General features: G+C 67.6%; 60 protein-coding genes (2 of these 60 only partly in view). 23 read left to right on the top strand and 37 right to left on the bottom strand.

What is annotated here, in order from left to right:
• Positions 1–291, top strand: partial view of a MarR family winged helix-turn-helix transcriptional regulator gene (locus VMT65_RS24355; protein ID WP_326310709.1) — the 3' portion only. 174 nt of this gene lie to the left of the window's left edge; the window shows 291 of its 465 coding nt (coding positions 175–465); its start codon lies off the left edge, out of view; its stop codon occupies positions 289–291.
• Positions 292–351: 60 nt separating this feature from the next.
• Here the strand turns inward: VMT65_RS24355 and VMT65_RS24350 are convergent, their stop codons facing one another.
• The 5 genes from VMT65_RS24350 to VMT65_RS24330 all read right to left on the bottom strand — a co-directional run bounded on the left by VMT65_RS24350 (position 352) and on the right by VMT65_RS24330 (position 5,158).
• The gene (locus VMT65_RS24350) at positions 352–1,806 is read right to left on the bottom strand and encodes an MFS transporter (protein ID WP_326310708.1); all 1,455 of its coding nucleotides are present in this window, start codon (positions 1,804–1,806) and stop codon (positions 352–354) included.
• A gap of 142 nt (positions 1,807–1,948) precedes the next feature.
• Positions 1,949–2,683 (bottom strand): cobalt-precorrin-6A reductase, encoded by a 735-nt coding sequence (locus tag VMT65_RS24345; protein WP_326311184.1) that lies wholly within the window; start codon positions 2,681–2,683, stop codon positions 1,949–1,951.
• Entirely contained in the window at positions 2,680–3,261 is a 582-nt protein-coding gene (locus VMT65_RS24340; protein ID WP_326310707.1) for a hypothetical protein, read from the bottom strand. The genes VMT65_RS24345 and VMT65_RS24340 overlap by 4 nt, the downstream gene beginning before the upstream one ends.
• A gap of 146 nt (positions 3,262–3,407) precedes the next feature.
• Positions 3,408–4,157 carry a polyphosphate--glucose phosphotransferase gene (gene ppgK / locus VMT65_RS24335; RefSeq protein ID WP_326310706.1) on the bottom strand — a complete coding sequence of 250 codons (750 nt, stop codon included), beginning with the start codon at positions 4,155–4,157 and terminating at the stop codon, positions 3,408–3,410.
• 41 nt (positions 4,158–4,198) lie between these two features.
• Positions 4,199–5,158 carry an acyl-ACP desaturase gene (locus tag VMT65_RS24330; RefSeq protein ID WP_326310705.1) on the bottom strand — a complete coding sequence of 320 codons (960 nt, stop codon included), beginning with the start codon at positions 5,156–5,158 and terminating at the stop codon, positions 4,199–4,201.
• 178 nt (positions 5,159–5,336) lie between these two features.
• Here VMT65_RS24330 and VMT65_RS24325 point away from each other — a divergent pair, with 178 nt between their 5' ends.
• From VMT65_RS24325 to VMT65_RS24310, 4 genes are all read left to right on the top strand, one after another.
• Positions 5,337–5,549: a hypothetical protein gene (locus VMT65_RS24325; RefSeq protein WP_326310704.1), complete on the top strand. Its 213-nt coding sequence runs from the start codon at positions 5,337–5,339 to the stop codon at positions 5,547–5,549.
• Between the two features lie 53 nt (positions 5,550–5,602).
• On the top strand, positions 5,603–6,166 hold the full coding sequence (locus tag VMT65_RS24320) for a type 1 glutamine amidotransferase domain-containing protein (protein WP_326310703.1): 564 nt from the start codon (positions 5,603–5,605) through the stop codon (positions 6,164–6,166).
• Positions 6,167–6,299: 133 nt separating this feature from the next.
• Positions 6,300–6,626 carry a hypothetical protein gene (locus VMT65_RS24315; protein WP_326310702.1) on the top strand — a complete coding sequence of 109 codons (327 nt, stop codon included), beginning with the start codon at positions 6,300–6,302 and terminating at the stop codon, positions 6,624–6,626.
• A 125-nt stretch (positions 6,627–6,751) separates the two neighbouring features.
• Entirely contained in the window at positions 6,752–7,180 is a 429-nt protein-coding gene (locus tag VMT65_RS24310; protein ID WP_326310701.1) for a DUF4189 domain-containing protein, read from the top strand.
• A gap of 3 nt (positions 7,181–7,183) precedes the next feature.
• On the opposite strand, the gene VMT65_RS24305 is transcribed toward VMT65_RS24310, so the two are convergent.
• The gene (locus VMT65_RS24305) at positions 7,184–7,588 is read right to left on the bottom strand and encodes a ribonuclease domain-containing protein (protein ID WP_326310700.1); all 405 of its coding nucleotides are present in this window, start codon (positions 7,586–7,588) and stop codon (positions 7,184–7,186) included.
• Positions 7,589–7,681: 93 nt separating this feature from the next.
• Positions 7,682–8,446 carry a lytic transglycosylase domain-containing protein gene (locus VMT65_RS24300; protein WP_326310699.1) on the bottom strand — a complete coding sequence of 255 codons (765 nt, stop codon included), beginning with the start codon at positions 8,444–8,446 and terminating at the stop codon, positions 7,682–7,684.
• A gap of 3 nt (positions 8,447–8,449) precedes the next feature.
• On the opposite strand from VMT65_RS24300, the gene VMT65_RS24295 reads away from it, so the two are divergent.
• Both VMT65_RS24295 and VMT65_RS24290 read left to right on the top strand, forming a co-directional pair.
• Positions 8,450–9,010 (top strand): hypothetical protein, encoded by a 561-nt coding sequence (locus VMT65_RS24295; RefSeq protein ID WP_326310698.1) that lies wholly within the window; start codon positions 8,450–8,452, stop codon positions 9,008–9,010.
• 36 nt (positions 9,011–9,046) lie between these two features.
• Positions 9,047–9,202 (top strand): hypothetical protein, encoded by a 156-nt coding sequence (locus tag VMT65_RS24290; RefSeq protein WP_326310697.1) that lies wholly within the window; start codon positions 9,047–9,049, stop codon positions 9,200–9,202.
• A 366-nt stretch (positions 9,203–9,568) separates the two neighbouring features.
• On the opposite strand, the gene VMT65_RS24285 is transcribed toward VMT65_RS24290, so the two are convergent.
• The 4 genes from VMT65_RS24285 to VMT65_RS24270 form a co-directional block, all read right to left on the bottom strand.
• A complete protein-coding gene (locus tag VMT65_RS24285) occupies positions 9,569–11,599 on the bottom strand; it encodes a phosphocholine-specific phospholipase C (protein ID WP_326310696.1) in 2,031 nt (676 codons plus the stop codon).
• Positions 11,600–11,744: 145 nt separating this feature from the next.
• The gene (locus VMT65_RS24280; RefSeq protein ID WP_326310695.1) at positions 11,745–12,302 is read right to left on the bottom strand and encodes an adenylate kinase; all 558 of its coding nucleotides are present in this window, start codon (positions 12,300–12,302) and stop codon (positions 11,745–11,747) included.
• A 39-nt stretch (positions 12,303–12,341) separates the two neighbouring features.
• Positions 12,342–13,226 carry an alpha/beta fold hydrolase gene (locus VMT65_RS24275; protein WP_326310694.1) on the bottom strand — a complete coding sequence of 295 codons (885 nt, stop codon included), beginning with the start codon at positions 13,224–13,226 and terminating at the stop codon, positions 12,342–12,344.
• Positions 13,227–13,291: 65 nt separating this feature from the next.
• On the bottom strand, positions 13,292–13,858 hold the full coding sequence (locus VMT65_RS24270; RefSeq protein WP_326310693.1) for a hypothetical protein: 567 nt from the start codon (positions 13,856–13,858) through the stop codon (positions 13,292–13,294).
• Between the two features lie 119 nt (positions 13,859–13,977).
• Between VMT65_RS24270 and VMT65_RS24265 the strand changes: the two genes are divergently transcribed.
• The gene (locus VMT65_RS24265) at positions 13,978–14,565 is read left to right on the top strand and encodes a TetR/AcrR family transcriptional regulator (RefSeq protein WP_326310692.1); all 588 of its coding nucleotides are present in this window, start codon (positions 13,978–13,980) and stop codon (positions 14,563–14,565) included.
• Between the two features lie 11 nt (positions 14,566–14,576).
• Here VMT65_RS24265 and VMT65_RS24260 read toward each other — a convergent pair whose 3' ends face one another.
• Positions 14,577–15,344 carry an SDR family NAD(P)-dependent oxidoreductase gene (locus VMT65_RS24260; protein WP_326310691.1) on the bottom strand — a complete coding sequence of 256 codons (768 nt, stop codon included), beginning with the start codon at positions 15,342–15,344 and terminating at the stop codon, positions 14,577–14,579.
• Between the two features lie 205 nt (positions 15,345–15,549).
• Positions 15,550–16,677: an NADH:flavin oxidoreductase gene (locus VMT65_RS24255; protein ID WP_326310690.1), complete on the bottom strand. Its 1,128-nt coding sequence runs from the start codon at positions 16,675–16,677 to the stop codon at positions 15,550–15,552.
• Between the two features lie 111 nt (positions 16,678–16,788).
• Here VMT65_RS24255 and VMT65_RS24250 point away from each other — a divergent pair, with 111 nt between their 5' ends.
• From VMT65_RS24250 to VMT65_RS24240, 3 genes are all read left to right on the top strand, one after another.
• Positions 16,789–17,223, top strand: a complete 435-nt coding sequence (locus tag VMT65_RS24250) for a MarR family winged helix-turn-helix transcriptional regulator (RefSeq protein ID WP_326310689.1) — start codon at positions 16,789–16,791, stop codon at positions 17,221–17,223.
• 247 nt (positions 17,224–17,470) lie between these two features.
• Entirely contained in the window at positions 17,471–18,385 is a 915-nt protein-coding gene (locus VMT65_RS24245) for an STAS domain-containing protein (RefSeq protein WP_326310688.1), read from the top strand.
• A gap of 315 nt (positions 18,386–18,700) precedes the next feature.
• Complete coding sequence (locus VMT65_RS24240; protein WP_326310687.1) at positions 18,701–19,210, top strand: hypothetical protein; 510 nt, start codon at positions 18,701–18,703, stop codon at positions 19,208–19,210.
• On the opposite strand, the gene cbiE is transcribed toward VMT65_RS24240, so the two are convergent.
• Both cbiE and VMT65_RS24230 read right to left on the bottom strand, forming a co-directional pair.
• Entirely contained in the window at positions 19,207–20,451 is a 1,245-nt protein-coding gene (gene cbiE / locus VMT65_RS24235) for a precorrin-6y C5,15-methyltransferase (decarboxylating) subunit CbiE (protein ID WP_326310686.1), read from the bottom strand. The genes VMT65_RS24240 and cbiE overlap by 4 nt on opposite strands.
• Positions 20,448–21,209 carry an SDR family NAD(P)-dependent oxidoreductase gene (locus VMT65_RS24230; protein ID WP_326310685.1) on the bottom strand — a complete coding sequence of 254 codons (762 nt, stop codon included), beginning with the start codon at positions 21,207–21,209 and terminating at the stop codon, positions 20,448–20,450. Before VMT65_RS24230 ends, cbiE begins: the two co-directional genes overlap by 4 nt.
• Before the next feature lie 67 nt (positions 21,210–21,276).
• Between VMT65_RS24230 and VMT65_RS24225 the strand changes: the two genes are divergently transcribed.
• Together VMT65_RS24225 and VMT65_RS24220 are read left to right on the top strand one after the other, a co-directional pair.
• Positions 21,277–21,705, top strand: a complete 429-nt coding sequence (locus VMT65_RS24225) for a PPOX class F420-dependent oxidoreductase (RefSeq protein WP_326310684.1) — start codon at positions 21,277–21,279, stop codon at positions 21,703–21,705.
• 120 nt (positions 21,706–21,825) lie between these two features.
• Positions 21,826–22,983, top strand: a complete 1,158-nt coding sequence (locus VMT65_RS24220) for a serine hydrolase domain-containing protein (protein ID WP_326310683.1) — start codon at positions 21,826–21,828, stop codon at positions 22,981–22,983.
• 30 nt (positions 22,984–23,013) lie between these two features.
• Here VMT65_RS24220 and VMT65_RS24215 read toward each other — a convergent pair whose 3' ends face one another.
• Positions 23,014–24,144 carry a M24 family metallopeptidase gene (locus VMT65_RS24215; RefSeq protein WP_326310682.1) on the bottom strand — a complete coding sequence of 377 codons (1,131 nt, stop codon included), beginning with the start codon at positions 24,142–24,144 and terminating at the stop codon, positions 23,014–23,016.
• A 255-nt stretch (positions 24,145–24,399) separates the two neighbouring features.
• Here VMT65_RS24215 and VMT65_RS24210 point away from each other — a divergent pair, with 255 nt between their 5' ends.
• The gene (locus VMT65_RS24210) at positions 24,400–25,368 is read left to right on the top strand and encodes a 5'-3' exonuclease (protein ID WP_326310681.1); all 969 of its coding nucleotides are present in this window, start codon (positions 24,400–24,402) and stop codon (positions 25,366–25,368) included.
• A gap of 142 nt (positions 25,369–25,510) precedes the next feature.
• Here VMT65_RS24210 and VMT65_RS24205 read toward each other — a convergent pair whose 3' ends face one another.
• The 14 genes from VMT65_RS24205 to dop all read right to left on the bottom strand — a co-directional run bounded on the left by VMT65_RS24205 (position 25,511) and on the right by dop (position 41,187).
• Complete coding sequence (locus VMT65_RS24205) at positions 25,511–25,891, bottom strand: hypothetical protein (RefSeq protein WP_326310680.1); 381 nt, start codon at positions 25,889–25,891, stop codon at positions 25,511–25,513.
• A gap of 179 nt (positions 25,892–26,070) precedes the next feature.
• Entirely contained in the window at positions 26,071–26,787 is a 717-nt protein-coding gene (locus VMT65_RS24200) for a DUF4333 domain-containing protein (protein ID WP_326310679.1), read from the bottom strand.
• A gap of 113 nt (positions 26,788–26,900) precedes the next feature.
• Complete coding sequence (locus tag VMT65_RS24195) at positions 26,901–29,594, bottom strand: DEAD/DEAH box helicase (RefSeq protein WP_326310678.1); 2,694 nt, start codon at positions 29,592–29,594, stop codon at positions 26,901–26,903.
• A gap of 3 nt (positions 29,595–29,597) precedes the next feature.
• Complete coding sequence (gene tatC / locus VMT65_RS24190; RefSeq protein ID WP_326311183.1) at positions 29,598–30,572, bottom strand: twin-arginine translocase subunit TatC; 975 nt, start codon at positions 30,570–30,572, stop codon at positions 29,598–29,600.
• A 119-nt stretch (positions 30,573–30,691) separates the two neighbouring features.
• The gene (gene tatA / locus VMT65_RS24185) at positions 30,692–30,973 is read right to left on the bottom strand and encodes a Sec-independent protein translocase subunit TatA (protein ID WP_326310677.1); all 282 of its coding nucleotides are present in this window, start codon (positions 30,971–30,973) and stop codon (positions 30,692–30,694) included.
• A gap of 64 nt (positions 30,974–31,037) precedes the next feature.
• A complete protein-coding gene (locus tag VMT65_RS24180; protein ID WP_326310676.1) occupies positions 31,038–32,057 on the bottom strand; it encodes a 2-dehydropantoate 2-reductase in 1,020 nt (339 codons plus the stop codon).
• 26 nt (positions 32,058–32,083) lie between these two features.
• Complete coding sequence (locus VMT65_RS24175) at positions 32,084–33,040, bottom strand: helix-turn-helix transcriptional regulator (RefSeq protein ID WP_442790304.1); 957 nt, start codon at positions 33,038–33,040, stop codon at positions 32,084–32,086.
• 170 nt (positions 33,041–33,210) lie between these two features.
• A complete protein-coding gene (locus VMT65_RS24170) occupies positions 33,211–34,203 on the bottom strand; it encodes a helix-turn-helix transcriptional regulator (protein WP_326310675.1) in 993 nt (330 codons plus the stop codon).
• A 226-nt stretch (positions 34,204–34,429) separates the two neighbouring features.
• Complete coding sequence (gene pafA / locus VMT65_RS24165; RefSeq protein ID WP_326310674.1) at positions 34,430–35,788, bottom strand: Pup--protein ligase; 1,359 nt, start codon at positions 35,786–35,788, stop codon at positions 34,430–34,432.
• A gap of 65 nt (positions 35,789–35,853) precedes the next feature.
• On the bottom strand, positions 35,854–37,425 hold the full coding sequence (locus VMT65_RS24160) for an RNA-guided endonuclease InsQ/TnpB family protein (RefSeq protein ID WP_326310673.1): 1,572 nt from the start codon (positions 37,423–37,425) through the stop codon (positions 35,854–35,856).
• Positions 37,426–37,575: 150 nt separating this feature from the next.
• Positions 37,576–38,346, bottom strand: coding sequence for a proteasome subunit alpha (prcA, locus tag VMT65_RS24155; protein ID WP_326310672.1), 771 nt, complete (start codon positions 38,344–38,346; stop codon positions 37,576–37,578).
• Positions 38,343–39,203, bottom strand: coding sequence for a proteasome subunit beta (prcB, locus tag VMT65_RS24150; protein WP_326310671.1), 861 nt, complete (start codon positions 39,201–39,203; stop codon positions 38,343–38,345). The genes prcA and prcB overlap by 4 nt, the downstream gene beginning before the upstream one ends.
• Positions 39,200–39,394 carry a ubiquitin-like protein Pup gene (locus VMT65_RS24145; protein ID WP_033089305.1) on the bottom strand — a complete coding sequence of 65 codons (195 nt, stop codon included), beginning with the start codon at positions 39,392–39,394 and terminating at the stop codon, positions 39,200–39,202. Before VMT65_RS24145 ends, prcB begins: the two co-directional genes overlap by 4 nt.
• Positions 39,395–39,687: 293 nt before the next feature.
• The gene (dop, locus tag VMT65_RS24140) at positions 39,688–41,187 is read right to left on the bottom strand and encodes a depupylase/deamidase Dop (protein WP_326310670.1); all 1,500 of its coding nucleotides are present in this window, start codon (positions 41,185–41,187) and stop codon (positions 39,688–39,690) included.
• A 132-nt stretch (positions 41,188–41,319) separates the two neighbouring features.
• Between dop and VMT65_RS24135 the strand changes: the two genes are divergently transcribed.
• Positions 41,320–42,537: a DUF418 domain-containing protein gene (locus VMT65_RS24135; RefSeq protein ID WP_326310669.1), complete on the top strand. Its 1,218-nt coding sequence runs from the start codon at positions 41,320–41,322 to the stop codon at positions 42,535–42,537.
• Between the two features lie 3 nt (positions 42,538–42,540).
• On the opposite strand, the gene VMT65_RS24130 is transcribed toward VMT65_RS24135, so the two are convergent.
• Positions 42,541–42,858, bottom strand: a complete 318-nt coding sequence (locus tag VMT65_RS24130; RefSeq protein ID WP_326310668.1) for a hypothetical protein — start codon at positions 42,856–42,858, stop codon at positions 42,541–42,543.
• Between the two features lie 17 nt (positions 42,859–42,875).
• A complete protein-coding gene (locus tag VMT65_RS24125) occupies positions 42,876–43,604 on the bottom strand; it encodes a TetR/AcrR family transcriptional regulator (protein WP_326310667.1) in 729 nt (242 codons plus the stop codon).
• 94 nt (positions 43,605–43,698) lie between these two features.
• Here VMT65_RS24125 and VMT65_RS24120 point away from each other — a divergent pair, with 94 nt between their 5' ends.
• Positions 43,699–44,619, top strand: coding sequence for an AurF N-oxygenase family protein (locus VMT65_RS24120; protein WP_326310666.1), 921 nt, complete (start codon positions 43,699–43,701; stop codon positions 44,617–44,619).
• Complete coding sequence (locus VMT65_RS24115; protein ID WP_326310665.1) at positions 44,616–44,966, top strand: DUF4873 domain-containing protein; 351 nt, start codon at positions 44,616–44,618, stop codon at positions 44,964–44,966. The genes VMT65_RS24120 and VMT65_RS24115 overlap by 4 nt, the downstream gene beginning before the upstream one ends.
• A gap of 231 nt (positions 44,967–45,197) precedes the next feature.
• Here the strand turns inward: VMT65_RS24115 and VMT65_RS24110 are convergent, their stop codons facing one another.
• Positions 45,198–45,887, bottom strand: a complete 690-nt coding sequence (locus tag VMT65_RS24110) for a TetR/AcrR family transcriptional regulator (RefSeq protein ID WP_326310664.1) — start codon at positions 45,885–45,887, stop codon at positions 45,198–45,200.
• A 127-nt stretch (positions 45,888–46,014) separates the two neighbouring features.
• On the opposite strand from VMT65_RS24110, the gene VMT65_RS24105 reads away from it, so the two are divergent.
• Positions 46,015–46,470: a nitroreductase family deazaflavin-dependent oxidoreductase gene (locus tag VMT65_RS24105; protein ID WP_326310663.1), complete on the top strand. Its 456-nt coding sequence runs from the start codon at positions 46,015–46,017 to the stop codon at positions 46,468–46,470.
• Between the two features lie 411 nt (positions 46,471–46,881).
• Here the strand turns inward: VMT65_RS24105 and VMT65_RS24100 are convergent, their stop codons facing one another.
• From VMT65_RS24100 to VMT65_RS24090, 3 genes are all read right to left on the bottom strand, one after another.
• Complete coding sequence (locus VMT65_RS24100) at positions 46,882–47,922, bottom strand: Rieske 2Fe-2S domain-containing protein (protein WP_326310662.1); 1,041 nt, start codon at positions 47,920–47,922, stop codon at positions 46,882–46,884.
• A gap of 292 nt (positions 47,923–48,214) precedes the next feature.
• A complete protein-coding gene (locus tag VMT65_RS24095) occupies positions 48,215–48,577 on the bottom strand; it encodes an arsenate reductase family protein (RefSeq protein ID WP_326310661.1) in 363 nt (120 codons plus the stop codon).
• Between the two features lie 171 nt (positions 48,578–48,748).
• Positions 48,749–50,860 carry a hypothetical protein gene (locus tag VMT65_RS24090; protein ID WP_326310660.1) on the bottom strand — a complete coding sequence of 704 codons (2,112 nt, stop codon included), beginning with the start codon at positions 50,858–50,860 and terminating at the stop codon, positions 48,749–48,751.
• A 353-nt stretch (positions 50,861–51,213) separates the two neighbouring features.
• Between VMT65_RS24090 and VMT65_RS24085 the strand changes: the two genes are divergently transcribed.
• Both VMT65_RS24085 and VMT65_RS24080 read left to right on the top strand, forming a co-directional pair.
• Complete coding sequence (locus VMT65_RS24085; RefSeq protein ID WP_326310659.1) at positions 51,214–51,429, top strand: type II toxin-antitoxin system VapB family antitoxin; 216 nt, start codon at positions 51,214–51,216, stop codon at positions 51,427–51,429.
• A complete protein-coding gene (locus tag VMT65_RS24080) occupies positions 51,426–51,866 on the top strand; it encodes a PIN domain-containing protein (RefSeq protein ID WP_326310658.1) in 441 nt (146 codons plus the stop codon). The genes VMT65_RS24085 and VMT65_RS24080 overlap by 4 nt, the downstream gene beginning before the upstream one ends.
• A 28-nt stretch (positions 51,867–51,894) precedes the next feature.
• On the opposite strand, the gene VMT65_RS24075 is transcribed toward VMT65_RS24080, so the two are convergent.
• On the bottom strand, positions 51,895–52,674 hold the full coding sequence (locus VMT65_RS24075) for a helix-turn-helix domain-containing protein (RefSeq protein WP_326310657.1): 780 nt from the start codon (positions 52,672–52,674) through the stop codon (positions 51,895–51,897).
• A 111-nt stretch (positions 52,675–52,785) separates the two neighbouring features.
• Here VMT65_RS24075 and VMT65_RS24070 point away from each other — a divergent pair, with 111 nt between their 5' ends.
• The 3 genes from VMT65_RS24070 to helR all read left to right on the top strand — a co-directional run.
• Positions 52,786–53,190 (top strand): carboxymuconolactone decarboxylase family protein, encoded by a 405-nt coding sequence (locus tag VMT65_RS24070; RefSeq protein ID WP_326310656.1) that lies wholly within the window; start codon positions 52,786–52,788, stop codon positions 53,188–53,190.
• A 10-nt stretch (positions 53,191–53,200) separates the two neighbouring features.
• Positions 53,201–53,674, top strand: a complete 474-nt coding sequence (locus VMT65_RS24065; RefSeq protein WP_326310655.1) for a nuclear transport factor 2 family protein — start codon at positions 53,201–53,203, stop codon at positions 53,672–53,674.
• A gap of 177 nt (positions 53,675–53,851) precedes the next feature.
• Positions 53,852–55,549: the 5' portion of an RNA polymerase recycling motor ATPase HelR gene (gene helR / locus VMT65_RS24060; protein WP_326310654.1), read on the top strand. 495 nt of this gene lie beyond the right edge of the window; the window shows 1,698 of its 2,193 coding nt (coding positions 1–1,698); the start codon lies at positions 53,852–53,854; its stop codon lies off the right edge, out of view.

Raw genomic sequence — 55,549 nt, 5'->3', positions numbered from 1 at the left:
GCCTCGACGTTGAACCGGCAGACCGCGGCCATGATGCGGGCCGGGCACGTCGAACGGATCCCGGATCCCGACGGCGGCATCGCGCGCAAGTTCCGGGTCACCGAGCAGGGTGCGGCGGATTTGGAAAATCAGCGGGCACAATCGATTCGAGCGCTCGACGAGATCCTCGCCGACTGGGAACCGGCGGATGTCGCCGGGCTGGTCGATTACCTGCGGCGCTTCAATACCTCGATCGAGGAGTATCACGGCAGGCCCTGGCCGCGGCCGACGGCCGCCATGCCGCGCAAATGACACGATGCGATGCCCGACGGGCACCGCATCTCGCATCGCATCCACAATCGCTTCGGAGACTTACCGATTCAGTGCGGGCTCCTGCGAATCGGGCGTCTCGGCAGTGTCCGCGGCGGCCCGTAGGCGGGCACGCACCGGAATCGTCAGGGCGATCAGAGCCGCCACGACCGAGACACCGCAGCCGATCAGGAACACGACACGGAAGCCGTGCTCGGTCGGAACGCTGTGCCCGCCAAGGGAAACGCTCATCTGAGCCAGCACCGCGCCGATCACCGCCGCCGACGCCGAGGTGCCGATCGATCGCATCAGCGTGTTGAAACCATTGGCGGCGGCGGTCTCCGACTGCGGCACCGCACCCATGATGAGCGCGGGCATGGCACCGTAGGCGAACGCGACGCCGGTGCTGTAGACGATGTTCACGATGAGCAGTCCCCAGACCGAACCCATGAGCCCCAGCGCGATCGCGTACCCCGACGCCATGATCAGCGCACCGGCGACCAGCGTGATCTTGGGGCCGCGCGCCGCCGAAAGCTTCGCGCCGACCGGGGAAATCACCATCATCATGATTCCGGCCGGTGCCATCCACAGCCCCATCGCCAGCATCGACTGCCCCAGCCCGTATCCCAGCGCCTTGGGCAGTTGCAGCAGCTGCGGAATGCTCAGCTGCACCGAATACATTCCGACACCGACACAGACGGTCGCGACATTGGTGATCAGCACCTGCGGTCGCGCCACCACCCGCAGGTCGACCAACGGCTCCACAGCCCGCAGCTCCCACCAACCCCAGATCAGCAGCAGCACAATGGCTCCCGCGAACAAACCGAGGGTGGTGCCGCTGGTCCAGCCCCAGCTCGCCCCCTTGGACACGGGCAGCAGCAACGCCACCAGTCCGCCGCCGAGCAGCAGCGCGCCCGGGGCGTCGAATCGGCCACTCGGCCCCTCGGCGATACCCTCCGGCACGATCGCCACGATGAGCGCGGTCGCCACGGCCACGAGAATCGTTGCGGCCCAGAACAGTACGCGCCAATTGCTGTACTGGGTGACCGCCGCGGCCAGCGGTAGCCCGAGCGCGCCACCGATTCCCAGCGACGAACTGATCAGCGCGATACCCGAACCGAGCCGCTCGGGCGGCAGCACATCGCGCAGCAGTGCGATGGCCAGCGGAATGGTGCCCACACCCAACCCCTGCAGGCCACGGCCGATGATCATCGGCACCAGCGATCCGGCCATGGCGCAGACGGCCGAGCCGAGGATGAGCGGAATGGTCGAGGCGATCAGCATGCGGCGCTTGCCGAACATATCGCCGAGCCGGCCCGCGACCGGCGTGGCCACCGCGCCGACCAGCAGGGTGACGGTCACGACCCAGGAGGCGTTGGACGCCGTCGTGTGCAAGATCTGCGGCAACTCACCCAATAGCGGCACCACCAGGGTCTGCATGAGCGAGGCGACGATGCCGGTATAGGCCAGCACCGCGAGAATGCCGCCCGACCGGGTAGTGGATTCAGGCTTGTCCACGAGCATTCCCCTCGCTCACGACCTCAATATGCATGACGCACAGTATGTGCAGTATGCACATTGCCTGCAACCGGCATTCGATATTCGTGATACATATCTCATGCATTGGCCACAGTAGGCGGCCCGACCGGATTTCAGCCGGTCAGCGCTGCGAGCGCAACCAGTCCCAGGCGGCCTGCACGGTTCCGACCCGCCGAGCACCTGCGGGCAGCGCGGGACGGTCGATCATGACGACCGGGACACCGAGTGTCCTGGCGGCGGTGAGCTTGGCCTCGGTCAGCGCTCCTCCGCTGTCCTTGGTGACCATGACCTCGATGCGCCGCTCGGTCAGCAGCTCGGTTTCCTCCTCGAGGCTGAAAGGTCCTCGCGCCAAGAGCAATTCGTGCCGCGCAGGCATCGCGCCCTCGGGCGGATCGATGGCGCGAATGAGAAACCAGGCGTCCGAATCCGCGAACGCGGCCACGCCTTGGCGGCCAATGGTCAAGAAGATCCGATCCCCCAGTCCCCCAAGCGCCTTCGCCGCCGCGGCCAGATCCGGCACGCGAATCCAGTGATCCCCCGCCCGCTCGGTCCACCCCGGCCGCCGCACGTGCAGCACCGGCAGCCCCAGAGCGGCCGCCGCGGCAGCCGCATTGGCGGTGATTCCCCCGGCGAACGGGTGCGTGGCATCCACGACGGCCTCGATCCCGTTCTCCGACAGCCACTCCCGTAGCCCGTCGACTCCCCCGAATCCCCCCACGCGCACCGCGCCGACCGGCAGCACGGGCTCGCGCACGCGTCCGGCGAGCGAGGACACGATGTCGAATCCCCGCTCGCCGGAAGCGATGTCGGCCAGTTCCCGGGCTTCCCGGGTCCCGCCCAGAATCAACGTTTTCAGGGCTGCCCACTGAAGTAGGCCGAGCCCGAATCGATCAGCGGCTGCCCACCGGCGATGAGCAGACCGATGAGCGCACCGAACGGCAGCCCGATTCCGAAGAACAGCGCGCCGACGATCGCGCCGATCACGCCACCCAGCGCCGCGTGCTGCAGCTCGGAGAAGAACCACTCCTGCGAGCTGATGTCCTTCACATTTGTGATCGGCGCATTGATCGGCGTCAGGGTGACCTGTCGCCCGTCATTGTCCACCGCCGCGGCCAGATCGACATTCTTCCCATCGATCACGCTCGACAAATTCAGCTTGGTGACCAGCGCGCCATCGTCATTGCGCACCTCCATCGACTTGGTCGCCGCATTCACGGTGATCCGTCCACCGGTCACCTGCGTAATGATGCTGCCGCCGTCCTGCGCCAACTGCACCACATAGTCGACACCCTGCTGACTGCCCTTCACCTGCGGCGCGGCCTGCTCCTGCACGGCCGGAGCCGGATCCGCGGGCGCGGCATAGCTGGTCCCGGCGGCAATCCCGGTGGCAGCGGCGGCAATAAACGCGGTCGCCACGATCTTCGTGTATCGCATGAATCTCCCATTAGAGCGAGTACCGAACCCGACAACTCTCGGATTCCAGCTGGTCACCCTACCGTTGACGCAGCGATGTTTCAGTCTGAATGACTCACCGGTGCCATCGGAATGGCTCAATCGCGCACCCCGCGCGGGTTCCCTTGCTATTCAGTGACGTACGCGGGTGTGGTGGCCATGGCCGCGCCGACGATTCCGGCGTCGTTGCGGAGAGTAGCGGGAACGATCGTCGCCCGGATGCCCTCGAGCAGGGGAACGAACTTGTCGGCCTTCTTGCTGACGCCGCCGCCGATGATGATCAGCTCCGGCGATAGCAGCGCTTCCATGTACTGCAGGTAGTCCTGGACTCGGCCGGCCCATTTGCCCCAGCTCAGGTCGTGCAGTTCGCGCGCCTGGTCGGATACGCGCGTCTCGGCGTCGTGGCCATGGAGGTGGATGTGCCCGAACTCGGTGTTGGCCACCAGTTTTCCGTCGGTGAACAGGGCGCTGCCGATTCCGGTGCCGAAGGTCAGCATAAGCACGGTCCCGGTGATGCCCTTCCCCGCGCCGAATGCCATCTCGGCGATGCCCGCCGCATCCGCGTCGTTGAGCACCCGAACCGGCTGCCCGACCGCCCGGCCCAGCAGCTCCCGCGCGTTCATCCCCACCCACGCGGCATCGAGGTTCGCCGCGGTGCGAGTTTCACCGCCGACGACCACACCGGGAAAGGTCACCCCGATCGGCCCCGACCACTCGAAGGCCGCAACCAGCTCCCGAACCACCCCCGCCACCGCATCCGGCCGCGCCGGATGCGGTGTTTCGATCCGCTGCCGTTCGGCCAGCAGTGTCCCGACCGCCACATCGACGGGAGCCGCCTTGATGCCCGTGCCGCCGATATCGATTCCAAGCGCGTGCATCCCGTCAGATTAACCGCCCGACCGCCAGCGCCCCTCCTGTCCTAGCCGATGGCGGCGGCCGTGTCGGCGCGGGTGGCCTCGCGCTCGAGCAGGCGGGCTCGCTGTTCCTCGAAGCGGGCGACATCGCGGGCCAATTTCTCGAGGTAGGCGTCGAGTTCCTCGCGACTGTTCTCGCCGCGAGCCGTGAAGTCGGTGCGGCCGAACACATTCCAGAACCTCAGCACCGGCATCAACACCTCGTCGAGATGTTGACGCAGATCGTAGATTCCGTGCTTGACCATCAGCACGCCGTTGCGTCGCCAGTTCGGCATGCCATGACCGGGCATCGCGAAATTCTTGACGATCTTGGTTACCGATTCCATGGCCTGATCCGGGGCGAGATCGTATGCGGCGCCGGTGATATTGCGGTAGAAGATCATGTGCAGGTTCTCGTCCGTGGCAATGCGGGCGAGCATGCGATCGGCGATCGGATCGTCGCAGACCCGTCCGGTGCTGCGATGGCTGACGCGGGTCGCGAGCTCCTGGAACGTCACATAGGCGACCTGATCGAGCACGCCGCCGAACCCCTGCGGCGCGTGCACACCCCGGGTCATGTGCACCATGCGGTCGTTTTCCAAGGCGACCGGGTCGACACCGCGGGTGACCACGAGATAGTCGCGCATGGCGATGGCGTGGCGGTTCTCCTCGGCGGTCCAGCGCCCCACCCACGTGCCCCACGCGCCGTCCTGGGAGAAGTTCTCGGCGATCGTGCGGTGATAGGACGGCAGGTTGTCCTCGGTGAGCAGGTTGGTGATCATCGCGACCTTGGCCACCTCGGACAGCCGCGACTGCTCGGGTGACCAGTCGATACCGCCCATCGCCTCGAAATTGCGGCCCTCGTCCCAAGGCACGTAGTCGTGTGGGTTCCAATCCTTGACCGTGGCCAGGTGTCGGTCGAGGTTGTCACCGACAACCGGCTCCAATTCCGACAACAGCTGTAATTGAGTCAAATCGCTTGCCATAAACGCCCTTCGGATGTCGTCGAGCAGAATCGATGGATGCGAAAGAAGACCGAACGAACGGTGTGACGGGCACAACCGTAGACCACGAGACCGTTCCTGTTCGGCAGATGCACCGCGTGCGGCGCGCCCACGGAGACCGAGGGGCGTAAAAGTCACCCTGGGGGTTAATGCGGTGGACATGAACGGTGACGATGAGATCGAGTTGGAGAACGAACCGCCTCCGACGGCCGAGCAGCTCGACGAGGATGCGCTGGACGCGGATCCCCTGGAGGAGGGTGCGGACGCGCCGGACGAGTGGGAGCCGGTCGGGGAAACCGGATATGGCGATGATCTCGATGATGAATCGGTCGCTCGCTATCTCGCGGCGGAGGAACCCGACGTCGAGCCGTGAGGGTTCGGGAGCCCGTGGGCGGGTACGGCGAGGGGACGATGAAAGGAGTTGGTATGTCGGCAGAACTCGAGGGTGTGCGCGTCCTGATCCTCACCTCCAATACCGGAGTCGAGCACGATGAACTCCTGGTTCCGCGCGATCAGCTGCGGGCGCGCGGCGCGCTGGTCACGCATGCGGCGCCGGAGAAGGACGGGGTGCACACCTTTCGCCATGACCTGGAGCCCGCCGAGATCGTGCGGCCCGATGCCGCCCTCGACGACGTGCACCCCGATGATTACGATCTGCTGGTCCTTCCCGGCGGTACCGTCAATGCCGACAAACTCCGAATCGACGACAGCGCAAGGCAACTCGCCCGATCGCTCACCGCCGCGGGGATTCCGGTCGCGGCGATCTGCCACGGTCCCTGGCTGCTGATCGACGCCGCGGTGGTCACCGGCAAGACCCTCACCTCCTACCCGTCCCTGCGCACCGATCTGCTCAATGCGGGAGCCTCCTGGCTGGACGCGCCGGTCGTGCACGACGATCAGCAGGGCTGGACGCTGATCACCTCGCGCACCCCCGCCGACCTGCCCGATTTCATTGCCGCCATCACCGATCACATGACCGCGCAGCCCTGAATCACCTCTCCCCGGGACGCGGCACGGGAGTTATTCTGAGAGGGCGACTTTGGCGCACTTCGACGAATCCCGTTGCGAAGCATGCGCGCTCCTCGATCTTTCATCCGTGGGTCTGTGAGAAGGGTTGTGCGCTATGAATATTCTCCTTGTCGATTCCGACAAACAGCATGAAACACACGAACCGGCCACGGCGGCGGTGATGGATGCCATTCAGCATGCCGGGCAGGAGCGCGGGGTGCAGGTCACCATTCACGCGGCCGGATTGGGAGAGTTGCACGGTCATGTCGATTCCGAGGTGGATGGCATTCTGCTCGCGCCCCAGGTCAGGCATCTGATGAGCACGGTCACGACCTCGGCGGACACCCGCACGCCGGTCGCTCGCATTACCGCTCGGGACTATTCGTCGGCGGATGGGCGGGCAATTCTCTCGACGGTGTTCGCACTGGTCGATCACCACTAGAAAAGGAGCCGGTCACAGCTCAATTGTCCGGATTGTCGGGACCTGTGGACCGAGTGCGCGGTACCGTGCCTGAGGATATTTCCGGATCGTTCAGGTGCTGCAATCTCGCCACAGGGAGAAGGCTCATGAGCAGATCATTCGAGGCTTTCGGCATGTCTATCGTGGCCGCCATCGCGGTCGCCACCTGCGGGACCGGCGTCGCGGCCGCGGAAGCGGGACCGGACGGCCACTACTACGGCTCGATGGCCGGGGAGATCATCGGCGACCAGGTGGCCGCCATGTGGGGCGTCAACTACCCCAACTGGGGTGAGGCCGACGCGGCGGCCCTCTCGTTCTGCGAAACCGACCACTGCCAGGTGCTGGCGCGTTTCGTCGACGGCTGCGGCTCCATCGCCATCAAGAACGAGACGCTCATGGGCGGCGTCGGCCGCACCCAGGGCGATGCGGAGGGCGCGGCCATGGGCGCGTTCGGGCCGCCGGACCTGGTCTCGATGAGCGCCGGGCAGCCGGGTCCGCAGGTCGTGCATTCGGAGTGCACCGCGAACTCGGGATAGCGGTCAGCGCATTCGGGTGAAGGTGGCGTAGTGGTCCCCGGTGTACCAGGCCGAACCGTCGTCACCGGTGACGATGCGTTCGGCGTCCCGGGATTGGCCGGGGACCTTGCAGTTCACGTCCCATTCCAAATAGTTGACGCCGCCGGGCAATTGGCCGTCACGATTGCGCCAGACGGTGCCGCCGTGGGTGCCCGGGCAATCCGACGGCGGCCACTTGCCCTGATCGATCAACTCCAGGGTGGTCCAGGCCCGCTGCGGGACCGACCCGGCCACCAGTTGCACCTGGGTGACCGCCCCGGGAGCCGGGTGCTGTTCGACCGGCGCACCCGACAGGAACAGGGCGGCCGCCGCCAGCAGCGTCACCCCGACGGCAATCGTGTTGTGCCACACACGCTTCAGCGTCGACATGCTTCGAGCACACACGGCCGTTCTGAACCGGGCGTCACCACGAGCTTGCCCGCGAGTAAATTCCCGCCCACCGCGACCACTCGGCCGCGGTGGTCAGGCGTCGTATCCGGTTGCCGCGCTGCGGACCTGATCGACATAGACGCCCGAGTGATTGTAGGCCAGGATGGCCTGACGCCAGCCGCGCGCGGTGGCCAGGTCGCCGCCCGCGGCGCACAGGTACCGCGCGGCGGCCAGAGCCGCATCGTCGATATTGTCCGGGCTCCCCGAAAGCGCGGTGGTGGCAGCGGGTTTGGCGTTCTCGAGAGCGTCGGCCAGAACGGTGTAGTCGGCGTCCGCCCGAATTCCCCAGCGTTTCCAGGTGTCCGGAATGAACTGGAACGGCCCCATGGCCCGGGCGTACACCGTGTGGCCGGTGCTCGCGCTCGCTCCCGGATCGACGATCACCCCGTTTCCGCCCGTGCCATTGAGCGCCACACCCCGGATGGCGGGCCGCACCGACCCGTCGGCGGCGATGGTCGCGCCGCCGAATCGCGCGTGATTGCTTTCCACGCGGGCGATTCCGGCCAGGGTGGTCCAGCCGAGATGGCAGTTCGGCTGCGCCTTGGCCATGACCACGGTCGCGTAGCCGTAGGCCTGTAGGGCGCGCAGCGGTATACCGTATTTGACGGACCGGACCTGGGACCAATCGCGCAGTTGGTCGAGCTTGTGCTCGACGGCGTCGAGCCGGATGGCGGGGACGGGCCCGCCGGTGCCGGGCGGTGCGGGAACGGGGGTGCGGTCGATGGTTCCACAGCCCGCCAACGAAACCGATACCGCCGCAATCGAAGTCGCCAGTGCCAGGCGAGCGTCTATCCGCACGGCTTGACCACCGGGGTGGTAGCGGGCGGTGTTGTCACCGGCGGCGTTGTCACCGGCGGCTTGGCGGTCGTCGGCTTCGGCTGCGTCGTGGGTTTGGCCGTCGTCGGGGGCTTCGGCGTGGTGGCCTGCGGTGACGCGGGTTTCGGGGGCGCGGGCTTCGGCGTGGTCGTGGTCGTCACCGGCTGCTGCGGGGCGCTGGCGGGGAAGCCCATCGGTTCGGGCTTGGACAGCGGCTTGTTCGCCGGTGCGACAGGCGTGCTGCAGTGCGGCGTCGTGACCGGCGTGGTCGTCTTCGGCACGGTTGTCACCGGGGCGGGGGTGACGGTGGTGGTGACGACCGGCGTCGTGGTGGACGGCGGGGTGGTTGTCGGAGTCGTCGTGACCGGCGTAGTCGTGATCACCGGGGTCGTTGTGGTGACCGGTGGCACCGTCGTGGTGGTGGGACTCGTGGTCACCGTGGTGTCCGTCGTGCTCGGCGTGACGGTCACCGTAATCGTGTTCGCGGCAGCCGGATCCGTCGTGGTCGTGACCGGCGGTGTATCCGACGTGGTTGCCACACTGTAGGAATCGGTCGGCATCGCCAGATTCGCGCTGGCGTTCATGCTGATCGACACGCTCGGAGTGCTCGGCGTGGAGGTATCGGTCGTGGTGGTGACCGGAGTATCCGTGGTCGTCACCGGAGTGTCGGTGGTCGTCACCGGCGTATCGGTCGCGGTCGCGTCGGTCGATCCGCCCGAGCCGTCGTCGGTCGCTTGATTAGCGCCGTCACCGGCGGTATCTCCGGGCACCGGCACGTCGCTCGGCGTCTCCGACACATCGGCGAGCTCGCTCACCTGCGTGGTCGAATCCAGTTGCGTCGTGGTGTCTTCGGTGGTCGAGGAGGATGCTTTGACATTGCCCACCTTGTCGTCGCCCCGGGATTCCACGGCGACCACGGCCGCGACCGTGAGCGTCAGCAGTGCGGTGACCGCCATGGCTCTCGGTAGGTGCTTGCCCAGGTTCAGGCGGGGCTTTTCGATGAATGGGGTCTCGGTCGAGGCATTGCGGCCGAGTTCGTTCGGGTTCGACGGTTCCACCAGATAGTGCTTTCTCTTCGCTGTGAGGTGCCCAGGCGCGCTGCGGCTAGCCGCTGACGCTCGCCGCGCCGGTCTCGAGGTGTCCGGTAAACCGTTGTGACCAGGACGAATCCGAGCTGACCGTGACGGTGAAGTCGTACCAGCCGTTGTTGTAGGCGACGGCGTTGAAGTAGTCGCTGACGGTCTTGCCCGCCGCCACCGCGTACGTCCAGGGCCCGTCGGTGCGGTACTGGTTGGCCTTGATGGTGAAGGTGACCGTGGCGGTGCCCGAGTTCGTCATGGCGAACCAGATGGCGAGCTTGCCGGTATTGGGTGCGTTCGAGTACGAGGTCGAGACACCGACGGTCTTGCCCGCGGTGGTCACAGTGCCCAGGAAGCGGCGCAGGAATCGGTTGGGGCCCACCACGGTCAGGTCGTATGCGCCATTGCCATAGCCGGTGCCGACCTCCCAGAAGTCGCTGGCGGTGCCCCCTGCGCCGATCGTGTACTGCCACGGCCCGCCACTGCGGTTGGCGTTCACGTAGGCAGAGAAGTGTACCGAACGCGTCGCTGCCGCACCGACATTGGCGAAATTGATCCAGGCGCGGGCCTCGCCGTTGGCGCCGAAGGTGTAGTGGTCGAGGTAGGCGTTGGGCTGATACGGCAGCGCACGCGCGGGCCGGGTGCCGGATTCGGGCGCGGGCAACGCGTTCGATGTCGGCTTCGGAGTGGTTTGGGCCGAGCAGGTGGCCGGTCCGATCACCGCGCTGGTGTCGGGCAGGGTCGGCAGCCCGTTGACCGGGGACGCGAAGTTGAACATACCGGTGAGGTCGCCGCATACCTGACGCCGCCAGGCGCTGATATTGGGGCAGACGGCCTTCTTGCCGAGCGCGGCGGTCCAGGTTTCCAGGAACCGCAGCACCGAAGTGTGGTCCGACACTTCCGAACTCACCCAGCCGCCGCGCGTCCACGGCGAGATGATGATCAGCGGCACCCGGAAGCCCAGGCCGATGGGGACGCCATTGATGAATTCGTCGGCGGTCCCGGCGGGCGGCACCGGCGGCGGCACGTGGTCGAACAGTCCGTCGTTCTCGTCGTAGTTGAGGATCAGGACCGTCGAGTTGAAGACGTTCGGATCGGCGTTGAGCGCGGTGATCACATTGTGGATGAAGTGCGCGCCGTCGTTCGGCGGGGCGTCGGGGTGTTCGGAGGAGCCTTGATCCGGCACGATCCACGACACCTGGGGTAGCTTGCCGCCGACCACATCCGACTTCAGCGCGGCCACAATGTCATCGGGCGTCTTGCCGGTGGTCGCGGGCACCGAGCCCATGCCGTTGACCGCCAGCGGACTGCCGGGCGCGGCGGTGGTGAACTGGGTGAAGTAGGCGAGGGCGTTGTCGCCGTAGTTGTCGGCGGCGTTCTGGTACACCTTCCAGCTCACGCCCGCGGTCTGCAGCGCCTCGGCGTAGGTCTGCCAGCGCAGTCCCGACTCGTCGCCGCCGTCATTGGCCGGTCCGCCCGCCGTCCCGGCCGGGTCGATCATGCCGCTCCAGTGGTAGGTGCGGTTGGGGCCGGTGGCGCTGAGCACCGAGCAGTGATAGGCGTCGTTGATGGTCCAGTTATCGGCCAGCGCATAGTGAAACGGAATATCGGCGCGTCCCAGATAGCCCATGGTGCGCACGCTGCCCTTGGCCGACACCCAGGCGTCGAGATGCCCGTTGTTCCAGGCCCCGTGCTGATCGGCCCAGGCGTGCGGGAGATCGCCGTCGCATTGGGCGGCGGTCTGGGCGGCCGAACCGCCCTTGCCGCTCAGTGCCCAAGGGTATTGCCGCCCGGTGCCATTGGGCTGATTGAAGACGCTGTTGCCGCCGGGCAGCAGGATCGTGGCCTTGTCACCGAAGCCGCGCACGCCCTCGAGAGTGCCGAAATAATGGTCGAACGAACGGTTTTCCTGCATGAGGATCACGACGTGTTTGACGTCCGCGATCGTGCCGGTGGCGGCACTCGCGACCGTGGGTGGCAGCGAGCCCGAGGCGACCACACCGGCCGCCGCCGCAGCGGATGCGCCGAGAAAGCTGCGGCGATTCAAAGGTGACAACACGTACTCCCGTTCCAGCGAAGATCGCCAAAACGGTGGCATCGCATCGTGTCCGACTTCCGGCCCGACCCTGACGCGAAGGTAAAGAATGTACTGCTACAGATGAATGCGGCGTGAATCAACCGCTCGACCGGGTAAGCCGCGGCTACTTCGACAGTGCCGCGCGAATGCGTTGGAAGATCTCGTCGATCTTACCGGTGCCGTCGATCGTGGACACGATGCCGCGCTGCCGGTAGCGGGCGACGATCGGCGCGATGTTGGTGCGGTACAACGATAGTCGCGCCCGGACCACCTCGGGGTCGTCGTCCGGGCGGTGCTCGATGGCGAATCGGGCGGCGCAGCGTTCGAGGATGACCTCGTCGGCCACGTCCAGTTCGATCACTCGATCCAGGGGGCGGCCGGTCAGCAGTTCATCGAGCGCTTCGGCCTGGGAGAGCGTGCGCGGGTAGCCGTCCAGAATGAAACCCGGTGCCGCGTCGGGCCGTGCCAGGCGTTCGTCGAGCAGCTTCAGCACGAGGCCGTCGGGCACGAGCCCGCCGGATTCGACCATGGGTGCGGCCTCGCGGCCCAGGGCGGTGCCCTCCCGCACGGCCGCCCGCAGCAGTTCACCGGTCGAGATGTGCGGGATGCCGAGTTCGTCCTTCAGCAGCTTCGCCTGGGTGCCCTTGCCCGAACCGTTGGGTCCCAGGATCACCAAACGCATAGGGGCACCTGCCATTTCATCGCTCTCCCAGGGTAGTGGTCAGGATCGGTCGAGGCCCATCGAGGCGAGGATGTCGGCGGGGCGGTCGACGAACAGGAGATGCCCGGCTCCCGGCACAATATGCAGGCGGCCGTGCGGGAGCGCGGCGGCGAGGCGGTGGGCGTCGTCGGCGGGGACATTGCCGTCGGCGTCGCCGTGCCAAACCTGCACGGGCACGGTTACATCGGTGAGGGCGAAGCCCCACTCGCGGGTGAAGACCAGGCGGATGTCGGTGGCGAAACCGCGACTGCCCTGTTCGAAACTGCGGCGCAGGTTCTCCTCGAGTTTGGCGGTCAGTTCGGCATCGCCCTCGACGCGTTCGCGGTCCACGGTCGCCATCTGGGCGACCAGTCCGGCCACGCCCCGCTGTCTGCGGATCACCATCGACATTTCCATGGCCATCGGGTGCACCAGAAACGGTATGCGCCGCAAGACATTCAGTCCGCGTCGTCGTTTCCGGGCGACCGGGTCGAGCTCGGCGGCATCGGCCTGCTCACCGACCGGTGCGGGCGCGGACACCACCGCGACACCCGTCACCCGCTGCGGCAATCGCGCCGCGATGGCGAGCGCGTACGGCCCGCCACCGCTGACCCCGATGACACCGAATCGGTCCAATCCGAGCCGATCGGCAAGCTCGACAACGGTATCGACCCAATCGGCCACCCGCTCCCCCGCCGGTAGCGACGATTCGGCCATTCCCGGCCGATCCACCGCCACCACCCGCACCCCGGCGGCGGCACCGGCTTCGTCGAAAGCCTCACCCTCCAAATGTGTTCCGGGTACGCCGTGGCAATACAGCACCGGCGTTCCGTCTTCCGCACCATACTCGGCGTAACTCACCCGGCAGTGCGGCAAAGCAATCGTTCGCGACGCGGCAGCACTCACTCGCACCAGCGTAGGCGAAACCTGCCCCCAACAGGTCAAACAACGTTGTTCCACACCGAATCGAATCAGCGCTGCACGAGCTCGGTGCGAGCCCGGATCGCCTTCACCGCGCGGACGGTGAGCACGAACGGAATCGCCAAGCCGACCAGGCGGACGGGCAGACCGACCGCGATGCCGAGGTCGGCGATCCGCACCATGCCCAGTGCGACCGCCAGCCCGGCGAAGGAGATGCCCCAGATTCGGGTGATCGCCTGGTGCGTGCGGCGGAAATCCGCACTGTCCCAAACATTTTGCGGTACCTGTCGCCGCGCCATGCCCATGGTGAACGGCCGACCCACCGCCATGCTGGCGAACGCGATCAGCGCCAGCCAGGCGAAGGACAGGACGTCATTGGCCGCGAGCAGTCCGGAATGCGGTGCCAGGAAGCCGAATACGCTGAGAGCCAGGAGAAACGCGGCGCTGCCGAAGTCGAGAATCATCGCATTCACCGGGGTGCCGCGGCGGCGATTCAGCCCGAGTTGAGCCACCGCGACGAGAAAGCCGAGCAGCGCACCCCAACCCATGGTGTCGCTGGGGAACGGGATGATCACGATCCAGGGCAGGAAGCCGAGGATGAAGCTGTGGATTTTCATGATCCGAAACCTTCGTCGGAGACAGCGCCCGCATTAATGCGTGTGCGCTTGCTATAAGACGGCAGAAGGGTTCCAGCACTAAAGCAAGTGTTCTCGCGTTTGTTGCTAGAATCGCGGTCATGAGCGATATTTCGCCACCTCGACGCCGCCCCGGCGGCCGCAGCGCGCGCGTCGGCGCGGCGGTGCACGAAGCCGTGCGCGCCCTCATCGCCGAACGCGGGCGCGACGGATTCACCGGTCGCGATGTCGCCGAGCGCGCGGGAGTCAACGAGGCGACGATCTACCGGCGCTGGGGCAGCCTGGACAACCTCGTGCTCGACGTGGCGGTGGCGGTGGCCCGGCTCAATCTGGAGCAGCCCCTGCCCGACACCGGTTCGCTGCGCCAGGATCTACGGCTGTGGGCGGCGCGGATGGCGACCGAACTCGCTGCGCCCGAAGGACTCTCGCTGATCCGCGCGGCGGTCGCCGCCCGCGCGGACAGCGCCGCCGGCTCCGACCGTGCCCGGCAGATCACCGATGTCGCCGCGGTCCGCGCCGAGCTGATCCAACAGATGCTCGACCGGGCTCGCGTCCGCGGCGAGCGCACCCCCGACCTGTCGACGGTGCTCGATCGCCTGGTCGCGCCGCTGTATCTGCGCGCGATCTTCGGCTACGGCCGACCCGAACACGATCTCGACGACCTCATCGACAACACGCTTGCCGACTAGAAGCCCCAGTGTCAGCGCGGTGCCATGCGCAGCGCGCCATCCATGCGGATGGTCTCGCCGTTGAGGTAGTCGTGCTCGGTGATGTACTGCGCAAGCTGGGCGTACTCGTCGGGGCGACCGAGACGTGAGGGGAATGGGATTCCGGCCTCGAGACCCTTGCGGACCTCCGGGGTGACATGGGCGAGCATCGGGGTGTCGACGGTTCCCGGAGCGACGGTGTTCACGCGAATGCCGAACTGCGCCAGGTCACGCGCGGCGGGAAGCGTCATCGCCGAGACGCCGCCCTTGGACGCGGAGTAGGCGATCTGCCCGATCTGACCCTCGAAGGCCGCCACCGAAGCGGTGTTGATGATGACGCCGCGCGAACCGTACTCGTCGACCGGATCGGTCTTGGCGATGGCATCGGCGGCCAAGCGCATCACATTGAACGTGCCCAGCAGATTGACCGTCAGGACAATGCGAAACAGCTCCAGATCGTGCGGGCCGTTCTTGGACAGGATGCGTCCCGCCCAGCCCACACCGGCGCAGTTGACGACAATGCGCAGCGGCACACCGGATTCCACGACGGTGGCGACCGCGGCGGCCACCTCGTCACCGCTGGTGACATCGGTCGGGATGAGGGTGACACCGGCGGGGACGCTGTCGCCCGCACGCTCGATCGACTGGGCCAGATCCAGACCGAAGACGGTCGCGCCCGCATCGGCGAAGCGCTTGGCGGTGGCCGCACCCAGGCCGGACGCACCTCCGGTGACAATGGCGGCGGAGCCCGAAATCTCCACGGTGATCGGTCCTCTCGAACGGGGACGGCCCACATGGCTCGTCTCGCGGTACCGCCGGAATTTCTCCGGGCAGCCGATACGAAGCTAGTGAGCCCCCGCGTCGCAGACCATCGGCAAACAGCAAAGATTCCGGTCACCGGGGCTGTGCACAATGACGAGAACCGATCCTCGGATCGTCCGATGTGTCACCGGACGACCCGCGGCGCTAGCTCAACGTCTTCAGCGCCGCGGCGTCATACGCCTTCAGCTCGTCGATGCGTCCGTCGAGCACCTTGGCCGCCCACTCCGGATCCTGGAGCAGGGCGCGGCCGACGGCGACCAGATCGAACTCATCGCGTTCGAGGCGATCGAGGAGGTTGTCCAGGCTGCCGAGGGCAGCGCCCTCACCGCTGAAGGCGCGCAGGAAGTCACCGTCGAGACCGACGGAGCCGACGCTGATGGTCGTTGTGCCGGTGAGCTTCTTGGTCCATCCGGCCAGGTTCAGGTCCGAGCCCTCGAACTCCGGCAGCCAATAACGGCGGGTGGAGGCGTGGAAAGCGTCCACTCCGGCCGCCGCGAGCGGGGCCAGAATCGCCTCCAGCTCCTGCGGCGTCTCGGCCAGGCGCGCGCTGTAGGCCTCCTGCTTCCACTGCGAGTAGCGGAAGATCACCGGGAAATCGGGCGAGACGACCGCCCGGACCGCGGCCACGATCTCGGCCGCGAATCGGGTCCGGGCCACGGAATCGCCACCGTAGGAATCGGTTCGGCGGTTGGTGCGCTCCCAGAGGAACTGGTCGAGCAGATAGCCGTGCGCGCCGTGCAGTTCGACGCCGTCGAAACCGATGCGCTCGGCGGCCGCGGCGGCGTCGGCGAACGCGCCGATGACATCGTCGAGATCGCCGCGGGTCATCGCCTTGCCCCGGCCTTCGGTGCCGTCCACGCGAATGCCCGAGGGGCCGACGGGCGGGGCGTCGGGGAAGGGCGCCTCGCCGGGATTGCGGACCATGCCGATGTGCCACAGCTGCGGCACGATGGTGCCGCCCGCGGCGTGCACGTCCGCGGCGACCTTGGCCCAGCCCGCCAACTGCTCCTCACCGTGGAACCGCGGCACCCGGTCGCTCTGCCCGGCCGACTCGTGGCCGACATAGGTGCCCTCGGTGACGATCAGGCCGACACCCGCGGCCGCGCGACGCGCGTAGTAGGACCGCACATCGTCACCGGGAACGCCGCCGGGAGAGAACATTCGGGTCATCGGAGCCATGACGATGCGGTTCGGGACCGTCAGCCCGTTGACCGTGATCGGCCGTGACAGCAGTCGGGCCGCGCGGGACGTGTCGGAAGCGGTGACGGTCACGGAATGCTCCTCGCAGTTACTTGCCAATGTCGATGGTTGAGAACTTCAAGCAATCCGACGCTAGCCGCAAATACTTGAGATAGTCAAGCATGTGTCGATAGGCTGGCTCTCATGCCAGCAGCTCCCGTCGACACCGCCCGGCTCATGGAGTTGCTCTCGCTCGCGCTCGGCGTCTACTACGGCGACTTCACCCTCGCGGCCGCCAGCGAAAACCTCACCGCGAGCCAAGGCAAGGCCCTGGCCGTCCTGCGCCGCGGCCCCCTGGCCATGCGCGCCCTCGCCGACACCATGGCCTGCGACGCCTCCAACATCACCGGCATCATCAACCGCCTCGAGAAGCGCGGCCTCGTCCGCCGCGAAACCAGCCCCGCCGACCGCCGCGTCACCACCCTGGTCATCACCGCCGAGGGCGAACGGATCACCGACGCGATCCGCGCGAAAATGCGCACCACCCACGAGGGTCTGGACAAGCTCGACAACGACGACCGAGCCGCCCTCGCCACCCTCCTCGAACGAGCCTTCCTCCCCCACCCCGGTAATCAGTAGGGCGCTGAACCATATCGTTCAAAAGCTCCCGTACCGTGTGGTTTGCCCGCTCTGGGCCGCGGGCATTCCGGCGCGAATCGCGCGAGTTCGCCCGCAAATGTGGTGTGTTCGGTGAAATCGCAGTACGGTTTGCTCGATTCGAGATCACCGGATCGAAAAAGCGGACGGGCGATCTCTTGGCGATAACCCCGTCGCGGCAATTGGTTTCGATAAGTAGCGGTTGCCGTGATCGGAAAGGGCATGGGTAATGACTGCCGGAACTTCTGTTCGCCCGAACACTCCCGAGAACCTCCCCGAGTCCGACGGCGCAGGCGGGCTGCGGCCCGGCACGGCGCTACTACCCGAATTGGTCCAGCACCTGCGGCAGAACCGAACGGCCCTGCGGGAGAAGTGGGCGCGGCGGATCACCGACGCCCGGCTACTGACGGCCATGTCCTCGGAGGAGATTTTCTCCGAGGCCACCACCGTCTACGACAACTATGTCGAGGTGCTGGAGACCGGTAGTGTGGAGGCGCTGCAAAACTATGCGCGCAATCTCTCCGAACGCATCATTCCGCGCGGCGTGGAAACCGACGAAGTGCTCGGTATCGTCCTCCTCCTGCGAGACGTCCTCGCCCGCAGCCTTTTCGAGAAATATCAATCCGACTTCGATTTGCTGAACCGGATTCTCGACGCCTACGAGCCCGCGGCGAACCGCATTGCCAATACCGTGGGCGTCAGCTTCGTCGAGGAGCGCGAGCGCATCATCCGCCAGCAGCAGGAGGCGATCCGCGAGCTCTCCACGCCGGTGCTGCAGGTGCGTGAGCAACTGCTGATCCTGCCGATCATCGGCGTGCTCGACGGCCAGCGCGCCCGCCAGCTCACCGAACAGCTGCTCAGCGCCATTCGCGGCAATCGCGCCAAGGTGGTGGTCATCGATATCACCGGTGTGCCGACCATCGACTCCACGGTCGCCAATCACCTGGTCCAGACCGTCGACGCGTCGGGCCTCATGGGTGCGAGCGTGATCATTACCGGACTGTCCTCGGAGATCGCGCTGACCCTGGTCGCGATCGGCCTGGATCTGTCCAAGATGAATGCCGTCGGCGACCTACAGGGCGGCATCGAAGAGGCCGAGCGACTTCTCGGCTACGAGGTGACGCGCACCACCGACGCCGTCTAGCCCGGCCACCCTGTCCCACACCCGTCTGACCAGTGTCGTTGCCGGAGCGTACGAATATCTGGACTATCGAAGGGGACCGGCTCGCGTCGGTCGAGAAGTGTTGGGGCAGGGTGGCCGCCGGTGCGCTTGTGGCGAAACTCAGTGGGCCACCATGTGTGTCGCGCTTGCGCCCGGTGTTGGGCCGGACACACGGTGAGAAGGTCGCGTCGCCTCGTGAGCGAATACACAGCAACCGCTGTGCGGGTATGAATTCCCGGTTCGCTCCGCGCCCGACACCGAGCCAGTTTGGTTTTCGGCACGGAAGGATCGCAGGCGATGACGGACCTCATGATCGACCCCGCGGCGGCGCGCACGCAGTTCGCCCGCTCCACCCCCCAACCCGCACCGGCCCCTCGGCAACTGTCGGCGGCGGCCGCGATGTGGCAGGAGGCCAAGACCGTTCTGGTCACCCGGGCCGTCGGGCCGCGACAGCTGGTGACCGTGCCGCGCCTGGTGGTGCCGATCGGCGACAACGGGATCGCCTTCCGGACCTCCTCCTACTCCGCCGAATCCGAGCAGCTCGCCCATGACGGGCGGGTGCTGGTGCAGCCCGGGGACTGGCGGGGCAATCCCGTCGTCGGGTCGCGGCAGCTACAGGGGCAGGCGCGGCTGATCAGCGCCGGCACCCTGGTGCCGCGGGTGCAGGCCGAGATCGAGGCCAAGTACCGGTGGCGGATGTCGTTCGCCAAGATGGCGCATCGCATGGCCAACGGGTCGGCCCCGTACGGCAATCTCGTCGTGCTGGTGACGGTGTTCGAGCCCGGTCCGCTCGCGCTGCCGTATTAGCGTTGCGGCGGTACCGGTTTCACCACCGACCACTGGGTGACCGGGAGCTGCGGACGGAAGGCGGTGAATCCGCCCAGCGGCTCGGCGCGATAGATCTGGAAGCGGCGCAGCACACCGCCGTGGCGTTCGGCCAGAGTCAGCAGCAGCGCATCGGATTCGGCGGTGACCGCGCTGGCGACCAGACGGCCGCCGGGGCGCAGTCGCTGCCAGCAGGCGTCGAACATGCCCTCCTGGGTGAGGCCGCCGCCGATGAAAATGGCGTCGGGCGTAGGTGTTTCCGCGAACGACTCGGGCGCTGGACCCCGCACCTCGACCCGCGGGACGCCCAGGCTCGTGGCGTTCTCGGCAATCTGCTTGCGGCGGGACTCGATTCGCTCGAAGGCGATGGCGCGGCAGGCGGGGTTCGTGCGGCACCATTCGATGGCGATGGTGCCCGAACCACCGCCGACATCCCACAGCAGCTCCCCCGGCGCGGGTGCGAGCGCGGACAGGGTGAGTGCGCGGACCTCGGACTTGGTGAGCTGGCCGTCGCCGCCGTACGCCTCGTCGGGTAGGCCCGGAATCCGGGTGAGCCGCAGGGCTTGTGGATCGGCGGCGCAGTCGAGGGCGACGATGTTCAGGGCGTCGCCGAGGGGGTGGTCCCACCGCGCGGCGATGCCGGTCAGCAGGCGTTCGTCCGGCCCGCCCAGTTGCTCCAGGACGGTCAGTGTCGACCCGCCGAAGCCATTGCGCGCCAACAGGTTCGCCAGCTGCCCGGGCGTGCCCTCGTCGGAGCTGAGCACGAGAACCCTACGACCGTCCGACACTTCCGGGAGCACCGTCTCCACGGGTCGTCCGACGGCGCTCACGACCGGTGTCTCATGCAGCGCCCACCCCAGCCGCGCGCACGCCAGCGATACCGACGAAGGCTGGGGAAACACGCGCAATGCCTGCGCCCCAACCAGTTTCGTCAGTGTCGTGCCGATGCCGAAGAACATGGGATCGCCGCTGGCCAGCACGCCGAGTCGGCGCCCGGCATAGCGTTCGAGCAGCCCCGGGAGTGCGGGCACCAGCGGCGACGGCCACGACACCCGCTCGGCGTCCGTCTCGCCCTCGGGAATCAGCGCCAATTGCCGCGCGGAACCGAGCAATACCTCGCACGCCGCGATCTCCCGGCGGGCCGGACCGCCGAGCCCGTCCCAGCCGTCGGCCCCGATCCCGATCACCGGAATCGGGGTCGACGGCAGCGGAGTGTCGCTCATCGGGGCATCCGACGCCACAGCGAGTACGGCACGTAGCGCATGGCCAGGAACATCAGGCGAATCCGGCGCGGCACGGCCACATCCCGCACCCGCCGGTACAGTCCGGCCACCACCGCGTCGGCCACCTGATCCGGGGTGCTGGCCAACGGTGCCGGTTCCATTCCGGCCGTCATCCGCCCGATCACGAAACCCGATCGCACCATGAGCAGATGAACTCCGCTGCCGTGCAAGGCCATCTGCAATCCGGTCGCGAATCCATCGAGGCCGGTCTTGGCCGACCCGTACACGTAGTTCGCGCGCCGCACCCGGACACCGGCGATCGAGCTGAACACCACGATCTGTCCGTCGCCCTGGGCGCGCAGCAGATTCGCCAGCGCGGTCAGCACGCTCACCTGGGCGACGAAGTCGGTCGTCACGATCTCGACCGCGTGCGCCGGATCCGCCTCCGCCCGCGCCTGATCGCCCAGAATCCCGAACGCCACCACCGCGACCCCGATGCGGCCGTGCTCGGCGACGATCTTCTCCAGCAGCGGCTGATGGCTCGCCATATCGTCGGCGTCGAACTCCACGCAGTGCACCGCCGCCGCCTCGGCGATCAGCAGCTCGCGCGTCTGCTCCTGTAACTGGTCGCTGCGGCGCGCGGCCAGAATCACCACCCGGCCGGGCGACAGCCGCCGCGCCACTTCCAATCCGATCTCACTGCGCCCACCCAGCACCAGCACGACGCCCTTGTCGACGTCCCGCGATCCGAAACCCATGGCGGACAGTTTGCCACCACGGCACTGCCGTCCGGTGCGCCCGAGTCCGGATTGCTAGCGTCGAATCATGACCAGCACCGCCGCACGCCCCGAACTCTCGCCCGCCGCCGCCGACTTCGTCACCGAGCGACACCTGGCCACCCTCACCACCCTGCGCGCCAATGGCACCCCGCACGTGGTCGCGGTCGGGTTCACCTGGGATCCGGAGGCCGGGATCGCCCGCATCATCACCAACAACGGCTCGGTGAAGGTCAACAACGTGCGCCGCTCGGGATACGCGGCGGTCAGCCAGGTCGACGGGCCGCGCTGGATCACCCTCGAAGGCCCCGCCACCATCCTCGAGGACGCCGACTCCGTTGCCGACGCCGTCGATCGCTACGCGGCCCGCTACCGCCAGCCGCGCGAGAACCCGACCCGGGTCGTCATCGCGATCAAGGTCGAACGCGTGTTGGCCAGCAGCGTCTTCAAGGCCAACACACCGGCCGTCGGCCACTGACCTCCGCCCACCGCGAGCGCCGACATCGCCGGGGTTCGCGACAGCACTCGGTCGAGACCGATTACTTTGCGGCGCACGGGTCGTCCCTTTTCTCGAACGCGCACGAGAGAGGGTTGATCCATGTCCACGCTTCGAGAAGTGTTGCAGGCCCACGTCGATGATGGCGGCGTCCCGGGCGCGGTGGGGCTGATCGCCCGCGGCGACCGGATCGAAACCGCCGCCGTCGGTCTCGCTCACGCCGAGGGCACGACGCCCATGACGAGGGATTCGATATTCCGCTGGGCTTCCATCACCAAACCGCTGACCGCCGCGGCCGTGCTGATGCTCGCCGAGGACGGGGTGTTCGGTCTGCACGATCCCGTCGGCCCCTGGCTGCCCGAACTCGCGCACCCGATGGTGGTGCGCACCCCGGACAGCCCGATCGACGAGGTGGTGCCCGCGCATCGCCCGATCACGGTCTTCGACCTGCTCAGCTCCCAAGCCGGCTACGGCTGGGCCTCCGACCTCTCACTTCCCGCCATCCAGGCGCTGTTCGGCGTGCAGCCCGACGGCCGCGAACCACGCAATTACCCACCCATGGACGACTGGCTCAGGGCGCTCGCGCAGGTCCCGATGCTCGCCCAGCCCGGCACCGCGTGGCTCTACGACACCTGCTCGATCCTGCAAGGGGCACTCGTCACCCGCGCGTCCGGGCGCTCGCTCCCCGACTTCATCGCCGAGCGAATCCTCGAACCACTCGGCATGTCGGACACCGGCTTCACTGTCCCGGAACCCAAACGCGACCGCTTGACCTCGTACTACCGCCGAGGCGAGACCGGCCTCGAACTCGCCGACGGCCCGGACGGACAGTGGACCACCCCGCCGCCGTTCCCGCTCGGCAACGGCGGCCTCGCGGGCACCGCCGACGACTGGCTGCGCTTCGGCCGCATGCTGCTGGCCGACGGCGTCACCCCGGACGGGCGAAAACTCCTGTCCGCCAACTCCGTCCGCCTCATGACCACCGACCACACCACCCCGGCCCTGCGCACCCACGGCGATCTGTTCCTCGAGGGCCAGGGTTGGGGCTTCGGTTCAGCGATCGACATCGCCCCCATCGACCCCTGGAACGTTCCAGGCCGCTACGGCTGGGTCGGCGGCTCCGGCACCTCCGCCCACCTCATCCCGTCAACGGGGACCGTCGCCATCCTGCTGACCCAGGTCGGCATGGACAGCCCCGTCCCCGACTCGACCATGCGCGACTTCTGGCGCTACACAGCGGCTTTCGATGCCAGCGCCTGAAGTCGCGCGCGGTCCTCGAGCGGGTGACGGTCAGCCCAGGCGGGTCAGGCCGTGGGGCCGCTTGTTCATAGACTCGCAGCCGTCCTCGGTGACGATGACGATGTCCTCGATGCGGGCACCCCAGCTGCCGGGGAAGTAGATGCCCGGCTCGATGCTGAAGGCCATGCCCGGCTCGAGGACCAGGTCGTTGCCCGCGACGATGTAGGGCTCCTCGTGGACCGACAGGCCGATGCCGTGGCCGGTGCGGTGGACGAAGTAGTCGCCCAGACCGGCGGCAACCAACACGTCGCGGGCGGCGGCGTCGATGGATTCGGCGGTCGCGCCGGGGCGGACCGCGGCGACGGCCGCGGCCTGGGCCTTTTCGAGTTCGGCGAACTGGGCGGCGATCTCCTCGTCGGGCTCGCCGAGGACGTAGGTGCGGGTGGAGTCGGAGAAGTAGCCGGGCTCGACCGGGCCGCCGATATCGATGACCACCACGTCACCGGCCTCGATGACACGCTCGGAGACCAGGTGGTGCGGGTCCGCGCCGTGCGGGCCGCTGCCCACGATGACGAAATCGGCCTCGGTGTGGCCCTCCTCGACGATGGCGGCCGCGATATCCGCGCCCACCTCGGCCTCGGTGCGGCCGGGGCGCAGGAACTCGCCCATGCGGGCGTGCACGCGGTCGATGGCCGCGCCCGCGCGGCGCAGCGCCTCGATCTCGCTGGGGTCCTTCACCATTCGCAGCTCGCGCAGCAGCGGCGTGGCCGAAACCGGCAGCGAGCCAAGCTGATCGGCGATGGGCAGCAGGTGCAGCGCGGGCATCACATCGGTGACCGCCACGCGCGCACCGGCATTGAGCACACCCTTGACGATGCGGTACGGATCCACCCCGTCCACCCAGTCGATGACCTGTAGCCCGAGCTCCCCGGCCGCCGACCCCTTCAACGAGGCCAACTCCAGTTTCGGAATCACCACCGACGGCGTCTCACCACTGGCCGGGATCACCAAACACGTCAGCCGTTCGAACGACTGCGCCCGCGACCCCAATAAAAACCGCAGGTCAGGCCCCGGTGTAATCAACAGCGCGTCCAAGTGGGCAGCGCGGGTCAACTCCGCCGCCCGCTCCAACCGCGCCCCGTAGACCTCCGCCGCGAACCGTGACTCGTCATGAGAGCTCATGGCATCCGACGCTACTCCCCGACCCCCGCCACCCTCCAGCCACCAATGAACTTCGCACCCCCGATGACACGCGATTCCTCCCCACCACGTGTCGACCCCACTGCGGCCCACCACCTTTCAACCAGCACCGATACGAACTGTGGCCTTCACCGCACCAGCGCGATCGAGCGGCCCCTCCCCCCGCAACCGCACGGAAGGCAACGACCCGCTCGCTATGCGCCGGGTTGTCGGGCGGTGCCGGTAGGGTCGGGGGCTATGAGCAACCCTGCCGCCGGTCCGTTGTTGCTGCTCGATGGGGCGAGTTTGTGGTTTCGGGCGTTTTATGCGATCCCGGAGAAGATAACCGCACCGGATGGGCGGCCGGTGAACGCGTTGCGGGGGTTCACCGATATGGTTGCGGCGCTGGTCAAGCAGCATGCGCCGAGTCGGTTGGTGGTGTGTCTGGACCTGGATTGGCGGCCGCAGTATCGGGTGGATCTGGTGCCCTCGTACAAGGCGCACCGGGTGGCCGAGGAGGGCGGGGTGTCGGCCGACGGAGTGGAACTCGAAGAGGTGCCGGATACCTTGACGCCGCAGGTCGACATGATCATGGAGGTATTGGAGGCGGCGGGGATCGCGACGGCGGGGGCCGAGGGGCTCGAGGCCGATGATGTGATCGGAACGCTCGCGACGCGGGAGAGCGTCGATGAGGTGATCGTCGTCAGCGGTGACCGGGACCTACTGCAACTCGTGCGCGATACGCCCGCTCCGCCGGTACGCGTCTTCTACGTGGGGCGCGGACTGGCCAAGGCCGAGCTGTGGGGTCCGGCCGAGGTATCGGCGAAATACGGTGTGCCGGAGCAGAACGCGGGCCCGGCCTACGCCGATATGGCCACCCTGCGGGGTGACGCCTCCGACGGTCTGCCCGGGGTTGCGGGAATCGGCGACAAGTCCGCGGCCCAACTCATCTCCAAATACGGTTCGGTCGAGGCACTTCGGGCGGCCGCGGCCGACCCGGACTCCGACCTCGCCAAGGGCGTGCGCGCCAAACTCATTGCCGCCGACGACTATCTGAAGGCCGCGGCCCCGGTGGTCCGGGTGGTGCGCGACGCCAAGGTCGACTACTCCGGCCCGGACCTGCTCCCCCACACCCCCGCCGATCCGGATCGCCTGGCGCAGTTGGCCGTTGCCTACAACGCCGAGAGCCCGGTAAAGCGCCTCATCACCGCCATGGCCAAACGCTGATCAGTGCCCCCGGACGCTGGTCAGTGCCGCAGCGGCCCGACCGGCCAGGTCTCGGGCCGACCATTCAGATCGCTGATGGCCGCCTCCTTCAGCTTGCTCAACGTGATGTGCGTGGCGGCGGTGGCCAACCGCCCCGGCGCGGTCAGCGCGGCGATGCCATGGGCCAGGTTTCGGGATTCCCGTTGAGGTCGGTGATCACGGCTTCGCCGAAGTAGTCGCCGGGCTCGGAGACCTTGCGCAGCGTGACGTGGGTCGGCTGGTGGACCTCATGTCCCCCGGCACAATTGGGCTGGCACACGACACGGTATTCGGTGCCGTCGCCTTCTGCGGTCGTCGGCCCCCAACTGGTCCAGGTGATGTCCTTGACCGTGACGGTGCCGTCACCGCAGGCGATCAGCATTCGCGACGGCTCGACCACCGCCTGAAATGTCGTGCAGTCGATCGCGACCGGCGTCGACGACCCGTCCGCGCCGGCGACCGGTGCCAACAACACCACGCCAAGCGCCACCGACGCCGCCGTCACGCCTCGACCAACCACCTGCAACGCACTCATGTATCGGCCCCCCGATTCGTAGTCGAAAATGAACTGTCGCCCACTGTACCCCGCACCTCAGCGAGCCAACCCGTCGCAAACAGAAGGGCCCGAATGCGATCCCGCGATCACATCCGGACCCACCATGAAAGTCGAGAAACTCGCTCCGATCAGCTGGGACGACCCACCTCGTAGGTGCCGTCGTCCTTGGTGATCTTGATGGTGACCTTCTTGTTCTCGCCACCGACCTTGAGCGTGCAGTCGAAGGTCTTGTCCACCTGGACCTTCTCACCCGACGGGCAGCTCACGTCCTGCACATCGTCGATGCCGTAGGAGTCCTTGAGCACCTTCTGCACCCCGGTCTGGACCGCCTTGTTGTCGAGCTGGTCCTTGCTCAATAGCCAGGCCAGCCCGCCTCCGACCACGACCAGCACCAGCACGACTGCGGCCACGATCCCGATGATCAGACCGGTCTTCTTCTTACCGCCGGACGGCGGCTGCGGCTGCGGCTGCGGCCACTGCTGACCGGACTGCTGGCTCCAATCCGGTTGTCCCGGCTGACCCTGCTGCGGCCACTGCGGCTGCGACTGACCCCACTGCTGCACGGGCTGCTGCGGCTGGCTCTGCCCCCACTGCTGCACCGGCTGCTGCGGCTGCGACTGACCCCAGGGCTGCTGGGTCGGCTGTTGCGGCTGGCTCTGCGCCCACTGCTGCTGCGGTTGCTGCTGCGACGGGTCGCCCCACTGCGTGGTCGGCTGGGCGGGCTGCTGGCCGCCCCATTGCTGAGTCGGTCCGGCGCCGGGCGCGGGCTGCTGCCCGCCCCACTGCTGCGTCGGATCGTTGCCTCCCCCGGCAGGGGCGTCATTCGGTCCGTACGGGCCGCTCATGTGCTTGCCTCCACTCGCAATTCGTTGTACTCACGCTAGCCCCCCGAGCGGGAACACGCTCGTGTTCGCGCTGCGGTCGGTACATCCCAAGAATCAAAGCACAGTCGTTTCTACTACGCCGCGTCCACGGCCACGACACCCCGGCGGATGGCCCGCACCGCCTTGCTCGCGGTGGCCGCCACCTCGACATCGTCGGCGGTGCTGTGAATCTGGTCCAGCAGGTCGATGACCTGGCGACACCAGCGCACGAAATCACCGGCGGAGAGCGGATTTCCGCGATCTCCGGAGGCGAGCAGGGCATCGGCGAGATCATCGCCGCGAGCCCAGGTGTAGACGCCGGTGACGAAACCGAGGTCGGGTTCGCGGGTGGGCTGCAGCCGATGCCGGGCCTCGTCGGCGCGCAGCTGCGACCACACGCCGATGGTGGCGTCCACGGCTCGCCGAATCGGGGCGGTCGGCCCGGAGGCACCGAGGTAGCCGCCCTCCTGCCGGGACTCGTAGACCAGGATCGACACTACCGCGGCCAGCTCGGCCGGGCCGAGCCCGCGCCACAGCCCCTGCCGAAGCGCTTCGGCCACAACCAGATCCGCCTCGGCGTAGATGCGGGCCAGGCGGCGACCGTCCTGGGTGACCTCCCCGTCCTCGACGTAGCCGCGTTCCTCGAGCAGCCCGATGATCCGGTCGAAGGTGCGCGCGAGGGAGTTGGTGGTGGCCGCCACCTGCTGACGCAGATGCTCGGTCTCGCGTTCGACCCGGTTGTAGCGTTCGCCGATGCGCGCCAACTGCTCTCGATCCGGGCGCGCGTGTGCCGGGTGATTGCGCAGCGCCCGCCGCAAAGTTTGCAGCTCGCGATCGTCGGCGGCCTTGGACTTGCCGCCCTGGCGGCCGCGCCGGGGCATGGTGATGCCGGTGCTGCGCAGCGCCGAGGCCAGATCGCGGCGCACCCGCGCGGTGCGGTGATCCACATGCTTGGGCAGCCGCAGCCGACCCAGCGATTCGGCCGGGGTCGGGAAGTCGGCGGCCGAGATGCGCCCGGCCCACTTGTCTTCGGTGAGCACCAGCGGTCGCGGATCCCCCGGTGTCGCATCGGGTTCCAGGATGACCGCGAGACCCTGGCGGCGTCCGGACGGAATCGCCACCACATCGCCGCGTCGCAACGAAGTCAACGCCGTGACCGCGGCCTGCCGCCGGTCGGTGCGACCCTGCCGTTCGATGTGGCGTTCGCGTTCCCGAATCCGTTCGCGCAGTTGGATGTACTCGAAGAAGCTCTCGTCGCCGAGCTGCGAGCGCAGCTTGCGCAGCTGGGCCTCGTTGCGTTCGATGCCGCGCACCAATCCCACGACCGACCGGTCGGCCTGGAACTGGGCGAAGGACCGCTCGAGCAGCGCCCGCGACTCCACCGCGCCCATCCGATCGACCAGATTGATCGACATGTTGTAGCCCGGCCGGAACGACGACCGCAGCGGATAGGTCCGCGTGGAAGCCAGACCCGCGACCGCCGAGGTGTCGACCTCCGGCTGCCACAGCACCACCGCGTGCCCCTCGACATCGATGCCGCGCCGCCCCGCGCGCCCGGTGAGCTGCGTGTACTCCCCCGGCGTCAGCTCGGCGTGACTCTCGCCATTGAACTTGACGAGGCGTTCGAGCACGACGGTGCGCGCGGGCATATTGATGCCCAGAGCCAGTGTCTCCGTGGCGAACACGGCCCGCACCAGCCCGCGCACGAACAGCTCCTCGACCGTGTGCCGGAAGGCGGGCAGCATGCCGGCGTGGTGCGCGGCGAAGCCGCGGTGCAGCGCCTCGCGCCACTCCCAGTACCCGAGCACCTCGAGGTCGCTGCGCGGCAGATCCCCGGTGTGCTTCTCGATAATGGCGTCGATCTGCTCGCGGTCGTCCTCGCGCGAGAGATCCAGGCGCGAGCGCACGCATTGGGCCAGGGCCCCATCGCATCCGGCGCGGCTGAAGATGAAGGTGATCGCGGGTAGCAGCCCCTCGTCATCGAGTTTGGCGATGACCTCCGGCCGCGGCATGGGCCGGAACGAACGCCGCGGCCCGCCGCGCCCGCGGCCCGGAACGGCCCAATTGTCCATCCGGTCGGTGGCTTCGCGGTGTTTGATGTAGCGCTGCAGATCCTCGTCCACGATCACCTTGGCATCGCTGGAGCGAGAGTCGAACAGGTCGAACATGCGACGGCCGACCATGACGTGCTGCCACAGCGGCACCGGCCGCGTCTCGTCCACGATGACCGCGGTATCACCGCGCACGGTCTCCATCCACGCGCCGAATTCCTCGGCATTGGACACCGTCGCCGACAGGCTCACCAGCCGCACCTCCGGCGGCAGATGCAGGATGACTTCCTCCCACACCGCGCCGCGGAACCGGTCGGCCAGATAGTGCACCTCGTCCATGACGACGTACGAAAGCCCGCGCAGCGCATCCGAACTCGCGTAGAGCATGTTGCGCAGCACCTCGGTGGTCATCACCACCACCGAGGCGTCCGGGTTGATGGACTGGTCGCCGGTCAGCAAGCCGACCTCGTCGCGACCGTAACGTTCGGTGAGATCGGCGAACTTCTGATTCGACAGCGCCTTGATCGGCGTCGTGTAGAAGCACTTGCCACCCGAGGCCAGCGCCAGGTGGACGGCGAATTCGCCCACCACGGTCTTGCCCGCGCCGGTGGGCGCGCAGACGAGCACGCTGTGCCCGCCCTCGAGCGCCTCACACGACTGCCGTTGGAACGGGTCGAGCTGGAATTTCAGTTCGGCGGCGAATGCCGCCAGTTCGCCAGTAAGCGACCTTGAGATCACTTGTCAGAGCGTATCGGAGTAATCCGACACGTCTCTCGTTGTTTTCTGCAGCGGTGTGGCGGCGACCGGTTCGGCCGCCGGGACCGGGGTCGCCGCGTCGACGCCGCCGACCGAGGTGTCGAGCGGGGAGGCCTGGTCGTCGGCGAGGTTGTCCCAGTTCTCGGCATTGCGGGCGCGACGCTTGTCGTTGAAGCGCGCCACCTGCACCGCGATCTCGAACAGCAGGGTCAGCGCGAGCGCCAGCGACAGCATGGAGATCGGGTCCTGCGGGGTCACGATGGCCGCGAACACGAACAGGCCGAAGATCAGCCCGCGCCGCCATTTGGTGAGCCGCTGGTAGGTCAGAACTCCCAGGAAGTTCAAACCCACGATGAGCAACGGTGTTTCGAAGCTCACGCCGAAGATCACCAGCAGCTTGATGATGAAGCTGAAGTACTGCGCACCCGAGAGCGCGGTGATCTGCACATTGTTGCCGATGGTCATCAGGAAGCTGAGCGCGTGGGCGACAACCCAGTACGCCAGCACCGCGCCGGTGATGAACAGCGCCGCGCCCGCCGCCACGAAGGAGATCGCGTACTTGCGTTCCTTGGCGTAGAGGCCGGGGGTGATGAACGCCCACAGCTGGTAGAGCCAGAACGGGCTGGCCGCCACCACACCCGCGGTGGTGCCGACCTTCAACCGCAGGGTGAACTGCTCGAAAGGCGCGGTCGCCAACAGTCGGCAGGCGCCGTCGGCACTGAGATTCGCGCGCGAGGAGGCGGGCAGATCACAGTAGGGGCCGCGCAGGATCTCGCCCAGGCTCTCGATCCCGAACAGGGAATGCGAGTACCAGAAGAAACCGAACAGGGTGCCGACCGCGATCCACGCCAACGCGATCAGCAGTCGCCGGCGCAGCTCCGAAAGGTGCTCCACCAGCGACATGGTGCCGTCGGGGTTGGTGCGGCGCTTGCTGCGCCGGGGATCGAACGGGATGCGCATACGCATGTGTGTCTGACTGCCTCCGCCTTGCGGCCAACAAACCGGAGCCTCGCGGCAACCCGGACCCGGACAACGACTTACCCGGGATGAGATTCACTCATCCCGGACAAAACGTGGCCTCAGGCCTTCTGCTGGTCGTTCGGCTGCGGCGCGGGCGGCTGCACCGGCTGGGCCGGGGGCAGCTGAGCCGGGGGCGTGACCGGCTGCGCGGGCTGCGCCTGCGCCTCGGGAGCGGCCTCGCCCGTCTTGCCCTCGGCCTGCATCTGGCTGACCTCGGTCTTGAAAATGCGCATCGAGCGGCCCAGGCTGCGGGCGGCATCCGGCATGCGCTTCGAACCGAAGAACAGCAAGAAGATCAGCACGACGATCAGCAAGTGCCACGGGCTGATGGCGCCTGTCATTCCATTACCTCCAAAGAATTGGTGAGTCCGATGCTACCGGACCCGCATATGGCGAACCTTGTTGTCAACCCTTGTTCGCCGCGCCGTCACGCGCGGCCCGCACGAGTTGTTCCAGCAATTCCGGGCCCGACCAGGTGCGCCGGTCGCCGTTCTCCGCAGCAGTCACGAGGTCGATCAGCTTCTGGTTCACCGGCGTTGGTATTCCTACCATGGCCCCGAGGCTCACGATTTCTCCGCACAGCCAAGGGATTTCGGTTTTGCGCCCGGCGGCCAGGTCATCGGCCATGGACGAGCGGGCCACCGGATCCACGGCCAGCACCTTGGCGGCAACCCGGCGGAAGACACCGTCGGGGACGGTGAGCAGGCGGGCCATCGCCTCCGGGGGCAGCGGGGTGAGTCGGGCCGGGCGAATGCGGGCCGCGGCCATGGCCGCGAGGGCCTCGCGCTGGGCCAGCGACAGACAGCGGCGATAGTCGCGGGTGCCCAGCTCCTCGCGCAGTGGGCGGCCCGACAGCGCGTTGACGGGGTTGTTCAGATTGAGCAGCAGCTTGGCCCACTGGATGGGCAGCAGGTCCGAGTGGCGTTTGAAGCCCAGACCGGACTTGCCGAAGATCGGGGCGAACCGGCCGAGCACCAGGTCGTCGGCGATATCGACCGTGCCCGCGGTGCCGCGGTGGAAGCGGCCCTGGCCGTGGTGCACGACATTGAACATGACCATGCCCGCGAGCACCACGCAGGCGGGCAGGATCTCGCGGATGACCGCGTCGTTGCCGATGCCGTTCTGCAGGCTGACGACCACGGTCCCCGGCTTCACCAGATTGGCCAGCTCGGCCGCGGCGGTGGCCGTGTCCGCGGATTTCACGGTGACGAGTACCAGGTCGGTGTCGCCGGTCGGTTCGGTCGCGGTGTGGAAGGCGTCCGGTTCGACGCGCACGGTATCGCCGTCGAGATCGGTGAGCCGCAGCCCGAACGTGCGCAGTTCGTCGAGAACGCGCGGGCGTCCCACGAACGTGACCTCCGCCCCCGCCGCGGCCAGCCTGCCGCCGACATAGCATCCGATGCTGCCCGCTCCCAGCACCGTCACTCGCGGTGTTGATTTCAAAGCCGGGCTCAAGCGGGACCGACCCCCTCGAGCCCGGCGAAGGCGTCGTCCTCGGCGGCGGCCGCGTACGCCGCCAACGCCGAGCCGGAACGCTCGCGCACGGCCGTCACCAGTTCGGCCGGGCCGAGCACGGTGACGCCCGCGCCGAAGCCGAGCAGCAGTCGCGCCATCCAGTCCAGGGTGGCGAAGCGCATGGTGGCCTCGACGCTGCCGTCCGGGTGGGTGGTGACCTTGTGCATCGGGTACTGCTCGAGCACCCAGGCGTAGTCGGGGCGAATCAGCAAGCGGGCCAGCGGAACCGCCGGATCGTCGACGAACAGGTCCAGGGCCGAGGTCTCGTCCGCGGCGGCGTCGGCGGGCGGGCGGGCCGGCTCGTCGAGTTCGGTGGCCTCCTCGATGCGGTCGAGGCGGAACAGGCGGACGCCCTCGGCTTGCCGGCACCATGCCTGGAGGTAGCTGTTGTTGTCCACCAGCACGATTCGGATCGGATCCACGACGCGCTCGGAGACCACATCGCGGCTCGCCGAGTAGTAGACCAGGCGCAGGGCGTGACCGTGCTCGACGGCGGACCGGACGGTCGCCACGGCGGGTGCCTCGACCGGCACCGGCTGGGTCGGGCCCTCGAATTCCCGTCCGGAGATGGCGGATTCGATCTTGGCGATGGCCGCGTGGGCCGCGCTCGGATCCACCATGCCGGGTAGGTCCACGATGGAGCGCAACGCCACCAGCAGCGCGGTCGCCTCCAGGGAGGTCAGGCGCAGCGGGCGGTCGATGCCCGCGGAGAAGGTGACCTCGATGCTCTCCTCGGAGAAGGACAGGTCGATGAGATCGCCGGGGCCGTAGCCGGGCAGGCCGCACATCCACAGCTGATTCAGGTCGGTCATCAGCTGTTTGGTGGACACGCCGAGCTCCGCGGCCGCCTCGGCCGCGCTGATGCCCGGGTTGGCCTGGAAGTACGGGACCATGTTCAGCAGTCGCGCCAACCGCGTCGAGAGCCGGGTCGTGGTGGCCGCGCTCCCCCGCCGGTCCTTCGCGCCCTCGGAGGCGCGACCGCCGTCGTTCTTGCGGTTGCCGTCGGCAGGCTTGCGGTTGCCGTCGGAGACGTTGTCGCCCCGGTGTTTCCGTGCCGTGTCGCTCACGCGCTGACCTCCGTCCGCTCCAGCACCGACTTCAGGCGCGCGATCACATTGTCGCGCAGGTCTTCCGGCGCGAGGACCAGGGCGTCCGCGCCGAGGCCGGTGATGAGCCGCGCGAGCCAGTCGCGAGAACGGATGGGCACCTCCACGATCGAACCCTTGCGTCCACCCAGGACGCGCTCCTCCATGATCGGGCCGAGGCGGCGGATCTCCTGACCGCGCCCGTCGGCCACCCACACCGTCGCCGAGCCGGTGATCGGGGTCTGCGCGGTGACCTCGGCGACCACGGCCCGCAGATCGAGATCCTCCGGCTTGTGCACGGCATTGGCCGGACCGTATTCGGTGACGTCCTCGTCGATGCGCGAGATGCGGAACACCCGCTGCGCATCACGCACATTGTCGTGCCCGACCAGATACCAGCGGCCGTGATGGGTGACCACACCCCACGGCTGCACATCGCGCTCCACCGGATCCCCGTGCGACTGACGGTGATTGAACTTCACCGACCGTCCGGCGTCGATCGCGGCGAGCAGCTTGCCCAGCACCGGCTCCGAGCCGCGGGTGCGCGCCGGAACCGCGGGCACCGCCGACACCCCGGCGTCGGGCTCCACGTGAATTCCGGCCGCGCGCAGCTTGAGCATCGCGCCCTCGGCGGCCGCCGCCAACTCCGGCGACTCCCACAGCTGCACGGCCACCGCCACCGCGGCGGCCTCCTCGCTGGTGAGATCGATGTCCGGCAGCTCGTAGGCGTCCCGGTTGATGCGGTAGCCCTCGACACTCGAATACCGGCTCACCGGCCCGATTTCCAGCGGAATGCCCAGATCGCGCAGCTCGTTCTTGTCCCGCTCGAACATCCGGCTGAACGCCTCGTCGCTCGCGGACTCCTCGTACCCGGCCACACTGTCCCGGATCCGCTCCGCGGTCAGGAACTGCCGGGTGGACAGCAGCGCGATAACCAGATTCATCAACCGCTCGACCTTGGATATCGCCACCCGATAGAGAGTAATGGGCGCACCGCCAACATGGCGCATGGGCGGTCGCTATTTCCCCCTAACCGCCCCTAGCGGACAGCCGCAGCCCCCCGGACAAGCGAGCGGGCCGCGAACCGAACTGGTTCGCGGCCCGCAAGCCCGAGTGCCGGGGTCCGGGGCGGAGCCCCGAAAGTCTCGAGGGGGTTCGGGGGCGAAGCCCCCTGAGAGTCCCCGAGAGTTGGGGCCCTCACATCGAAGCGATCAGGCGATCCACTCGCTCGTCGACCGAGCGGAACGGGTCCTTGCACAGGACCGTGCGCTGAGCCTGGTCGTTGAGCTTGAGGTGGACCCAGTCGACCGTGAAGTCGCGTCCGGCCTCCTGGGCGGCGGTGATGAAATCGCCGCGCAGCTTGGCCCGGGTGGTCTGCGGCGGCGTGGTGACTGCCGCGTCCACTGCCTCGTCCTCGGTGACCCGCTTGGCCAGACCCTTGCGGGCGAGCAGGTCGAAGACGCCGCGGCCGCGCTTGATGTCGTGGTAGGCCAGATCCAGCTGGGCGATCTTGGGATCGGACAGCTCCATGTTGTAGCGGTCCTGATACCGCTGGAACAGCTTGCGCTTGATGATCCAGTCGATCTCGGTGTCCACCTTGGCGAAATCCTGCGCCTCGACGGCATCCAGGGTGCGACCCCACAGATCCACCACCGCGTCGACCTGCGGATCGCGGTCGCGGTTGCGCAGGTGCTCGACGGCGCGGGCGTAGTACTCGCGCTGAATATCGAGCGCCGAGGCCTGCCGACCACCGGCCAGCCGCACCGGCCGCCGCCCGGTGAGATCGTGCGACACCTCGCGGATGGCGCGAATCGGGTTGTCCAGAGCGAAGTCTCGGAACGCCACGCCCGCCTCGATCATCTCGAGCACCAGCGAGGCCGTGCCCACCTTGAGCATGGTGGTGGTCTCGCTCATGTTCGAGTCGCCCACGATCACATGCAGCCGCCGGTACTTCTCGGCATCGGCATGCGGCTCGTCGCGCGTATTGATGATCGGCCGCGAGCGCGTGGTCGCCGACGACACACCCTCCCAGATGTGCTCGGCCCGCTGCGACAGACAGAACGTCGCCGCCTTCGGCGTCTGCAACACCTTCCCCGCCCCGCAGATCAACTGCCGGGTAACCAGGAACGGCAACAGCACATCCGAAATCCGCGAGAACTCCCCGGCCCGCACCACGAGGAAGTTCTCATGACACCCGTACGAGTTCCCCGCCGAATCGGTGTTGTTCTTGAACAGATAGATATCCCCCCCGATCCCCTCCTCGGCCAGCCGCTGCTCGGCGTCGATGAGCAGGTCTTCCAGAACCCGCTCACCAGCTCGATCGTGAGTGACCAGCTGCACCAAGCTGTCGCACTCGGCCGTCGCGTACTCCGGATGGGAACCGACATCGAGGTAGAGCCGGGCACCGTTGCGGAGGAACACGTTAGAACTACGGCCCCAAGAAACCACCCGGCGGAACAAGTACCGGGCCACCTCGTCAGGACTCAACCGTCGGTGACCGTGGAAGGTGCACGTCACCCCGAATTCGGTCTCGATCCCCATGATTCGTCGCTGCACAGTATCGACATTACAGCGATATTTGGCCCGGTAAGGGCGCTGTTGGACAGCTCATGCAAACGTCTTCACAACGATTTAGCAGTGTCCGGAGCCATTTTCCGATGCCACGACCCCGGTTGACGCCGTCCAGAACGGCGCAGCGGCACCGCAGTACCGCGTCGAAATCGCTCACGGAGATCGGCCGCTTCAGTACGCCAGCGGACGTGGAATCGGCGGTCGATCTCCGCAAGGACTGCCTCCTTCGACAGATATCGGTCACCGCTCATGTCCCCGGAACGTCCGAGGATATTGCGTGCGGCGTTGATGTCCGCCAGGAGTTTCCGTCCGCAGAAGCGGCATACGAACCGCTTCTGGGAAGTCCTGTTTCTCTTGTCCGCATACCCACAGCCCGAGCAGGTCCGAGAGGTATGCGCCGGGTTCACCTCGATGACGGTAATCCCGTGGGTCTCGCCCAGGGCAGCGAGCTTGTCCTTGACCGCAGCTCGTCCCGCACGAGTCAGCATGCGATTGAGGCGAGCCGAGAGCCCGCCCAACCGAAAGTCCAGTCTCTCGACCACCAGCTCCCGGATGTCCTTCGCCGCCAACCGATTCAGGATTCTGTTGACTTCGTTGCGGACGTACTCACGAATCCGGCGATTCAGCTTCGCGTACCGCTTGGAATCACGCGGTCGGACACCCTGCCGTTGCAGGGCCTCGACCAGCGCTGCCAACTCCGTATCCCGCTCGGACAGCCAGGCATGGACTTGCCGACCCAGGATCTGGCCGTCACTCGTCGCGAAGACATTCTTCAGGCCCCAATCCAGCCCCACGGATCGCCCAGACTTACGCCGAGGCGCAGCCACGGACTTCTTGACCAGGGTGAAGGTGACCTGACCATCCTCACCCACCGCGACCTGGCAAAAGTTCCGAATGTCCCCCTCCGCATGAGCGAAGTACCGGTAACCGTGCAGCGGGATGGCTACAGGCTTGCCCTTGACCAGGGTTGACACCTTGACCCAGTAGTCGGCGTGCGCCTTGGCCGACCCGCTGACGCCGGCAATGATCCCGTCCATGTGCATGGTCCGGACTCGGCTGAGGTTGGGGAACCGATGTGCTCGTACCCAGGCGTTCGCCAGCGTCTCCGCGATCGCGACAGCTTGATCCGAAACCCTGAGGCCGCGCTTCTCATCGAGCAGCCCGTCCCCCAGCCACCACGCCGAGTACGCGTTGACCCGATACAGGTCCGCGCGCAGAGCCTCCTGTTCTGGGGGAAGCACGAGCACAGCGATCATTCCCCGAATTCCGACGCGAGCAGCGGCCTGCCACGCCTGCAGGGCCATATTGACCTGGTTGACGACCGACTTCCATTGGCGCTGAGAAAGATACGACGGAAGCGCCCGCGTCTCTTCCGGCTCGAGCCACCCCAAGGTGCCGATGCCCGCCTTCAACTTCCGCACTTGAAGGTATTGCACGTGCACCAAACCACGCTGCCACTCCGGCAGGATCGCGGCGACGGCCGCAAGCTTGCCGGGGTTGGCCGTCGTCGGTAACCGGTATGCACGCATCATGAGGTCGATCAGCCCTTCATCGGTTGATGCAGAACGCTTCTCGCTTCGGACGCCGCACCCGACCCGGGGATGCCGACGTGACGAGATCATGCCAGGCACCACCGACAGATACACCGAGAGCGACCGCGGCCCTCGACTCGCGCGATGCCCCCGATGCTCCACGCCCCCATGTGTGTCCAGAACGAATCGGGCCGCGAACCCATTGGTTCGCGGCCCGATTCACCGAGTGAATCTCAGCGTCTAGGAGGGATCTCCAGACGACGGCTTCTCGGCTTCGGCCGCGGCTTTCGCGTTCGGGGCCTTGCCGGTTACCAGTTCGGCGAGGACCGCGCCCTGGAGGCGGCGGAACGCGCGGCGGGGGCGGCCCTGTTCCAGGGTGGCCACCTCGAGCGAGCCGGGGCTCAGGGTGCGGGTCTTGTCCTTGTCGCCCTCGGGGACGGCCTTCTGCAGCGCGGCCACCGCCGTGGTGATGGCCGAATGCAGGTCCATGCCGGGCTTGTAGGAAGCCTTGAGGGCGGTGGTGATCGGGTCGGTGTTGCCGCCCATCACCACGAATTCCCGTTCGTCCACAATGGATCCGTCGAAGTTGATGCGGTAGAGCACCGAATTCGAGGACTGCTCCGGGTATCCCACCTCCGCGACGCAGATCTCCACCTCGTAGGGCTTGAGCTGGTCGGTGAAGATGGTGCCGAGGCTCTGCGCGTAGAGGTTGGCCAGGAAGCGGCCGGTCACGTCGCGCCGGTCGAACTGGTAGCCGCGCAGGTCGGCCTGCAGGATGCCGCCGCGGCGCAGCGCCTCGAACTCGTTGTACTTGCCGACCGCGGCGAAGCCGACCCGGTCGTACAACTCACTGATCTTGTGGAGGGTGGCCGAGGGGTTCTCGGCCACGAACACCACACCCTTGTCGTAGACCAGCACGACAACCGACCGACCCCGCGCGATGCCCTTGCGCGCGAGTTCGGTCTTGTCGCGCATGATCTGTTCGGCCGACGCGTAATACGGCAGTGTCATGCTTCGCCGATCCCCTCTGCCGCCAGCGCGGCCCGCTCCTCCACCATGGCCCGGGTGATCTCCTTCAGGCGCTCCTCGGTCACTTCCTCGGAGCCCTCGGCGTCGATCACGATGGCGGTCGGATAGATGTTCCGCATCGTGTCGGGCCCGCCGGTGGCGGTGTCGTCGTCGGCGGCGTCGAAGAGCGATTCGATCGCGATCCGCAGCGCGCGATCCTGATCGATCCCGCGCTGATAGGTCTTCTTCAGCGACGACTTGGCGAACAGTGAACCCGACCCCACCGCGGTGTACCCGAAGCGCTCCTCGCTGCGTCCGCCGACCACGTCGTAGGACACGATCCGCCCGGCCTTGTCCGGATCCTGAGCATCCGGGTCGTAGCCGACCAGCAGCGGCACCACCGCGAGGCCCTGCAGGGCCGCGGGGAGGTTGTCGCGCACCATCTTCGACAGCTTGTTGGACTTGCCGTCGAAGGTGAGGGGGACGCCCTCGATCTTCTCGTAGTACTCGAGTTCGACCGCGAACAGGCGGATCATCTCGATCGCCATGCCCGCGGTGCCCGCGATGCCGGCCGCGGAGTAGGTGTCGGTGATGTACACCTTCTCGATGTCGCGGCTGGCCAGCAGGTTGCCCTGGGTGGCGCGGCGGTCACCGGCGATCAGCACACCGCCGCGGTAGCTGACCGCGACGATGGTGGTGCCGTGCGGAGCGATGTCCGACGGCGTACCCGGATTCGGGTGGCTGCCGTCGGATCGGATTCCGTTGCCGGGCAACAGTTCCGGGGCGTGCAAACGCAGGTACTCGGAGAAGGAGGATTGGGCGAACCCCAGTTGGAGCCGCAGGGGGTCACCTGATGTCACTGGCCGCCTTTCTGCACGTACGCACGGACGAAGTCCTCCGCGTTCTCCTCGAGCACGTCGTCGATCTCGTCGAGCAGGTCGTCGGTTTCCTCCGCCAGCTTCTCGCGACGCTCCTGTCCCGCCCCGCCGTCACCGACCGGGCCCTCGTCCTCGTCGCCACCACCGGCGCGCTTGGTCTGCTCTTGTGCCATAGCAGCCGACCTCCTCTGTGATCATCGGCGAGCACCGGAGAAGATCCGATGCTCGTGCTGTCAACACTACCCACCGGCGCGGGGAACATGCCGGATTAAACGCCATTGTGCTGTTGCCGCGATCTCCCGGCAGCCTCCCGGGGGACACCCCCGGACCCCCGGTAATTCACTTGGGGGCAAGCCCCCAAACCCCCGAAGAAGGAGGTCTGGGGATCCGGTCCCCAGACCCCTGGAAGCCGAAGGGCCCGGGAGAGTTCTCCCGGGCCCTTCGATGTTCGCTACGCGCGAATTCCCTAGTGCGTCAGCTGCTGCACCAGCTCCGAGGCGGTGTGGACGCCGTCCAGCAACTTTCCGACGTGAGACTTGGTGCCGCGGCGCGGTTCCAGGGTGGGGATGCGGACGAGGGAGTCGCCGCCCAGGTCGAAGATCACCGAATCCCAGCTCGCCGCCGCGATATCCGCGCCGAAGCGGCGCAGGCATTCGCCGCGGAAGTAGGCGCGGGTGTCGGTGGGCGGGTTGGTCATGGCGTCGGTCACCTGCTGCTCGGTGACCAGGCGCTGCATGGAGCCGCGGGCCACCAGGCGGTTGTAGAGGCCCTTGTCGAGGCGGACATCGGAGTACTGCAGGTCGACCAGGTGCAGTTTGGGGGCCGCCCAGGTCAGACCCTCGCGGTTGCGCATGCCTTCCAGCAGGCGCAGTTTGGCGGTCCAGTCGAGCAGGTCGGCGGTCTCCATGGGGTCGCGCTCGAGCAGATCCAGGACGTGGGCCCACTTCTCGATGACGTCCTGCACGCGCGGATCGTCGTTTCCGGTGCGGTCCATGAACTTCTCGACCCGGTCGAGGTAGATCCGTTGCAGCGCAAGGCCGGTCAGCTCGCGGCCGTCCGAAAGGGCAACGGTGGCACGCAGACTCGGGTCGTGGCTGATGGTGTGCACGGCGGTGACCGGGCGGGCCAGCTGCAGATCCGAGAGGTCCTCGCCCGCCTCGATCAGGTCCAGCACCAGCGAGGTGGTGCCGACCTTGAGGTAGGTGGACCATTCGGCGAGGTTGGCGTCGCCGATGATGACGTGCAGGCGGCGGTACTTGTCGGCGTCGGCGTGCGGTTCGTCGCGGGTGTTGATGATGCCGCGCTTGAGCGTGGTCTCCAGGCCGACCTCGACCTCGATGTAGTCCGCGCGCTGCGAGAGCTGGAAGCCGGGCTGGTCACCGGACTGGCCGATGCCGACGCGACCGGAACCGCACACCACCTGGCGCGAGACGAAGAACGGCGTCAGGCCCACGATGATCTGGTTGAACGGGGTCTCGCGGCTCATGAGGTAGTTCTCGTGGGTGCCGTAGGAGGCGCCCTTGCCGTCGACATTGTTCTTGTACAGCTGCATGCGCGGCGCGCCCGGCACGCTCGAGGCGTAGCGGGCGGCGGCCTCCATGACGCGCTCACCGGCCTTGTCCCAGATGACCGCGTCCAGCGGGTCGGCGACCTCGGGCGCGGAGTACTCCGGGTGCGCGTGGTCGACGTAGAGCCGAGCCCCGTTGGTGAGGATCATGTTCGCCGCCCCGACCTCGTCGGCGTCGATCACCGGCGCGGGCCCGTTGAGCCGCCCCAGATCGAAGCCGCGCGCGTCACGCAAGGGCGATTCCACCTCGTAGTCCCAGCGTGTGCGCTTGGCGCGCGGCACGCCCTCGGCCGCGGCGTAGGCGAGCACCGCCTGGGTCGATGTGAGAATCGGGTTGGCCGACGGCTCGGTAGGCGTGGAAATGCCGTACTCGACCTCGATTCCGATGATGCGCTGCATGGGTTCGAGCCTAGGCGAAAGGCACGCCCGGACGCGGGTGGACTGTCCGGGTTGGCGTCATTCGCGAGTCGTACGCCGGGTCGTTCTCGCGGGCGATCCGCCCCCGACCGGCGCGACGGCACAATGACCGGCATGGTCGAATCGGCATCCGCTCCGCCTCCGTCACGCCCGGTCAGCGCCGTTGCCGAGGACCCGAATCCCGTTTCCGCGCACTCGCGTTCGAGTCGGCTGGGCGCGCTGGACGTGCTGCGCGGCATTGCCATCCTGGGCACGCTGGGCACCAATATCTGGATCTTCACCAATGTCGAAGGGCTGCTGGGCTACGTCGCGCACAGTGACGAACCGCACGGGGCGTGGCTGTGGATCGAGAAGTTCTTGCAGCAGTTGGCGCAGGGGAAGTTTCTGGGGCTGCTGACCATCATGTTCGGGATCGGGCTGGCTATTCAGCAGCGATCGGCGGCGAAGGCGGGGCGGTCCTGGCCGGGTGGGTATCCGGTGCGGGCGGGGCTGCTGTTCGTGGACGGGCTGGTGAACTTCTTCTTCGTCGCCGAATTCGATGTGTTGATGGGGTACGCGGTCACCGGGCTGGTGGTGGCTTTCATTCTGGCGACGAGTCCGAAGGCGCAGCGGCGCTGGCTGATCGTGCAGGCCAGCGTTCATGTGACGCTGCTGTCGTTGTTCGCGGTGGCGATCGCGTTCGCGCCCAAGGGCGATTCGGGCGGGCACAAGCCGCTGGACCCGAATCCCTATGCGGATGGCTCGTTCTGGGATCTGGTGGTGTTCCGGTGGGAGCACATGCTGATGTTCCGGCTCGAGCCGCTGCTCATCTTCCCGATGTCGATCGCGCTGTTCCTGCTCGGCGCGCGGCTGTTCCGGGCCGGGATCTTCGGGGCCGAGGGGGCCCGAATCCGCAAGCGGCTCATGGTGGTCGGCTTCGCCATCGCGGCACCGATCGATCTGGCGCTGGGGATGATCGGCGGTGATCTGATCGTGCTGGCCCGCTACGGCACGGCGCCGATCGTCTCGCTGGGCATCCTCGCGCTGGTGGCCGAGGTCTACGTGCACCGGCCCGCGCCGGGCTGGGTGGGCCGCCGGTTCAGTGAGGTGGGCCGAATGGCGTTGAGCTGCTACATACTTCAGAACCTGGTGTCGGGATTCCTGTGCTACGGCTGGGGTCTCGGGTTGGCGAGCCTGGTGTCGGCCAATTCCCGGGTGCCGTTCACGGCCGGGATCTACGTGCTGGTGTGCGCGCTCATGCTGGCCTTCGCGCACTTCTGGCTGCGCCGCTTCGAGCGCGGGCCGGTGGAGTGGCTGTGGAACCGCAGCTATCGGGCCCTCACGGGCGCGTGAGCCCTACTCGACGTCGTCGATGGAGCGCAGATACGGGGACTGGCCGTCGATGCAGGGCAGAAGTCGTGTGAGGCTGTGCGCCGGAACGATATCGGTGAACTGCTCGCTACCGGAGGTGCCGCCGCCGTCGGCGTCGCTGTATTCGCACTGCATGTAGCCGGAGACCACGTAGTCCTGGTCGGTGTCATTGCGGCAGTCGAGGGTGTCGCAGTGCAGACCGTCGGGCAGTGCGGTGTCCGCGCCCGCGGCGGCCATCGGGGTCAGGGCGGCGATCGCGAGTGTGGTGAACGCGGCCAGGCGAGCCAACGGGCGAGCGGTCATCAGGTCCCCTGGGGAAGTCAGGCCCGGGCGGTCTCGGCGCGGGAGAGCAGATCGGCGACCACGGTATCGCGGGTGAGCGGCACATCCAAGCTACGGGCATTGCCCTCGAGCAGGGCCAGCACCGATTCGGTGAGGATGCCCTCGACCTGATCTGAGGTCAGGGTCGGCGCGGCGCGCCAGCTGTTGACCACGCCGTCGACGAATCCGACGGTGCCGAAGGCCATGGGGCGGGCGCGATTTCGGTCGATGCCGAAGCGCTCCAGGGTGTCGGCGTACAGGTCGGCGAGCTGTCCGCCGATGCGGTCGCGGGCTCCGGCCAGGGCGTGGGAGGGGTCGCCGTGTGGGTCGGCGGCGGCCAGGAAGCGGTGCAGGTTGGGGTGGCGTTCGACCCAGCCGACATAGGTGCCGACCATGCCGCGGACCAGTTCGCGAACCGTGCCCTGGGAGTGCAGGCGCGGAAGCAGTTCGGCCATCAGGGTTTCCAGGATGTGGCGGCGGATGGCGTCGTCGAGGTCGGTGCGGCCGTCGAAGTGCCGGTAGACGACCGGGCGCGGGACGTGCAGGCGATCGGCGATCTGCTGCACGGAGATCTCGGTGCCGTTCTCCTCGATGACGGCCAGGGCGGCGTCCAGCATGTCGGCGCGGCGCTGGGCCTTGTGGCCGTTCCATCGGGTGCTGCGGCCGTCGGTGGCGCGCTCGCTGTCCCCGGGTGCGGGGTGCGCGGATCTGCGTCGGGTGCCGGTCACTCGCCTCACGATACTCACTCCATCGTTGACCGAGACAACTTGTACCACTAATCTGAGTGTAACAGCCTGTATCAGTAAAGAGTCAGGAGCTGTCATGGGCGACAACGCCGTCACCACCACGACATCCGCCGCGCTCGATCCCCGCGAGAGCTTTGCCGCGCGCTTGCTCACCGGTTCGGTGAAGAAGTCCTACGACCCGGTGGTCGATCTCGACTGGGATGCCCCGCTGGATCCGGACAAGCTCTTCCTGCCGCCCGAGGTGATCTCGCTGTACGGCACGCCGCTGTGGGAATCGATGACACCCGAGCAGCGGCGCCAACTCTCGCGCGAGGAGCTGGCCAATGTGCTGTCGGTGGGCATCTGGTTCGAGAACCTGCTCAACCGGCTCCTGCTGCGCGAACTCATGTCCAGCGATCCGACCTCGCGGCATTCGCACTACACGCTCACCGAGATGGGCGACGAATGCCGCCACATGATGATGTTCGGCAAGCTCATCGACCGCATCGAGACGCGGCCCTACTGGCCGAATCGGTATGAGCGATGGACGATCAGCGCCCTGCAGCTGTTCCTGCAGGGGTCGATGGTGTGGGTCGGCGCGCTGGTCGGCGAGGAGATCTTCGACGCGCTGCAGCGGCGCACCCTCGACGATCCGCAGTTGCAGCCGCTGGTGTCGCGGGCCATGCGCATTCACGTGACCGAGGAGGCGCGGCACATCGGATTCGCGCGAGATGCCCTGGCGCACCGGGTGCCGACCATGTCGAAGGCCGAATTGCGGTACACGCGACTGTGTGTCGCGGTCGCCGCTCCCCTGTTCGTGCATCTCATGACCAACTGGCACATGTACGCCCGCGCGGGCATCGCCGACGGGCGGGCCGCACGGCGGATGGCGCGCAACAATCCGCACTCCCGGCGGGCGCTCGGGCTGGGTGCCGCGAATCTCGGTGCGTTCCTGGACAAACAGGGCCTCATCGGCCCGCTCGGCAAGCGAATCTGGCGGCGGCGAGGGCTGCTGTGAGGTTCCGGCGGGCCCGGCGCACGAGGGGTGCGACGGTCGACCCGCGAGCCGATTTCCTCGAACCCGAACCCGCACCGGACTATTCAGGTCCCGCGCTCCTGGACGCACCCGGCGTCGAAGTGGCGGTCCATGTCGCGCTAACCGGCCATTTGGACCCCACAGACGGCCAATTCCACTGGTATGGGCGTGTTTCCGCCGCCGAAGGGGCCGAATTGCCCGACCCGGGCCGCGGCCAGGTGTTCCTTACCGTCCCCGGCAGCGCACCCGCGCCGGGCGTGCTCCAGGAGCGTGATCCGTGGGGAAACCTACGGATCGCCGGAGTAGGCGCACCGCCATTTCCGCTGTAGCCCAACGTGGTCACGGAGCGCGACCCGGGCGATCAACCGCCCCACCTGCCCGCGCCACTCCGGACACCCGTCGCGGCCCGAACTACGGCCGGGCAACAGCGTATTCCGGCGCAGCCCAGCCCGATCACGGCCAGGCCCCGGGGTTGATCGACCGTCCCGGCCAGGTCGCGCTGTGCCGGGCCTGCCTGCGCTATTCCGGATTCGGGCCGGGCGGAGAGGGTTCCGGTCGCGCTATTCCGAGAGGCCGATGAAGTCGGCCATGGCTTCGACGGAGTAGGCGAAGAAGGGGCCGGCGGGGTCCATGCTGTTGTCGAGTTGGCCGAAGAGCTCGAAGGTCACCGTGCCGTAGAGCTGGGTCCACGCCATGACGGCGCGTGTCACTGCGATCTCGGGGAGTCCGGGGGTGACTTGGGCTGCGATGGCGGCGGATTGGGCCGCCAGTTCTGGGCCGACCGCATCGTCGGGCAGGACCAGGCTGTCGGACTTCCAGGCCGCGTAGACGACACTCAGGGCCGCGATCGGCACCCGGGAGGCGGGCCCGATGGTGGTCTGGGGTGCGTGATAGCCCGGCACCGGCGAGCCGTACACCAGCGCGTATTCGTGCGGATGCGCGATCGCCCAGTCCCGCACCGCATTCGCGAGGCCCCGCCACTGGGCCCGCGGGGTGTCCCCCGCCGCGACCGCGCGCTCGACCGCGTCGGCGATGGCCTCGTAGGCCTCGATGATCAGCGTGGTCAGCAATTCGTCGCGGCTCGGGAAGTACCGGTACAGCGCCGAACTCACCATTCCCAGCTCGCGCGCGATGGCCCGCAGCGAGAGCGCGGCCGCCCCGGATTCGGCGAGCTGCCGGCGGGCGGCGTCGGTGATCTCACGGGTGATCTCGGCTCGGGCACGTTCGCGGGCGGTGCGGGGGACGCTCATGCCGACAGTCTGCCACGAATCGGATCACCGACAAATTTCGAGAGCACTGCTCTTGACATGCCCATGCGCAAGCGAGCACACTGTTCATAACAGAGAGCGCCGCTCTCTAAGAGCAAAGGAATCCCTCATGGACGCCCAGACCGCCGCCACCCGCTACATCGGCCCGACCGGCCTCGATCCCTATGTGAACCGCTTCTTCAACATGCTCCCCAAGCTCGGCATCAGCATCGCCGGTTCCCGGCTGCTGGCCGTCCGGGGCCGCAAGTCCGGCGAATGGCGCACCACCCTCGTCAACGTCCTCACCACCGACGACGGCAATCGCTACCTGGTCGCTCCCCGCGGCCACACCCAGTGGGTCCGCAACCTCCGCGCCTCCGGCACCGGCGAACTCCGCCTCGGCCGCAAGCACGAAACCTTCACCGCCACCGAACTCCCCGACGCGGACAAACTCCCCATCCTCCGCGCCTACCTCGACCGCTGGGGCTGGGAAGTCGGCCGCTTCTTCGAAGGCGTCACCAAGGACGCCACCGACGCCGAACTCACCACCATCGCCCCCGGCTTCCCCGTCTTCCGCCTCTCCTGACCCCGCCGCCCTCGAAACGGCCCGCCACGCCCTACCCCGGCACACCGCCATGCCGCCCAACCCGCAACGGCGCGGAGTAGCCATCCTGGACAACGCCTCACCACCTGCCCACCCGGCCGCATCGCGGGCCAGCGAGTAGACGTTCGATCATGTCCAACTCCGACAGCGAGGCCGAATACACCCGTTGGCCACCGAGTCCATCCCGTCGCGTAATGAGCTATCGCCCAGTCGTTTTCGGGCTCTCGGCCGACACTACTGGCAGCCGTGCCCACTTGCGCTTGACCACCGGATGTGTGAGGTTCGCGAGGATGGGCCGATTGCTGCACAAGCCGTGGCCGGGAGGCAGGTTCCTGCCCGCGCGGGTGCCTTTGTGCAGGTTTTGGCCCATGATCAACTTGGGGCGCTGGTCGTTCAGGACGTCTTCGTCGCGAGTGGTGAAGGCGCGGGGGTTACTTCGTCCACCGGCTGGGGCTGGTAGAACTGCGCGTACCAGCGGCGCAGGGCTTTGATTCCCTTCTCATGTGGGAGCAGGACCGGGCGGGGGCGGTGGATCTTGTGGTCCCAGATGGCGAGTTCCTCGCGGACCTCCCGGAGGGCTACCAGCCGGAAGGCTAGTTTGAGAATCGTTGTGGCGAGGGGGATTCCGGCGGGGCGGCGGACGTAGTAGAGCATTCGCAGCTCGCCGGTGGTGTCGTCGATGGGGTTGGTGAGGGCGATCGCGGTCAAGGTGATCATCGGCCCGACGGTGCGCACCACCATGACGCCCGGGCCGTACATGTAGACGTCGAAGCTGTTGTCGACCAGGTAGCCGAGGACGGATTTGGCGAAGCGGCTGTGGATTTCGGCGAAGGGGCCGTTGGGCAGCAGCTCTTGGACGGGCGGCTCGGCTTGGCCGTGAATGTAGTGGAAGTGGGATTCGTCGACGATGTTCTCGCGCATCTCCTGGATGTGGATGCGCGCCTGCCGCGCATCGTCGATCGGTCGGGCGAAGGCCGGGTCGGTGGCCTCGGGAATCTCGGGCACTCGCCAATCGGGTTCTCCCGCACCGGCATAGACGAAGATCAACCCGCTGTGCTCGTGCACGGGCAGACCTCCGAGGGTCACCCGGGGCGGGCGCGCCGCGAAAGGCGCGGAAACACAACTACCCTCCGCGTCGAACCGCCAGCCGTGGAAGGGGCACTCCACCTGCCCGTCCACGACTCGACCCCCGGCTCCGAGATGGGCGCCGTAGTGCGGGCAGTGCGCGTCACGCACGGTGGCCTGCCCGTCGCTGCCCCGGAATGCGATCAGCGCCCGACCGAAATAATGCAGATTCACGATCTTCCCCGGCCGCAGTTGCGCGCTGCGCAGGACGGCGTACCAGCCCGTGGGCACCATCGGCATCGGGTACTCGTCGGCACGCGGATCCCGTGCCAGCTTGGCCAAGTCTCGGTTTTCACGCCGCAGAATCACCCGGTCAGACTACTTGGTGACACGACAACCAACAACTCGAGATCATTTGTATGATTATCGGAAGACTCACTGGCAGAGCCGGTTTCGGACTGGCCGAAGCTACCGGTCCGGCAGAGGGAGTCGATGGGCCTATTCACGCCCGGATCGCCGCCGCAGGGCAGTTTCCCGCCATTGCGCCGACCTGGGGGCGCGCTCAGGCCCATGATCAACTCGGAACCGACCGGTCGCAGCGCGGAAGATTCGACGCTCCGCGGGCGCGACCCATCGGCAAGCCGCTGCCCGAGCGATCGCGTCAGCGGATTTCGTTGAGCGAGTCGTCGTCGCGGGCCACGAAGGCCCGGCCGTCGGCGGTGAAGACGATGGGGCGTTGGATGAGGCGGGGGTGGGTGGCCAGGGCCTCGATCCAGCGGTCCCGGTCGGCCGGGGTCTTACCCCACTTGGAGATGCCCAACTCCTTGGCTTCGGCCTCGGCGGTGCGGGTGATCTGCCACGGCTCTAGGCCGAGTTTGGCGAGGGCGGCGCGGATTTCGGTGGCCGTGGGCGGGTTGTCGAGGTAGCGGCGCTCGGTGTAGTCGGCGCCGGATTCGTCGAGGACGCTCTTGGCCGTGCGGCTCTTGGAGCACTGCGGGTTGTGCCAGATTTCGGTCGCTGCCATGCGCCTAGCCTAGGGCGCGGCGGTTGCGGCCAACCGCACCGGCACCGCAACCCCACGCCAACGCACGAGCACCGCAACCCCACGCGACCGCACCGGCACCGCAACCCGTCGCGGAAAACCGCGCACGGTCTCGTCTGCACGCCACGGGCGCGACCGACCGGCAAGCGTCGGTCAGACCCAGTCGACGACCCAGCGGTAGGGGCGCATCCAGTAGAGGCCGCCCTCGGGGACGGGATGGCCCCAGCGCTGTTCGGCCTGGGTGAGCTGCCAGCGGTATTCGGGAGCCGGTTCACCACTGTGGATTTCCAACAGGTGGCGACGCCACGTGTTGATCATGGCCGGAACAGCCTGAGTGTCATTCTCATAGGCCCACTCGATGTTTCGACTCATGAGGGCGTCGACGGCGTGGTTGGCGGCATTGGGATCGCCGGTGCTCAGCGAGTGCAGGAAGGCGGCGACCAGGTTGTAGGCGATCGCATCATGGACAGAGGTCTGACCATTTTCCAGCGACCAAATGCCGAGGTAGGTGGGCCCCTGCTCGTCGACCCACACCGAATGTGCCTCGCCCACACGGTTATCGAAGATCAGCGCGGTGAGCAGTCCGAGAGTCGCCTTGCCCATGATCAGCGGATCCGGCTGCCCGGTGGAGATCGCATCATCGATCAGCGCCCGATAGGCCGCCGCGGCAATCCCGGGCCGGTTCGCGTCCATGAGCGCGTCCGCCGTCTCCCCACCCGCGAGCTGCGCGGCCGGTGGCTGCCGCGACCCGCCGCTGGCAGGCGGCACACCATCGCCAACCCGCAGATACTGGGTCTGCATGGAATCGAGCGCACCGCCCGGATTCGCCAGCGCCGCACCGGAACCGAGCCCTCCCGGCCCGGATACATTCCCCTCCCCAACCCCCGACTCCGGCGCGACACCATTCGATCGCGCTCGCGAGCCAATGTTCTCGGACGCCCCCGCCCCAAAGCCTTTCGCCACCGCATCCTGCGATCCGAATCCGTCCGGCGTCAGCTGCGAGGAGAAACCCTCCGCGCCCGCCCGCGGTAGTCCGAACCCGTCCGACACCATTCCCTGCGGCGCGAAGCCATCCGGCCTCGCTCCTGCCGGTCCGTATCGGTCGTCCCCCGGCCCCGGCGGGGTGAAACCATCCTGCGCTGACTTGTCCGGCGTGAAACGAGGCGCGAACTCATCGGCTTCCCCCGGCAAGGACGCGAAGCCATCCGGTGGGGTCGGCGGGGCGAAGCCGTCCGCTGTCACCGGCCGCGGCTCGAAGCTGCCCGGTGGGGACTGCGGGGCGACGCCATTCGGTCTTGCCCCCGATGGCCCGTATCTGTCGGCCCCAGGCCCCGGCGGTGAGAAGCCGTCCTGCGCCGCCATTTCCGGGGTCGAGCGATCCGCTTGCTGCCGCGGCGCGAAGTCATCGTCGGCCGTCGGTCGTGCAGCGAAGCCGTTCGGCGCACCGCCCGGCGGTGTGAAACCGCCTGTCGGCGGGCGGGAGGAGAAGTCACCTCTTCGCCCGGGTTGTCTTCCTTCGCCTGGCGACTCCGGCTGCGGCGCACGGCCGCCGAGCGGGTCGGCGGGGGGCAGCCCGTTGCCCAGCGGGTCGGCCAGGTCGAGGCTGACGGCGAGGGGGTCGCGGAGGGCGGGGGCGGTTTCGAGGTATTCCAGTGCCACTCGGGCGAATTCGTTGTCTTGGCTTTCCAGCCATTCGCGGCCGGCTCTGAGAGTGTCGATGAGGTGGGTGCCGACGCCGGATTCGATGGCGGCGCACAGCGCGTAGTAGCCGTATCCGCGGTAGTCGTCGTGGCCGACGCCCTCGGTGATCAGCAGTTGGGCGTATCTGCTTGCCAGGTCGTGTCTTTCGAGGTCGCCGAGCAGGGTGCAGGCGGTCATGGCGGCCATCAGGACCTCGGAGTGCTCGCCGTGCCCGCGTCTGAGTTCGATGCAGCGGTCGGCCATGAGGATGGCGCTGTCGGCGAGACCCTGCTGGGTGGCGGCCTCGACCGCCATCGAGTACATGGTGGCGAGGGTGGCGGGCGGGATGTCGGCGGGGAACCGCGCGGGTCCGTGTTCGGCCAGGTGCAGGGCTTGGGCGTAATCGCCCGCGGCGAAGGCGGATCGGAAGCGGTAGGACACGATCCAGCCGTAGTCCTTGGGTTCGGGTGCGGCGTCGAGTCCGTCGTCGAACGCCGTCAACCGGGCCAGCGCCTCCTCGGCCAGCCCGGCTTCCAGCATGCCGCTCGCGTCGTTCATCACTTCGACGAACGCATTTCGATCCATGGCCTACTCGCCTTCCCGCATATGTCAGCCCCGGATCGTATGACCGCACCACCATCGCGCGTGGCCAGTGAGGTCAAGGTCATAGTTTCAACCCACCCCACATGACCACGCGTGATATCTCGCGTGGCACGTTGTGTCACAACGGTATTCCCGCACCGCTTCGCGAACCCGCCTCCCTGCGGGCAGTTCTCACGTCGCGGACGATCCGTTCGGCCCCCAATCTAACGACAACACGCCCGGCAGTCCCGTATCCACCCCCGGCGCGTCGAAGCCCGTTTCACTTTCAACCATCTCCGCCCTGCACGCGGTGTGGATATACTGGAGAGGCGATTTATATATCCAAGGAGGTGGCTATGACGAAGACCCTGATCGACATTCCGGACGATCTCATGGAGCAGGCCCGCAGGGTGACCGGTGGCGCGACGAAAACCGAGACCGTTCGCACCGCGCTGCGGCTGCTGGTCCAGCAACGTCAGCAGCACGATGCGATCGCGTGGTTCGCCGACGCGGCGCCCTTCCTAACCGAGACCGAGCAGACCCAGGAGGCCGAGTCGTCGCAGCCGCGATGACGGCCGCCAACCTCGCGCTGTATCTGGCCGACCACAGCGCGGTCTCCCGCATCCAAACTTCCCCCGAGGTACGGGCCGCCTTCGACCGCGTCAATGCCGCGGTCGGCGTTTTGTGCGCGAATGCCGTCACCCTGGATGAGGCCTGCTACAGCGCGCGCAGCCCCGAAGACCTCGAACGCATCATCACGATCTATACGGGGGTCTTCCGCTTCCTCCTGATGGATCCGGCGATCGATCGATTGGTCCGCACGATTCGCCGTCAACTGTGGGCCTGCGGCCACGGTCGCTCCGCCCAGTCCACCGACGTTCTGATCGCGGCGACCGCGGTGCACAACGACGCCACGGTTCTCCACTACGACAGGCATTTCGAACTCATCGCCGACGCGTTTCCGGCCTTGCGTCAACGCTGGATCGTGCCGCGCGGCAGCGTGGATTGACCAGACGTGTCGGAGTCGACCAGATGTCTCACAACGCGGGGAGGGTGGTGTCGGGGTCGGGGGTGAAGGTGACGATGCGTTGGCGGGGGTCGCCGGGGAGTTCGAGGTTCTCGTAAGAGAAGCTGAGGTCGCCGGAGTGGGGGTGGTGGATGAGTTTGCCGCCGTGGGTGCGGATCTCGACGTCGCCGGTGCGCCAGAGGGTGGCGAATTCGGTACTGCCCGTGGCGAGTTCGTCGATGAGGGCGGTGGTGGCCGGATCGTTGGGGTATCGGCCCGCGACGCGGCGGAGTTGGGCGACGGTCGCGGCGGCGACGGCGTCCCAGTCGCCGTAGAACTCGCGGGCGGCGGGGTCGAAGAACAGGGCGCGGGCCATGTTCTTGTCCGCCATCGCGCCGAAGACGTAGTGCGCCAAAGGATTCGCGGCCAACACGTCGAACAGGTCGGTGATGACGACCGCCGGTGCCTTGTCGATCAGGTCGAGCATGCGCAACAACTCGGGACGCGGTGTGGGAGCGGCGGTTTCGACGGTGCGCGGCGGGTGGGCCAGCAGATGCAGGTGCGCGGTTTCGACGGGATTGAGGCGCAGCGCCGAGGCGAGCGAGTCCAGCACCTCCGCCGAGGGATTGGCGGCGCGGCGCTGTTCGAGCCGCTGGTAGTACTCCGCGCTGATGCCCGCCAAATGCGCGAGTTCCGAGCGCCGCAGACCCGGCACCCGCCGCAGACCCGAGGGCGGCAGCCCGGACTCTTGCGGATCGATCCGGGCGCGTCGAGACTTCAGAAACTCCGCCAGGTCCTCACGCACCGCCATGCCCGCAGTCTGACACAGGGGGACGCCGCGGTCGTAGCGCTGCGTGGCCCTGGCGGTACGAGGCACCGCGTGCACTGGTTCGGGATCGGCGGCGGGCGCAGGCTCTGAGTCATGAACGAGAGATTCCAGCGGGGTGTCGCCCGCCAGGCCGAACTCGGCGGGGCGGGAGGTGCGCGGGGCCGCGTCTATGACGAGTTGGCCGATATCGCGCCGGACCTGCACCGGTTCGCCGTCGAATTCGCCTACGGCGATATCCATTCCAGGCCGGGTCTGGATGCCGGTCGCCGCGAGTTGGTGATTCTGGGCGCGCTCGTCGCGCTCGGCGACACCCGGCCGCAGCTGGAGGCGCATATCGGCTCCGCGCTGAATGCCGGTGTCACGCCTGGCGAAATCGTCGAGGCGATCCTGCAGGCGCTCCCCTACGCGGGTTTCCCCCGCGTGCTCTCCGCCATGTCCACCGCCCGCGGCGTCCTGGCCGCGCGCGACCTGCTTCCCGTCGATTCCCTTGCACAGTAGGAGATTTGCCATGACCGCCACTGCTCAGCAGCGCGCCGACATCATCGAGGCCGCCACCCGCCTGTTCTGGTTCATCGATATCCGCGACTGGGATGCCTTCCCCAGCGTCTTCGCCGACCAAGTGACCCTCGACTATTCGAGCATTTGGGGTGGCGAGCCCGCGACGGTGACCCCGGATGCCATCCGCCGCGACTGGGAGAAGCTGATCGGCAGTTTCGACGCCACCCAGCATCTGCTCGGCAATCATCTGGTGACCGTCGACGGCGATCGCGCCGAACTGACCGCGGTCTTCCAGGCGATCCACCTGCTGGCCAACCGATTCGGCTCGCCGCGTTGGACTTTGGGCGGCACCTACCGCATCGGTCTGCACCTGGTCGACGGCGAGTGGAAGATCGATGCCGTGGTGATGACCGCGCAGTGGGCCGACGGCAACAAGGACATCCTCATGATCGCGTCGGGTGGTCAGCGTCCGGACGCCGCGTAGCAGAACGGGGATACAAGAATGGGAAGGACCTCTTTCCTTCCCATTCAACCTTATAACACACCGGGGGGCTTGCCGCAAGGCCCGGGTGATGGCGCACAATCGCTGACCTAAGGCCGCAACCTGCGCAAACGACGGGGCGCGGTGGTGGGGATCGCTAACTGGGAAGGTGTGGTGCCGGTGCCGGATCAGGGGTACGAGAAGGAGCTGCGGTCGGAGCAGGAGTATGTCGCGGGGCTCTATGCGCGATTGGATGCCGAGCGGGCCCGGGTGCAGGGCCGCTACAACGAGACGCTGACCGTGCGCGGCAACGCCACGGTGCTGGTGGAACGCGATGCCGAGGCGCGGGCGCTGGCCCGGGAGATCAGGCGGCTGGGTGTGGCCGACAATGGCCTGTGCTTCGGCCGCCTCGACGGTGTGGACGGTGCGCGCACCTACATCGGCCGCATCGGAATCTTCGACGAGGAGAACGAATTCGAACCGCTGCTGCAGGATTGGCGCGCGCCCGCCTCGCAGGCGTTCTATACCGCGACCGCCGCGAGCCCGGAGCACATGCGGCGGCGTCGCCAATTCCACACGCGCGGGCGGCAGGTGGTGGATTTCACCGACGAGGTCTTCGGCCGCCCCGGTGACCACGAGCGCGGCGACGCGGCGCTGCTGGCGGCGGTCAACGCGCCCCGCGGCGAGGGCATGCGCGACATTGTGGCAACCATTCAGGCCGAGCAGGATCGGATCATCCGCCTCGATCACCCGGGTGTGCTGGTGATCGAGGGCGGCCCGGGCACCGGCAAGACGGTGGTGGCGCTGCACCGCGTGGCGTACCTGCTCTACACGCAGCGCGAGCAGATGGAGCGCAACGGTGTGCTGGTGGTCGGCCCGAATACGGCCTTCCTCAAGCACATCAGCCGTGTGCTGCCCTCGCTCGGCGAGACGAACGTGGTGTTCACCACCACCGCCGATCTCGTGCCGGGCCTGCATGCCGCGGGCGAGGACTCCCCGGAGGCCGCACGGCTGAAGGGGTCGCTGAAGATCCTCGACGTGCTGAAGGCCGCCGTCGCGGACCGGCAGCGGGTCCCCACGGACCCGATCGCGCTCGAATTGACCGATGTCACAGTGCGAATCGACGCCGATATCGCGGGCTGGGCGCGGGAGGAGGCCCGCGAGAGCGGCCGTCCGCACAATGAGGCCCGCGCGGTGTTCCTCGAGGTCCTCACCTGGGCGCTGACCGAACGTGCCATCGCCCGTATCGGCAAGGGCTGGTTGACGCGCGAGGATCGGGAGGCGTGGGAGAACATGCGCACCGACCTGCGTGCCGAGCTGGCCGAGCACGAGGGTTTCGCGGCCGCGGTCGAGGAGCTGTGGCCGACGATCACACCGGAAGAGCTACTGTCCGAACTGCTTTCGTCGCAGGAGCGCCTCCAGGCGGCGGGTGCGGACGCGGCGCTCTACCGCGCCGACGGTGCGGCGTGGACGGTCTCGGATGTCCCGCTCCTCGACGAGCTCGTCGACCTCCTGGGCCGCGACACCTCCGCCGAGGAGGCCGCCGCCGAGCGGGAGCGCAAGGCGCAGATCGCCTATGCCGAAGGCGTTCTCGACCTGCTGGTGAGCCGCGCCGACCACATGGACGACGAGGATCACCTCTTCGCCACCGACCTGCTCTACGGCGCGGACCTGGCCGAGCGTTTCGTCGAACGCGACACCCGCGAACTCGCCGAACGCGCCGCGGCGGACCGGGATTGGACCTACCGCCACATCGTGGTGGACGAGGCCCAGGAGCTCTCGGAGATGGATTGGCGTGTCCTCATGCGCCGCTGCCCCAGCCATTCCTTCACGGTGGTGGGTGATCTCGCGCAACGCCGTTCGGCGGCGGGCGCGATC

The sequence above is a fragment of the Nocardia sp. CDC153 genome, from assembly GCF_035818515.1.
Classification (GTDB): domain Bacteria; phylum Actinomycetota; class Actinomycetes; order Mycobacteriales; family Mycobacteriaceae; genus Nocardia.
This window is presented reverse-complemented; position numbering and strand designations above follow the sequence as displayed.

Coding starts and splice junctions, on each gene's coding strand:
- VMT65_RS24340 (WP_326310707.1), bottom strand. CDS start 3,261: ATGCGATACACGAAGATCGTGGCGACCGCGTTTATTGCCGCCGCTGCC.
- ppgK (WP_326310706.1), bottom strand. CDS start 4,157: ATGCACGCGCTTGGAATCGATATCGGCGGCACGGGCATCAAGGCGGCT.
- VMT65_RS24330 (WP_326310705.1), bottom strand. CDS start 5,158: ATGGCAAGCGATTTGACTCAATTACAGCTGTTGTCGGAATTGGAGCCG.
- VMT65_RS24325 (WP_326310704.1), top strand. CDS start 5,337: ATGAACGGTGACGATGAGATCGAGTTGGAGAACGAACCGCCTCCGACG.
- VMT65_RS24320 (WP_326310703.1), top strand. CDS start 5,603: ATGTCGGCAGAACTCGAGGGTGTGCGCGTCCTGATCCTCACCTCCAAT.
- VMT65_RS24315 (WP_326310702.1), top strand. CDS start 6,300: ATGAATATTCTCCTTGTCGATTCCGACAAACAGCATGAAACACACGAA.
- VMT65_RS24310 (WP_326310701.1), top strand. CDS start 6,752: ATGAGCAGATCATTCGAGGCTTTCGGCATGTCTATCGTGGCCGCCATC.
- VMT65_RS24305 (WP_326310700.1), bottom strand. CDS start 7,588: ATGTCGACGCTGAAGCGTGTGTGGCACAACACGATTGCCGTCGGGGTG.
- VMT65_RS24290 (WP_326310697.1), top strand. CDS start 9,047: ATGCTGATCGACACGCTCGGAGTGCTCGGCGTGGAGGTATCGGTCGTG.
- VMT65_RS24280 (WP_326310695.1), bottom strand. CDS start 12,302: ATGCGTTTGGTGATCCTGGGACCCAACGGTTCGGGCAAGGGCACCCAG.
- VMT65_RS24270 (WP_326310693.1), bottom strand. CDS start 13,858: ATGAAAATCCACAGCTTCATCCTCGGCTTCCTGCCCTGGATCGTGATC.
- VMT65_RS24265 (WP_326310692.1), top strand. CDS start 13,978: ATGAGCGATATTTCGCCACCTCGACGCCGCCCCGGCGGCCGCAGCGCG.
- VMT65_RS24250 (WP_326310689.1), top strand. CDS start 16,789: ATGCCAGCAGCTCCCGTCGACACCGCCCGGCTCATGGAGTTGCTCTCG.
- VMT65_RS24245 (WP_326310688.1), top strand. CDS start 17,471: ATGACTGCCGGAACTTCTGTTCGCCCGAACACTCCCGAGAACCTCCCC.
- VMT65_RS24240 (WP_326310687.1), top strand. CDS start 18,701: ATGACGGACCTCATGATCGACCCCGCGGCGGCGCGCACGCAGTTCGCC.
- cbiE (WP_326310686.1), bottom strand. CDS start 20,451: ATGAGCGACACTCCGCTGCCGTCGACCCCGATTCCGGTGATCGGGATC.
- VMT65_RS24230 (WP_326310685.1), bottom strand. CDS start 21,209: ATGGGTTTCGGATCGCGGGACGTCGACAAGGGCGTCGTGCTGGTGCTG.
- VMT65_RS24225 (WP_326310684.1), top strand. CDS start 21,277: ATGACCAGCACCGCCGCACGCCCCGAACTCTCGCCCGCCGCCGCCGAC.
- VMT65_RS24220 (WP_326310683.1), top strand. CDS start 21,826: ATGTCCACGCTTCGAGAAGTGTTGCAGGCCCACGTCGATGATGGCGGC.
- VMT65_RS24215 (WP_326310682.1), bottom strand. CDS start 24,144: ATGAGCTCTCATGACGAGTCACGGTTCGCGGCGGAGGTCTACGGGGCG.
- VMT65_RS24210 (WP_326310681.1), top strand. CDS start 24,400: ATGAGCAACCCTGCCGCCGGTCCGTTGTTGCTGCTCGATGGGGCGAGT.
- VMT65_RS24200 (WP_326310679.1), bottom strand. CDS start 26,787: ATGAGCGGCCCGTACGGACCGAATGACGCCCCTGCCGGGGGAGGCAAC.
- tatC (WP_326311183.1), bottom strand. CDS start 30,572: ATGCGCATCCCGTTCGATCCCCGGCGCAGCAAGCGCCGCACCAACCCC.
- tatA (WP_326310677.1), bottom strand. CDS start 30,973: ATGACAGGCGCCATCAGCCCGTGGCACTTGCTGATCGTCGTGCTGATC.
- VMT65_RS24175 (WP_442790304.1), bottom strand. CDS start 33,040: ATGGTCCCGTACTTCCAGGCCAACCCGGGCATCAGCGCGGCCGAGGCG.
- VMT65_RS24160 (WP_326310673.1), bottom strand. CDS start 37,425: ATGATCTCGTCACGTCGGCATCCCCGGGTCGGGTGCGGCGTCCGAAGC.
- prcA (WP_326310672.1), bottom strand. CDS start 38,346: ATGACACTGCCGTATTACGCGTCGGCCGAACAGATCATGCGCGACAAG.
- VMT65_RS24145 (WP_033089305.1), bottom strand. CDS start 39,394: ATGGCACAAGAGCAGACCAAGCGCGCCGGTGGTGGCGACGAGGACGAG.
- dop (WP_326310670.1), bottom strand. CDS start 41,187: ATGCAGCGCATCATCGGAATCGAGGTCGAGTACGGCATTTCCACGCCT.
- VMT65_RS24135 (WP_326310669.1), top strand. CDS start 41,320: ATGGTCGAATCGGCATCCGCTCCGCCTCCGTCACGCCCGGTCAGCGCC.
- VMT65_RS24130 (WP_326310668.1), bottom strand. CDS start 42,858: ATGACCGCTCGCCCGTTGGCTCGCCTGGCCGCGTTCACCACACTCGCG.
- VMT65_RS24120 (WP_326310666.1), top strand. CDS start 43,699: ATGGGCGACAACGCCGTCACCACCACGACATCCGCCGCGCTCGATCCC.
- VMT65_RS24110 (WP_326310664.1), bottom strand. CDS start 45,887: ATGAGCGTCCCCCGCACCGCCCGCGAACGTGCCCGAGCCGAGATCACC.
- VMT65_RS24105 (WP_326310663.1), top strand. CDS start 46,015: ATGGACGCCCAGACCGCCGCCACCCGCTACATCGGCCCGACCGGCCTC.
- VMT65_RS24095 (WP_326310661.1), bottom strand. CDS start 48,577: ATGGCAGCGACCGAAATCTGGCACAACCCGCAGTGCTCCAAGAGCCGC.
- VMT65_RS24090 (WP_326310660.1), bottom strand. CDS start 50,860: ATGGATCGAAATGCGTTCGTCGAAGTGATGAACGACGCGAGCGGCATG.
- VMT65_RS24085 (WP_326310659.1), top strand. CDS start 51,214: ATGACGAAGACCCTGATCGACATTCCGGACGATCTCATGGAGCAGGCC.
- VMT65_RS24080 (WP_326310658.1), top strand. CDS start 51,426: ATGACGGCCGCCAACCTCGCGCTGTATCTGGCCGACCACAGCGCGGTC.
- VMT65_RS24075 (WP_326310657.1), bottom strand. CDS start 52,674: ATGGCGGTGCGTGAGGACCTGGCGGAGTTTCTGAAGTCTCGACGCGCC.
- VMT65_RS24070 (WP_326310656.1), top strand. CDS start 52,786: ATGAACGAGAGATTCCAGCGGGGTGTCGCCCGCCAGGCCGAACTCGGC.
- VMT65_RS24065 (WP_326310655.1), top strand. CDS start 53,201: ATGACCGCCACTGCTCAGCAGCGCGCCGACATCATCGAGGCCGCCACC.